This window comes from Kitasatospora sp. NBC_00039, from assembly GCF_045160625.1.
Classification (GTDB): Bacteria; Actinomycetota; Actinomycetes; order Streptomycetales; family Streptomycetaceae; genus Kitasatospora.
Genome location: NZ_CP108289.1, coordinates 220,481 through 275,757, shown reverse-complemented (window position 1 = coordinate 275,757; position 55,277 = coordinate 220,481). Strand labels below are relative to the sequence as shown.

At 69.8% G+C, this 55,277-nt stretch carries 54 protein-coding genes and 14 pseudogenes (1 of these 68 cut by a window edge); 27 read left to right on the top strand and 41 right to left on the bottom strand.

Translation table 11 applies throughout. From position 1 onward, the window contains the following. Positions 1-36: 36 nt before the first annotated feature. A pseudogene (locus tag OG286_RS01615) lies at positions 37-1,240 on the bottom strand (IS3 family transposase). A 41-nt stretch (positions 1,241-1,281) separates the two neighbouring features. Here OG286_RS01615 and OG286_RS01610 point away from each other — a divergent pair. Further along, positions 1,282-1,443 (top strand): hypothetical protein, encoded by a 162-nt coding sequence (locus OG286_RS01610; protein ID WP_405363442.1) that lies wholly within the window; start codon positions 1,282-1,284, stop codon positions 1,441-1,443. Between the two features lie 153 nt (positions 1,444-1,596). On the opposite strand, the gene OG286_RS01605 is transcribed toward OG286_RS01610, so the two are convergent. After that, entirely contained in the window at positions 1,597-2,451 is an 855-nt protein-coding gene (locus OG286_RS01605; RefSeq protein ID WP_396320191.1) for a patatin-like phospholipase family protein, read from the bottom strand. Positions 2,452-2,534: 83 nt separating this feature from the next. Between OG286_RS01605 and OG286_RS01600 the strand changes: the two genes are divergently transcribed. Then, on the top strand, positions 2,535-3,095 hold the full coding sequence (locus OG286_RS01600) for a TetR/AcrR family transcriptional regulator (RefSeq protein WP_396320190.1): 561 nt from the start codon (positions 2,535-2,537) through the stop codon (positions 3,093-3,095). 78 nt (positions 3,096-3,173) lie between these two features. After that, a pseudogene (locus OG286_RS01595) lies at positions 3,174-3,699 on the top strand (IS701 family transposase); the annotation flags it as partial. On the opposite strand, the pseudogene OG286_RS01590 reads toward OG286_RS01595, so the two are convergent. The 6 genes and pseudogenes from OG286_RS01590 to OG286_RS01565 form a co-directional block, all read right to left on the bottom strand. Then, a pseudogene (locus OG286_RS01590) lies at positions 3,678-3,890 on the bottom strand (transposase); the annotation flags it as partial. The pseudogenes OG286_RS01595 and OG286_RS01590 sit on opposite strands and share 22 nt — an antisense overlap. A 178-nt stretch (positions 3,891-4,068) precedes the next feature. After that, on the bottom strand, positions 4,069-4,542 hold the full coding sequence (locus tag OG286_RS01585) for a hypothetical protein (RefSeq protein WP_405363445.1): 474 nt from the start codon (positions 4,540-4,542) through the stop codon (positions 4,069-4,071). Positions 4,543-4,660: 118 nt separating this feature from the next. Next, positions 4,661-4,993 (bottom strand): hypothetical protein, encoded by a 333-nt coding sequence (locus tag OG286_RS01580; RefSeq protein WP_396320188.1) that lies wholly within the window; start codon positions 4,991-4,993, stop codon positions 4,661-4,663. A gap of 17 nt (positions 4,994-5,010) precedes the next feature. Beyond that, entirely contained in the window at positions 5,011-5,949 is a 939-nt protein-coding gene (locus OG286_RS01575) for an IS5 family transposase (RefSeq protein WP_405363449.1), read from the bottom strand. Between the two features lie 128 nt (positions 5,950-6,077). Next, complete coding sequence (locus OG286_RS01570) at positions 6,078-8,180, bottom strand: ricin-type beta-trefoil lectin domain protein (RefSeq protein ID WP_405364634.1); 2,103 nt, start codon at positions 8,178-8,180, stop codon at positions 6,078-6,080. A gap of 805 nt (positions 8,181-8,985) precedes the next feature. Beyond that, a complete protein-coding gene (locus tag OG286_RS01565) occupies positions 8,986-10,494 on the bottom strand; it encodes a non-reducing end alpha-L-arabinofuranosidase family hydrolase (RefSeq protein WP_405364632.1) in 1,509 nt (502 codons plus the stop codon). Positions 10,495-10,973: 479 nt separating this feature from the next. Here OG286_RS01565 and OG286_RS01560 point away from each other — a divergent pair. The 3 genes and pseudogenes from OG286_RS01560 to OG286_RS01550 form a co-directional block, all read left to right on the top strand. Next, a pseudogene (locus tag OG286_RS01560) lies at positions 10,974-12,257 on the top strand (transposase). Between the two features lie 494 nt (positions 12,258-12,751). After that, positions 12,752-14,527 carry an LPXTG cell wall anchor domain-containing protein gene (locus OG286_RS01555; protein WP_396320184.1) on the top strand — a complete coding sequence of 592 codons (1,776 nt, stop codon included), beginning with the start codon at positions 12,752-12,754 and terminating at the stop codon, positions 14,525-14,527. A gap of 125 nt (positions 14,528-14,652) precedes the next feature. Then, a pseudogene (locus tag OG286_RS01550) lies at positions 14,653-14,845 on the top strand (hypothetical protein); the annotation flags it as partial. A 235-nt stretch (positions 14,846-15,080) separates the two neighbouring features. On the opposite strand, the gene OG286_RS01545 reads toward OG286_RS01550, so the two are convergent. Continuing rightward, a complete protein-coding gene (locus tag OG286_RS01545; protein ID WP_396320183.1) occupies positions 15,081-15,401 on the bottom strand; it encodes a hypothetical protein in 321 nt (106 codons plus the stop codon). Positions 15,402-15,643: 242 nt separating this feature from the next. Then, positions 15,644-15,961 (bottom strand): hypothetical protein, encoded by a 318-nt coding sequence (locus OG286_RS01540; protein WP_396320182.1) that lies wholly within the window; start codon positions 15,959-15,961, stop codon positions 15,644-15,646. A 188-nt stretch (positions 15,962-16,149) separates the two neighbouring features. Between OG286_RS01540 and OG286_RS01535 the strand changes: the two genes are divergently transcribed. Beyond that, positions 16,150-16,521, top strand: a complete 372-nt coding sequence (locus tag OG286_RS01535; protein WP_396320181.1) for a hypothetical protein — start codon at positions 16,150-16,152, stop codon at positions 16,519-16,521. A gap of 239 nt (positions 16,522-16,760) precedes the next feature. On the opposite strand, the gene OG286_RS01530 is transcribed toward OG286_RS01535, so the two are convergent. Further along, entirely contained in the window at positions 16,761-17,153 is a 393-nt protein-coding gene (locus tag OG286_RS01530) for an ester cyclase (protein WP_396320180.1), read from the bottom strand. A gap of 126 nt (positions 17,154-17,279) precedes the next feature. On the opposite strand from OG286_RS01530, the gene OG286_RS01525 reads away from it, so the two are divergent. Next, positions 17,280-17,858, top strand: coding sequence for a PadR family transcriptional regulator (locus OG286_RS01525; RefSeq protein WP_396320179.1), 579 nt, complete (start codon positions 17,280-17,282; stop codon positions 17,856-17,858). Between the two features lie 20 nt (positions 17,859-17,878). Then, positions 17,879-18,859: an NADPH:quinone reductase gene (locus OG286_RS01520; RefSeq protein WP_396320178.1), complete on the top strand. Its 981-nt coding sequence runs from the start codon at positions 17,879-17,881 to the stop codon at positions 18,857-18,859. Here the strand turns inward: OG286_RS01520 and OG286_RS01515 are convergent. Then, complete coding sequence (locus OG286_RS01515; RefSeq protein ID WP_396320560.1) at positions 18,772-19,245, bottom strand: helix-turn-helix domain-containing protein; 474 nt, start codon at positions 19,243-19,245, stop codon at positions 18,772-18,774. The two genes, OG286_RS01520 and OG286_RS01515, sit on opposite strands and share 88 nt — an antisense overlap. Positions 19,246-19,360: 115 nt before the next feature. Here OG286_RS01515 and OG286_RS01510 point away from each other — a divergent pair, with 115 nt between their 5' ends. Continuing rightward, positions 19,361-20,251, top strand: a complete 891-nt coding sequence (locus OG286_RS01510) for an AAA family ATPase (protein WP_405364630.1) — start codon at positions 19,361-19,363, stop codon at positions 20,249-20,251. A gap of 436 nt (positions 20,252-20,687) precedes the next feature. Here OG286_RS01510 and OG286_RS01505 read toward each other — a convergent pair whose 3' ends face one another. Both OG286_RS01505 and OG286_RS01500 read right to left on the bottom strand, forming a co-directional pair. Then, the gene (locus OG286_RS01505; RefSeq protein ID WP_396320176.1) at positions 20,688-20,840 is read right to left on the bottom strand and encodes a hypothetical protein; all 153 of its coding nucleotides are present in this window, start codon (positions 20,838-20,840) and stop codon (positions 20,688-20,690) included. Positions 20,841-20,881: 41 nt separating this feature from the next. Next, on the bottom strand, positions 20,882-21,043 hold the full coding sequence (locus OG286_RS01500; RefSeq protein WP_396320175.1) for a hypothetical protein: 162 nt from the start codon (positions 21,041-21,043) through the stop codon (positions 20,882-20,884). 116 nt (positions 21,044-21,159) lie between these two features. On the opposite strand from OG286_RS01500, the pseudogene OG286_RS01495 reads away from it, so the two are divergent. Then, a pseudogene (locus OG286_RS01495) lies at positions 21,160-21,498 on the top strand (transposase); the annotation flags it as partial. On the opposite strand, the gene OG286_RS01490 reads toward OG286_RS01495, so the two are convergent. Both OG286_RS01490 and OG286_RS01485 read right to left on the bottom strand, forming a co-directional pair. Beyond that, positions 21,405-22,172, bottom strand: coding sequence for a family 43 glycosylhydrolase (locus OG286_RS01490; protein WP_405364628.1), 768 nt, complete (start codon positions 22,170-22,172; stop codon positions 21,405-21,407). The pseudogene OG286_RS01495 and the gene OG286_RS01490 overlap by 94 nt on opposite strands. Before the next feature lie 135 nt (positions 22,173-22,307). Next, positions 22,308-22,430, bottom strand: coding sequence for a hypothetical protein (locus tag OG286_RS01485; RefSeq protein ID WP_396320576.1), 123 nt, complete (start codon positions 22,428-22,430; stop codon positions 22,308-22,310). A 133-nt stretch (positions 22,431-22,563) separates the two neighbouring features. Between OG286_RS01485 and OG286_RS01480 the strand changes: the two genes are divergently transcribed. Further along, the gene (locus OG286_RS01480) at positions 22,564-22,845 is read left to right on the top strand and encodes a universal stress protein (protein ID WP_396320173.1); all 282 of its coding nucleotides are present in this window, start codon (positions 22,564-22,566) and stop codon (positions 22,843-22,845) included. Positions 22,846-22,876: 31 nt separating this feature from the next. On the opposite strand, the gene OG286_RS01475 is transcribed toward OG286_RS01480, so the two are convergent. From OG286_RS01475 to OG286_RS01435, 9 genes and pseudogenes are all read right to left on the bottom strand, one after another. Continuing rightward, positions 22,877-23,821, bottom strand: coding sequence for a hypothetical protein (locus OG286_RS01475; RefSeq protein WP_396320171.1), 945 nt, complete (start codon positions 23,819-23,821; stop codon positions 22,877-22,879). Further along, positions 23,818-24,414, bottom strand: coding sequence for a cytochrome b N-terminal domain-containing protein (locus OG286_RS01470; protein WP_396320170.1), 597 nt, complete (start codon positions 24,412-24,414; stop codon positions 23,818-23,820). Before OG286_RS01470 ends, OG286_RS01475 begins: the two co-directional genes overlap by 4 nt. Positions 24,415-24,482: 68 nt before the next feature. Next, positions 24,483-24,665, bottom strand: a complete 183-nt coding sequence (locus tag OG286_RS01465) for a hypothetical protein (protein WP_396320169.1) — start codon at positions 24,663-24,665, stop codon at positions 24,483-24,485. A 480-nt stretch (positions 24,666-25,145) separates the two neighbouring features. Beyond that, positions 25,146-25,337: pseudogene (locus tag OG286_RS01460) on the bottom strand (IS5/IS1182 family transposase); the annotation flags it as partial. Between the two features lie 81 nt (positions 25,338-25,418). Then, positions 25,419-25,583: pseudogene (locus tag OG286_RS01455) on the bottom strand (non-reducing end alpha-L-arabinofuranosidase family hydrolase); the annotation flags it as partial. Positions 25,584-25,729: 146 nt separating this feature from the next. Next, a complete protein-coding gene (locus OG286_RS01450) occupies positions 25,730-27,202 on the bottom strand; it encodes an arabinofuranosidase catalytic domain-containing protein (protein ID WP_396320559.1) in 1,473 nt (490 codons plus the stop codon). Positions 27,203-27,719: 517 nt separating this feature from the next. Then, positions 27,720-27,871: pseudogene (locus tag OG286_RS01445) on the bottom strand (IS1380 family transposase); the annotation flags it as partial. Between the two features lie 153 nt (positions 27,872-28,024). Continuing rightward, positions 28,025-29,026, bottom strand: coding sequence for a DNA polymerase thumb domain-containing protein (locus tag OG286_RS01440; protein ID WP_405364626.1), 1,002 nt, complete (start codon positions 29,024-29,026; stop codon positions 28,025-28,027). Between the two features lie 75 nt (positions 29,027-29,101). Further along, entirely contained in the window at positions 29,102-29,389 is a 288-nt protein-coding gene (locus OG286_RS01435; RefSeq protein ID WP_396320167.1) for a hypothetical protein, read from the bottom strand. A gap of 82 nt (positions 29,390-29,471) precedes the next feature. On the opposite strand from OG286_RS01435, the gene OG286_RS01430 reads away from it, so the two are divergent. Beyond that, positions 29,472-29,882 (top strand): hypothetical protein, encoded by a 411-nt coding sequence (locus tag OG286_RS01430; RefSeq protein WP_405363460.1) that lies wholly within the window; start codon positions 29,472-29,474, stop codon positions 29,880-29,882. A gap of 8 nt (positions 29,883-29,890) precedes the next feature. Here OG286_RS01430 and OG286_RS01425 read toward each other — a convergent pair. Continuing rightward, positions 29,891-30,891, bottom strand: a pseudogene (locus OG286_RS01425) (IS5 family transposase). A gap of 847 nt (positions 30,892-31,738) precedes the next feature. Here OG286_RS01425 and OG286_RS01420 point away from each other — a divergent pair. Next, entirely contained in the window at positions 31,739-32,716 is a 978-nt protein-coding gene (locus OG286_RS01420; RefSeq protein ID WP_396320165.1) for an alpha/beta hydrolase, read from the top strand. A gap of 375 nt (positions 32,717-33,091) precedes the next feature. On the opposite strand, the gene OG286_RS01415 is transcribed toward OG286_RS01420, so the two are convergent. Genes OG286_RS01415 through OG286_RS01405 form a run of 3 tightly spaced genes read right to left on the bottom strand, consistent with a single transcriptional unit; the run spans position 33,092 to position 34,733 of the window. Then, positions 33,092-33,619: a hypothetical protein gene (locus tag OG286_RS01415; RefSeq protein WP_405364624.1), complete on the bottom strand. Its 528-nt coding sequence runs from the start codon at positions 33,617-33,619 to the stop codon at positions 33,092-33,094. Positions 33,620-33,636: 17 nt separating this feature from the next. Next, on the bottom strand, positions 33,637-34,566 hold the full coding sequence (locus OG286_RS01410) for a hypothetical protein (protein WP_405364622.1): 930 nt from the start codon (positions 34,564-34,566) through the stop codon (positions 33,637-33,639). Beyond that, on the bottom strand, positions 34,566-34,733 hold the full coding sequence (locus OG286_RS01405) for a hypothetical protein (protein WP_396325060.1): 168 nt from the start codon (positions 34,731-34,733) through the stop codon (positions 34,566-34,568). The genes OG286_RS01410 and OG286_RS01405 overlap by 1 nt, the downstream gene beginning before the upstream one ends. 316 nt (positions 34,734-35,049) lie before the next feature. On the opposite strand from OG286_RS01405, the gene OG286_RS01400 reads away from it, so the two are divergent. Then, on the top strand, positions 35,050-35,235 hold the full coding sequence (locus OG286_RS01400; protein ID WP_396325061.1) for a hypothetical protein: 186 nt from the start codon (positions 35,050-35,052) through the stop codon (positions 35,233-35,235). 430 nt (positions 35,236-35,665) lie between these two features. Here the strand turns inward: OG286_RS01400 and OG286_RS01395 are convergent, their stop codons facing one another. Further along, on the bottom strand, positions 35,666-36,121 hold the full coding sequence (locus OG286_RS01395; protein ID WP_396325063.1) for a hypothetical protein: 456 nt from the start codon (positions 36,119-36,121) through the stop codon (positions 35,666-35,668). Between the two features lie 370 nt (positions 36,122-36,491). Further along, positions 36,492-36,954, bottom strand: a pseudogene (locus OG286_RS01390) (IS630 family transposase); the annotation flags it as partial. A gap of 299 nt (positions 36,955-37,253) precedes the next feature. On the opposite strand from OG286_RS01390, the gene OG286_RS01385 reads away from it, so the two are divergent. Continuing rightward, the gene (locus tag OG286_RS01385) at positions 37,254-37,460 is read left to right on the top strand and encodes a hypothetical protein (RefSeq protein WP_396325064.1); all 207 of its coding nucleotides are present in this window, start codon (positions 37,254-37,256) and stop codon (positions 37,458-37,460) included. Between the two features lie 926 nt (positions 37,461-38,386). On the opposite strand, the pseudogene OG286_RS01380 reads toward OG286_RS01385, so the two are convergent. After that, positions 38,387-39,143: pseudogene (locus OG286_RS01380) on the bottom strand (DeoR/GlpR family DNA-binding transcription regulator). On the opposite strand from OG286_RS01380, the gene OG286_RS01375 reads away from it, so the two are divergent. Next, positions 39,129-39,401 carry a DJ-1/PfpI family protein gene (locus OG286_RS01375; protein WP_396325066.1) on the top strand — a complete coding sequence of 91 codons (273 nt, stop codon included), beginning with the start codon at positions 39,129-39,131 and terminating at the stop codon, positions 39,399-39,401. The pseudogene OG286_RS01380 and the gene OG286_RS01375 overlap by 15 nt on opposite strands. A 95-nt stretch (positions 39,402-39,496) precedes the next feature. Here OG286_RS01375 and OG286_RS01370 read toward each other — a convergent pair whose 3' ends face one another. Next, the gene (locus OG286_RS01370; protein ID WP_396325067.1) at positions 39,497-40,078 is read right to left on the bottom strand and encodes a peptidase inhibitor family I36 protein; all 582 of its coding nucleotides are present in this window, start codon (positions 40,076-40,078) and stop codon (positions 39,497-39,499) included. Between the two features lie 176 nt (positions 40,079-40,254). Between OG286_RS01370 and OG286_RS01365 the strand changes: the two genes are divergently transcribed. Continuing rightward, a complete protein-coding gene (locus tag OG286_RS01365; RefSeq protein WP_405364620.1) occupies positions 40,255-41,307 on the top strand; it encodes a helix-turn-helix domain-containing protein in 1,053 nt (350 codons plus the stop codon). Here OG286_RS01365 and OG286_RS01360 read toward each other — a convergent pair. After that, positions 41,285-42,034 (bottom strand): hypothetical protein, encoded by a 750-nt coding sequence (locus tag OG286_RS01360; RefSeq protein ID WP_405364618.1) that lies wholly within the window; start codon positions 42,032-42,034, stop codon positions 41,285-41,287. The two genes, OG286_RS01365 and OG286_RS01360, sit on opposite strands and share 23 nt — an antisense overlap. A gap of 53 nt (positions 42,035-42,087) precedes the next feature. Here OG286_RS01360 and OG286_RS01355 point away from each other — a divergent pair, with 53 nt between their 5' ends. The 6 genes from OG286_RS01355 to OG286_RS01330 are packed head-to-tail and all read left to right on the top strand — an operon-like array spanning position 42,088 to position 47,156. After that, a complete protein-coding gene (locus OG286_RS01355) occupies positions 42,088-43,695 on the top strand; it encodes a non-ribosomal peptide synthetase (RefSeq protein ID WP_405366031.1) in 1,608 nt (535 codons plus the stop codon). Continuing rightward, positions 43,629-45,158, top strand: coding sequence for an alpha/beta fold hydrolase (locus OG286_RS01350; RefSeq protein WP_396325072.1), 1,530 nt, complete (start codon positions 43,629-43,631; stop codon positions 45,156-45,158). The genes OG286_RS01355 and OG286_RS01350 overlap by 67 nt, the downstream gene beginning before the upstream one ends. A gap of 38 nt (positions 45,159-45,196) precedes the next feature. Beyond that, entirely contained in the window at positions 45,197-45,415 is a 219-nt protein-coding gene (locus OG286_RS01345; protein ID WP_396325073.1) for an MbtH family protein, read from the top strand. Beyond that, on the top strand, positions 45,412-46,329 hold the full coding sequence (locus OG286_RS01340; protein ID WP_405364616.1) for a cytochrome P450: 918 nt from the start codon (positions 45,412-45,414) through the stop codon (positions 46,327-46,329). The genes OG286_RS01345 and OG286_RS01340 overlap by 4 nt, the downstream gene beginning before the upstream one ends. A 23-nt stretch (positions 46,330-46,352) precedes the next feature. Further along, positions 46,353-46,511: a hypothetical protein gene (locus OG286_RS01335; RefSeq protein ID WP_405364614.1), complete on the top strand. Its 159-nt coding sequence runs from the start codon at positions 46,353-46,355 to the stop codon at positions 46,509-46,511. Continuing rightward, a complete protein-coding gene (locus tag OG286_RS01330; protein WP_396325076.1) occupies positions 46,512-47,156 on the top strand; it encodes a hypothetical protein in 645 nt (214 codons plus the stop codon). A 268-nt stretch (positions 47,157-47,424) separates the two neighbouring features. Here the strand turns inward: OG286_RS01330 and OG286_RS01325 are convergent, their stop codons facing one another. After that, positions 47,425-48,951: a multicopper oxidase family protein gene (locus tag OG286_RS01325; protein ID WP_396325077.1), complete on the bottom strand. Its 1,527-nt coding sequence runs from the start codon at positions 48,949-48,951 to the stop codon at positions 47,425-47,427. A 456-nt stretch (positions 48,952-49,407) separates the two neighbouring features. Between OG286_RS01325 and OG286_RS01320 the strand changes: the two genes are divergently transcribed. Next, a complete protein-coding gene (locus OG286_RS01320) occupies positions 49,408-50,481 on the top strand; it encodes an ATP-dependent metallopeptidase FtsH/Yme1/Tma family protein (RefSeq protein ID WP_405364612.1) in 1,074 nt (357 codons plus the stop codon). Here OG286_RS01320 and OG286_RS01315 read toward each other — a convergent pair. From OG286_RS01315 to OG286_RS01305, 3 genes and pseudogenes are all read right to left on the bottom strand, one after another. Further along, entirely contained in the window at positions 50,390-51,253 is an 864-nt protein-coding gene (locus OG286_RS01315) for an alpha/beta fold hydrolase (protein ID WP_405366030.1), read from the bottom strand. The two genes, OG286_RS01320 and OG286_RS01315, sit on opposite strands and share 92 nt — an antisense overlap. Then, positions 51,254-51,454, bottom strand: a pseudogene (locus OG286_RS01310) (transposase); the annotation flags it as partial. 26 nt (positions 51,455-51,480) lie between these two features. Next, positions 51,481-51,728: pseudogene (locus tag OG286_RS01305) on the bottom strand (nitrate reductase); the annotation flags it as partial. A gap of 105 nt (positions 51,729-51,833) precedes the next feature. On the opposite strand from OG286_RS01305, the gene OG286_RS01300 reads away from it, so the two are divergent. Further along, positions 51,834-52,529: a helix-turn-helix transcriptional regulator gene (locus OG286_RS01300; protein WP_396325079.1), complete on the top strand. Its 696-nt coding sequence runs from the start codon at positions 51,834-51,836 to the stop codon at positions 52,527-52,529. After that, the gene (locus OG286_RS01295) at positions 52,526-52,702 is read left to right on the top strand and encodes an STAS domain-containing protein (RefSeq protein WP_396325080.1); all 177 of its coding nucleotides are present in this window, start codon (positions 52,526-52,528) and stop codon (positions 52,700-52,702) included. The genes OG286_RS01300 and OG286_RS01295 overlap by 4 nt, the downstream gene beginning before the upstream one ends. A 424-nt stretch (positions 52,703-53,126) precedes the next feature. Here the strand turns inward: OG286_RS01295 and OG286_RS01290 are convergent, their stop codons facing one another. The 3 genes in view from OG286_RS01290 to OG286_RS01280 are tightly spaced (at most 40 nt apart) and all read right to left on the bottom strand, a layout consistent with a single transcriptional unit that may run on beyond the window. Beyond that, complete coding sequence (locus OG286_RS01290) at positions 53,127-54,113, bottom strand: SDR family NAD(P)-dependent oxidoreductase (protein ID WP_396325081.1); 987 nt, start codon at positions 54,111-54,113, stop codon at positions 53,127-53,129. 40 nt (positions 54,114-54,153) lie between these two features. Next, on the bottom strand, positions 54,154-54,447 hold the full coding sequence (locus OG286_RS01285; RefSeq protein ID WP_396325082.1) for a DUF6480 family protein: 294 nt from the start codon (positions 54,445-54,447) through the stop codon (positions 54,154-54,156). Next, positions 54,444-55,277, bottom strand: the 3' portion of a protein-coding gene (locus OG286_RS01280) for an LLM class F420-dependent oxidoreductase (protein ID WP_396325153.1). It continues 123 nt past the right edge of the window; the window shows 834 of its 957 coding nt (coding positions 124-957); its start codon lies off the right edge, out of view; it ends in the stop codon at positions 54,444-54,446. Before OG286_RS01280 ends, OG286_RS01285 begins: the two co-directional genes overlap by 4 nt.

Here is a 55,277-nt window from a genome sequence, read left to right as displayed (position 1 = left end):
GAGATGAGGTGACCCCCGGAGTGTGGACACAGAGGTTCATGCTGCGAGGTGGAGTTTAGCTGTCCTGTGGTGCTGCTGTTCGAACTCCATCGGGGAGAGGTAGCCCAGCGCGCTGTGACGGCGGCGGGCGTTGTAGTAGGTGAGCCACTGGAAGATCTCCAGCTTCGCCTGTTGCATCGTCAAGAACAGCTTCCTGTGCATCGTTTCTCGCTTCAGGCCCTGCCAGAAACTCTCGGCCAGGGCGTTGTCGTAGCTCGAGCCGACCCTGCCCATGCTCCTGCGGATGCCGTACCGGTCGCAGACCTGGGCGAACGCGGCAGACGTATATTGCGATCCGCGGTCCCGTGGAAGATCACCCCGGTGACGTCGCCGTCGCGGGCCGCGACCGCGGCCCGGAGCGCGTCGATGACGAGGCCGGCCCGCATGTGTGGGGCCATCGAGTAGCCGAGCACCCGGCGCGAGCGGATGTCAATGACGCAGGCGAGATAGAGCCACGCGGCTCCGACCTGCACGTATGTGATGTTGCCGCACCACTTCTCGTCCAGGGCGTCAGCGGTGAAGTCCCGCTGGACCAGGTCCGGGACCGGCGGGGCGAGACGGTCCGCGATGGTGGTGCGCTTCTTCTTCCGCAGGTGACGGCCGACGATGGCGTTCTTGCGCATCAGCCTTGCGACCCGCTTGCGGTTGACCGTGTGGCCGAAGCCGCGCAGTTCGGCATGGACTCGAAGCGCGCCGTAGTTCCCGCGGTGTTCGGCGTGGATCTCTCGGATCTCGGCGACCAGGGCATCCTCCTCGGCCTGCCGTGCGGCTCGGTCTTCCGCGCCGGCGGTCCACCGCTAGTAGCCGGAGCGGGAGACTTCCAGTACCCGGCATATCCGCTTGATGCCGAACCTCTCGGCGTGGGCGGAGATGAAGTCCCAAGCGGCGGTCTTCACTTCATCTCCCGGGCGAAATACGCCGCTGCCCGGCGCAGGATCTCCCGCTCGAGCTGCCATTCTTTCTCCGCCCTGGCCAGCCGGGCATTCTCCGCGCGCAGCCGGACCAGCTCGGCCTCGGTGTCCTGCGACGCGCCAGCAGCGGCCGGAGACCTGTCGGCGTCACGCACCCAGGTGCGGAGCGTCTCGGGGTTGACGTTCAGATCGGCCGCAACGTCCTTGAACGTCCGCCTGCCCGCCGAGGCCCGCCACAACGCGATCGCGTCGGACCGGAACTCCGCACTGTACTTCGAGGGCCGTGCCATGTGGATCTACACCTTCCAGGATCACCAAGATCCATTGTCAGGTGTGTCCACACCACGGGGGTCGCCTCACCGACGCCTACAACCAGCACCTCGAACGCTTCGTGCGCAAGTTCCCCGAGCCGCCCGCGATACCCGAACAGGCCTGGATCAACAGACCCACCGACGACGAGACCGCCGCGAAGGAGTTGCAGGCCCAAAGTTAGGCAGAATCACCTGCCTTGATCACTTTGACAGGTTCCGGGTCGTGATCGTGACCGGACGGCCTGCGCTGACGGTTGGTGGGTGGTCGCGGATCAGCTGTCGATAGGGCCAGAGCCGAGGGCGGGGCAGCACCACTCCGGAGATCGGGCGGACGCTCAGTCCGTGTCGGATCCGGTGTTCCAGGCGAGGCGGAGCTGCTCTGCGGCATCGGTGGCTTGGCGAAGGCCCGCCTGGTAGGCCGGTTCCCAGGCCGTGCGGTCGTTGAGGTCTGAGCCGAATGCGCGTATTGATGCCGGATCGGGCTCGATGGTCACCACGGTGTGCGCCGCGGCGACCGCCAGCTCCTGGTGGAGCAACTCGCGGGGAAACAGGTGCGCCTGCGGGTCGATCACGACGAGCGTGCGGGCTCCGGCCGCGAGTGCGGCGTTGGTTGCCGACCGCAGGGAGCCGTCCATGTATCGGTGGCCGTTGATGGTGATCGGTGGGTAGATGCCGGGGAAGGCGGTGCTTGCCGCCACGGCGGAGGGCAGCGGTGCGCCACTCGCGCGGTCGAAGACCTCCTGCTCGCCGGTCTCGGCGTCCATCGCGGTGATGAGCAGCTTCCGGTCCGGCCATTGGTCTGTGCCGGCCATGGCGCGCATCCGGGTGATATGTGCCTGCTCGGGGCCGGTTTCGGCGGCGAGCGCGATCTGGCCCACTCGGCGCCAGGCCTCCGGTGGGTTCGAGGCGGCATTGCCGAGCACGGCGAACGCCTCGCCCAGCCGGCGCCCGTCCACCTGGGGCGGGGTGCTGTTGGTGTCGGCGGGGCGTACGGGGGTGGCGAGTCGGTCGGGGTCCTGACCGGTGGCCAGTACTGCGCCGATGATCGCGCCAGTCGACGTGCCGACGATCAGATCGGCCTCGCTGAGATCCACTCCGCCGCGGCGCAGTCCGCAGGCCAGTCCGGCCATCCAGGCCGCGCCGACGGGGCCTCCGGCGCCCAGTGCGAGTGCCCGGTCGAGTGTGTGCATGGCTGTCTCCGTCCTATTGTTGAAACAGTCGTATCATATACTGACGTACGCTCAGGTCCGCAGTACCGAGAGGATGATCCACCGTGGGGCGACCCCCAGATCCCGCCCGACGGGAGGCCACGCTGGCGCGGGCGACCGACTACGTACTGGCATACGGCCTGGCCGGGTTGAGCCTGAGGCCGCTGGCCGCAGCTCTCGATACCAGCCCGCGGATGCTGCTCTACGACTTCGGCAGCAAGCGGGAGTTGGTATCTGCCGTTCTTGCCGAGGCCCGCCGCCGCGGCGCGACACGGCTGGCCGAGAACCTCCCGGTGCAGGCAGCCTCTGCGGAGGAACACCTGCGCGGCATCTGGGCCTGGATCAGCGCACCTGAGCGAGCCCCGTACGTCCGGCTGATCTTCGAGGTGCACGCCGACGGCCTGGCTCACCCCGAGAACTACCCGGACCAGGCCGAGGCGATCACGGGCTGGTTCGACACCCTCGGTGCCACGATCCGCGACATCGCCACCGGCCCTGACGACGCTATTACTCTCACGCTGGTCATGGCCGTCATACGGGGCCTGCTGTTCGATCTCACGACCACCGGGGACCGCCGCCGCACTGACCTTGCCCTGGACCGCTTCTGCGAACTCCTCCGGCCTTGAATGAAGGCAAACGATCACGCGGTGACCGCAGGTCACAGCGCAGACCCTGCCCGCAGGCAGGAGGCATTCGCGGCCCTGGTGGACCGGATCGCGGGCCGGCTCACGCGGGTCGAACCCCGCCGTCGGATAAGGCGGTTGGTGCTCGGCCTGCTCTCGGATCTGCCCCGCAAGAACTGCTGGACCATCGCCGAGTGGGCCAGGGGAGGCCACCCCCGACGGCATGCAGCACCTGCTGAACCGGGCCAAGTGGGACGCAGACGCCGTCCGCGACTACGTGGTCGAGCCCCTGCACGACGACCAGGCCGTACTTGTGGTCGACGAGACTGGCGACGTGAAGAAGGACAGCCATACGGTCGGTGTCCAGCGCCAGTACACCGGCACAGCAGGGAGAATCGAAAACTCCCAAGTCGCCGTCTACCTGGTCTACGCAGGTCAGCGTGGTCATGCCGCGGTGGACCGGGAGCTGTACATCCCGCGCTCGTGGACCGACCAGCCCGACCGCTGCCAGGCGGCCGGGCTCTCCCCGGACACCGCGTTCGCGACCAAGCCCGAACTGGCAGCCCGCATGATCACCCGGCTCACGGCCGACTTCGGCGGCAGGTCGTGCGGGAGGTGATCCCACTGGCAGCCGGTCCTGCCCTGGTACAGGATCGCGTTGACGATCTCCCGCATCTCGTAACGGCCATGATGTCCCGTCGGCGACGGGTGGTCGGCCTTCCACGCCGAGATCACCGGCTCGATCAGCGCCCAATGCTCATCGGACAGGTCGCTCTTGTAGGGCTTGCGGTCGCTCACCCGAACAGCCCAGCAGGTCCAAGCCGCGTGACCGGCCTGACCGCCCAAACCCACACGATCAGGCGACCATAAGACGGTCATATCGGCTCAGAACATCCTCTCAGAGGGCGGTCTGTGAGCTTATGGCCGTTTCGGCCAGTAGATTTGCGTTAGCCGGGCAGGACACCTTGGCCATGGTTCACCCGCCGATTTGGAAGGGCAGTCCGCGATCATTGCCCAGCGACCGTCGTATGGCGTTGACGAGTCGTATCTGTGCCTGGGCCGGTTCTTGTTTGGCCGCGTGGAACTCCTCCGGGCTCAACGGATTCCTCAGTGGATCGGTCCGCCTCGCTACTTGCTCCAGGAAGCCATCGACGGCGTGGCCGAACTCGTCAATCGCTGTCGCCACATCGTTGGGGGCTACCAGGCTCACGCGTATCAGGACCGCACTCCACTCTCCCCAGTCGTGATCCCAGCCTCGACGGTCGGCATGCGCCCGCCCAATCTCCATCGTGAACTTGGCGTAGTGGCTGAACAGCTCCTGGTAGGCGGCCAACTGTTGGTCGCGGAGCCACTGCCGATCCTGCGCACGCCGCGTGACGATGCCCCCGACCACGACGCCGATCGTGGCGGAGAGAGCCCCGGCCGCAGTTGTCACCAACGTATCGAGCACTGCACCCCCGCCGTTCCGCGTTAGCGACTCAACCTTCGATGGCGACCGTAGTGGTGATCAGCGTTCTGCGGCAACGATATGTGTTTTGAGCAGGGTGTTCTGTGATGGGTCATCAGTTTCAGTTCGAGCTGGTGTCGGGTGCCGCCGACGTCGGCTGGGGCAGGGTGAACAGGCCGGGTTCGGGTTCGGTGAGGATGCCGCGGTTCACCAGTTGCTTCAGCTTGGCGCGGGTGCCCTCGGTGTGCCGCTGCTCCAGCCCGATGCCGAGAGCCTGGCAGACATCCCTGGCCCGCATGCCTCGCCCGGCCTGCTCGAAGGCGGCGAGGACCTCGCGATAGCCGGGCGGCAGCGGCTCGGGCAGCGGAGCACCGTCCTCGGCCGCCAGCTCCAGCACGGTCTCGCGAGTGACCTGGAGGCGTTGCAAGGTGCTCGGCGGCGGCGAGTTGCTCACTGAGCAGGGTGATCTGCTCACGCAGTTGCTCGACCGTGTCCTGGACCAGCTGCTGCCGTGCCTCGATTCTGTCCAGGAGTTCCCTCATCGGTGTTCCCGCTCCTTCCGGGTGTCGGCGACCATGCGGGCGGGGCGCGCCAGGTGGGGGTGGAGGTGTGGGTGAGGCGACGGAGCATGACGTCGGTCATGGACCAGTGGATCACCGCCGCCGAGCTGGTGGGCTTCGTCTCGTAGTCGCGCACGAGCCTGCGGTGCAGCATCAGGGTGCCCCAGGTCTGTTCGACCACCCACCGCTTGGGTTCGGGCGTGAACCCGCGTGTGCCGGGCTCGCGCTGGACGACCTCGACGTCGATGCTCAGCCGGGCGCCGTGCTCGACGACGGCGTTCTTGAAGCCGGCGTCGACCCACGCCTTGGTCACGGTGGGCGCGCTCGCGGCGGCCTTGTCCAGCAGCGCGATGCCGACGGCGTTGTCGTGCACGCTGGCGGCGACCACCACCACGGCGATGATCAGGCCGAGGACGTCGGTGGCGATGCCGCGCGTGCGACCAGGGCTCTTCTTGCCGGGGTCCAGTCCGGTGGTGTCCTTGGGTGCGTTCGTCGAGGCCCGTACGGTCTGTGAGTCCAGGACCACGGCGGCGGGGTCCTCGTGCCGTCTGCGCATCTCGCGGACCTGCCAGCGCAGCAGGTCGTGGATGGCCTCGGCGGTGCCGTCGTCGCGCCACAGTGCGAAGTAGTAGTACACCGCGCTCTTCGGTGGCAGGTCGTGGGGCAGGTAGCGCCACTGGCAGCCGGTGCGGGCCTGGTAGAGGATCGCGTTCACGATCTCCCGCATGTCGTAGCCGCCCTCGTGGCCACTGACCGAACTGTGCCGGCCCTTCCAGGACGCGATGACCGGCCGGATCAGCGCCCAGGCTTCATCCGACAGGTCGCTCGGGTACGGAGCGCGTCCACCCACGCCCACCAGCGCACCGCATGTCCGGCTGACTGTGAGCCCCGGAACCGGACAACCCGCCTTCAAGCACTACGAGAACCGCCGACGCTCACAGAACACCCTCTTACAGTTGCTCACGCTGTCGTGTCGTACTACGACAGGGCCCACTTCTGGCTGTTGTTGCCGTTGCAGGTCCACAGGACCAGCTTGGTGCCGTTGGTGGTCCCCCCGCCGGTGGCGTCCAGGCAGAGGCCGCCGCCCACGTTGGTGATGGTGCCGTCCGGGTTGACGTTCCACTGCTGGTTGCTCTGGCCGTTGCAGTCCCAGATGACGACCCTGGTGCCGTTGGCCGTGCCGCCGTTGTAGGCGTCCAGGCACTTGTTGCCGTAGACCACGAGCTGCTTGCGGGAGGTGTTGTTCCACGACTGGTTCTCACCGCCGCTGCAGCCCCACAGCTGCGCGTCGGTGCCGTTGATGATGGTGTAGTTGTTGATGTCGAGGCAGCGGTTCGACTGGGCTCCGACCACCTGGGCGCCGTTCGCGCCGGGCAGCGGGCGGACCTCGATGTCGTCGAAGTCCGGTGTCCAGGCGGAGGAGTTGGAGAACGTCAGCGTGTTCGACGAGCCCTTGGTCAGGGAAGCCTCGACCGAGACGGTGCCCGGCGTGGTCCAGGAACCGGTCGGCGGGAAGGACACCGTGGTGGCCTGCTGTCCGTTGACCTGGAGGACGGCCGTACGGGCGGCGTTGGTGCCGTTGGTGTAGGCGATGTCGATGACCTTGGTGCCCGTGGCGTCGGCCGTGACGTTGTTGAAGCGGAGAGTGTTGGCGGCGCCGTTGCCGACGTTGCCCACCTTGGTGCCGCCGGAGCAGTTGGCGCAGGTGGCGCTGGCCGCGGAGCCGCCCTTGGTGTTGGCGGTGGCTTCGGCCTCGTAGGTGGAGCTCGCCGCCTCGGTGCCGCCGGTGACCGTGAGCATCACGGAGTCCTTGGCGGGGACGGAGACGGTGTAGCTGGTGCCGAAGCTGCCCACGCTGGAGCGCGTCCAGAGGTTGCGGACCGTGGCGGAGGCGTCGGTCAGGCCGAGGTCGGACCACCGGACGGTCATGTTCTGCGCGCTGGAGGTGCGGTTGAGCAGGGTGACCGCCCGCTTGCCGGTTCCGGACAGGACCTTGCCGTAGACCTGCAGTCCGGTGGTGTCCTCGGCGACCTTGACGCCCTGGAGGCCGCGCGGGTCCCGGTCGACCGCGATGACCTCGGGGTTGGTGAGGATGTCACGTGTCTGCGTGCTCATCGTGGCCACGTTGTTGCCGGCCAGGAGCGGGGCGCCCGAGATGGCCCACAAGTTCATGTGGCTGCGGTTCTGGGCGGCGGTGAAGCCGTCCAGGCCGACCATGAGCATGTCCGGGTCGTTGTAGTAGCCGGTGTGCTGGGCCGAGGGGTGCACGTTCGTGTCGAAGTTGGCGAGCATGCTGTCCCACGACGGCGATTGGCCGTGGAAGATGATGTCGGTGTTGGTGCGCCACAGGGCGGCCATGCCGGCGCCCCAGTTCCAGGGGTTCTGCTTGCCCCAGTTGCAGACCGACAGGGCCAGCGGGCGGCCCGTGGTGGCCGCCGCCTTCGCGGCCGCGTCGCTGATGGCCTGGTAGGTGGACTTGGCGTCGAGCTGCTCCACTTCGCCGCCGCACCAGTCGACCTTGACGTAGTCGAAGCCCCACTTCGTGAACTGGAGCATGTCCTGCTCGTAGTGACCCTCGCTGCCGCTGCCGGGCGCGGCCGGGCGGCCCGTCGGATAGTAGTAGCCGCAGCCGTCCTTGCCCGCGTCGGTGTAGATGCCCGCCTTGAGGCCCTTGCTGTGGATGTAGTCGGCGATGGCGCTCATACCGCCGGGCCACTCGGACTCGTCGGTGGTGATGTTGCCCTGGCTGTCGCGGGTGCCCTGCCACCAGCCCTCGTCGAGGTTGATGTACTTGTACCCGGCGGCCGGCAGTCCGGCCGCGACGAACGCGTCGACCTGCGCCTTGATCACGTTGTAGTCGATATTCGCGGCGAAGGTGTTCCACGAGGCCCAGCCCATCGGCGCCGGGGGTACGGCGATCTGGTTGGACGTCACCGCGACCGTTTCGGTCCGGTCCAGTGCGGTGGCCGGCTGGTGCTGGAGGCCGGCGAGAGCACCGGCAGCCATCGCGAGCACCGCGGTGCGGACGAGAACGGCTCGGCCCAGGCGTCTTGTTCGGGGGGCGAAATGCTGAAGCGGCATGAGGGTTCCTTCCGAAGGCACACGACCGGACACCGAAGAGCGGTCGAGATGTCGAGCAGTGCACGGCTTGCCGAGCCGGTCGAACGCGTCTCCGTGTGCGGTGTACGTCGCCGTGGTGACGGCGGGACCGTGCGGAGCCCGGTCCCATAGGTGGGGTGGGGGCAGTAACGCTTCCAGGTCGTTCACGTGAACCGGATGTTGCGCCGCCGTTTCGCTCTCGTGAGATTGTTAACGCTCACAATTCGGTGGGCAAGAGGCAGGGCCGCCGCCACCCAATCTTGACCCGGCGCGCCCGGGCCGATTGCATCCGGTGAAACGGGACTCCGCTGTCCCGGCCCGGTGCAGACCCCGGGCCGCGGGCCGCCGATGTCGAACTGACTGACTCGCAGACGGTGCTCACCCTCATCGCCCAGCGCCCCGCACGGTGGTGGTCCGCCGGCGATGTCGGCGCGGCCACCGGCAGCGGCATGCACCCTTCCCACCAACGTGTGGATCAACCAGCCGGACGACCACGCCGCCGCCCAGTGATCACCTCGGACGCCGGCGACCCCGGCTCACTCGACAAACCCTGAAACCGATCGACTCACCAGGCTTGACACGTTCCGCGTCCCGTGGTCGACCAGGACGAGGCCGCCACCATCCGGGTTCTCCACGGGCACGGGCGGGCTCGGCCTTGCACCGAGCCCGCCGCTCCAACTCCACCCGTTCCTGATCGCTCGCTCGCTGTGACGCTCACCCGGTTCGGCGTACGTCCTTGCCCGCGAACGTCAGGAACACCGGAGCCGGACCTGTGTCACGCCACCGGCTAGCGCTGCAGTGTCAGCACGCCCGGCCGGTACGGCAGGAGGCCGTAGTCCATGCCGTCGGTGCTGGGGTCGCGCCCCTGGTAGAGGAATTGCAGGTTGCAAGGGTCAATGGTCTTGGTCTGGTCGGGGTTGGTGCGAACCAGATCGCCGTGGCTGATGTCGTTGGTCCAGGTGGCGCCGCTGTTGGCCTTGCCGGCGAAGGGGTTGCTCAGGGTGTTGGCCTGCGGTGTCCACGTGCCGTCGAGGCTGGTGGCCGTGAACGAGCGGAAGTGGCGACCACTCCCTGTGTAATTCTGGGCCTCGACGATCATGAGGTACTGGTTCTGGCCCTGGACCTTGTAGACCTCAACCGCCTCGAACAGGTTGAGCGGCGTGTCGCTCATGATCTTCGTGAACGACGAACCGAAGCTGCCCGGGAAGTTGCCGATGGGCATGCTGGCGCGGTAGATGCCGCCCTCATCGTCGGCGAAGAACATGTACATGTTCGTGTCGTCGCCGATGAGGGTCACGTCGAGGGGGCCCCCCTTCGGGAGGGTGCCCGTGAACAGCTCCTGCTGCGCGGACCAGCCGTTGGGGTTGGTGGGGTCGCTCGAGGTGCGGTAGGAGAAGGTGTATGGCCAACCACCGTTGTAGGCGAGCACCCAGAGGTTCTTCGGGGCGAAGTAGAACAGCGTCGGCGCGATGCCATCGAAGGGAATCGTGTTCTGGGTGGCGGTGGCCATGTCGGACCAGTTCGTGAAGGGGCTGAAGCTCGTCAATCCCCAGCGCCCGTCGTTACCGGCGAGGGTGTTGTGCGTCGTGGCATAGACGACGTGCTTGCCGTTGTAGACGACGCTGGTGAAGTCCTTGAGTGAGGCCCACCCCGATTTCGGCTGCGCCAGCGGGCCGGTCGATGTCCAGCGGTAGGTCGACGGAAGGGCGCACGTGCCGGTGCCGACGTTGGCGACGGGGACGAGTTGCCACTGCTGGTTGCTGCCACCCCAGTCGGCGTACTGGACGATCTTGCCGCCGTCGGTGGTGGAGGCGTTCTGGACTTCGAGGGCCTTGCTGCTGTGGCGGTTCAGGAGGCGGACGTAGCCGTCGGCGGAGTCGGCGAGGCGGAACTGCTGGTTGGTCGCGTTGAGGTCGCTCCACTGAACGACGTCGGTGCCGTCGGCCGAGGACCAGTTGTAGTCGTCCAGGACCTTGCCGGAGTTACGGTTCTGCAGCCGGTAGTAGCCGCTGCCGGAGTCCAGGAAGTGCCACTGCTGGGCTTCGTTGCTGGACCGGGTCCACTGGACGACGGGCGAACCGTCGGCGGTGGCGAAGTTGTAGTCGTCCAGCGCCTTGCCGCTGTTGCGGTTCACCAGCACGTACCACTTGCCGGTGTCGACCGAGGCCGCCGAGGCCGACGACGGGTTCACCATCGCCAGGAAGCTCGCCACGAAGACCATCGAGAGCAGGGCGGCCAGCCGCGGCCGCCATCCTCGCCGTGTCGAGGTTCGTGGAGCTGTACCGAGAGCGTTCATCTGCACCCTCCTAGGGGCGGCTTGGGCAGGGGTCGGTCCTTCTCGGTGTGTGCGGACCGGGCGCGGCACGTCCGAGGCGGCGGCAAGACGTGACCCCTGCGGGGTGGGGGCACCGGGTCTCCGGCGCATTGTTAGCGCTAACAATTTGAAAGTCGAACATCCGGCGTGTTGCAGGGAGAAAACCATGGGGCATGAGAGGGCGTCAAGTACCGTGCGGCAACCTGGCTGTTACTGAGCCGTCATCAGACTCTCGTCCCGTCAGAGTTGTTGACGGGACTGACGTGAGCGCTCACACTCTTCGGCGCGGGCGGCAGTTACCTTTTTGTTTAACCTCGCAGGTCACCCAACCTGCTGATCCGCGGTTCTTCCCGGGAGAGCAGGGGCGGCCGTTCTCCACGCTTCGAGATGTCGAGTCACGAAGCACGAGAGAACGGCCGCTGCCCGTGATTCTTCCCGTCGGCGCGCCCGCAGGTGACGCGTTGGGCATCTTGTCCCGCTTTCGGGTCGAGTTCTACGAGAGTCTGTACAAGCGAGCGGACGTGCTCTTCGAGCTCACCCACGCGCTGCTTTGCACGGACGGGCCGGTCAGGACACTGGTGGACCTGTCGCTGGCGGCCGAGCACCGGCGCGGGCACGGCGCGATGTACGCCGCGTTGGACCGGGGCTGGCTCGAGCTGGTCCGGCTGCGACGCGCGCTAGCCGTCCTGCCGATCCCCAGGCTCGCCGACGGGCGCATCGCGCTGGTCGTGGCCGTCTCCAACTGGCTCCGCCCCGACGCTCCCACCAGCGATGACCGTCTGTTCTGTCATGTCTATGGGCGCGGCCGCAGTGCTGACCAGATGATCCCGGCCGGCCCCACTCCTTCGTCGCCGCCCTGGAGTCCGGCCGCACCTCCTGGACCGGTCTGCTGGACGCGGTCCGACTGGGACCGGCTGACGACGTCACCGCCGTGACCGCCGCCCAGCTGCGCGAGGTCATCGGGCGCCTGATCGAGGCCGGGCGCGGGACCACCGGCGCCCCGGACATCCTGCTCGTCATGGACGCCGGCTACGACGTCACGCGTCTGGCCCACCTCCTGTCCGACCTGCCCCTCGAGCTCATCGGCCGACTGCGCTCGGACCGGGTCATGCTCCGCAACGCGGGCGAGCCGCGCTCCATGCTCAGGGGTGGGCGGCCCCGCCTGCACGGCATCGCGTTCACCTTTGCCAAGCCCGAGTCCTGGCACGAGCTCGATACCGCCACTCGCACCGAGAGCACCCGCTACGGCAAGGTCGAGGCCAGGGCCTGGGGCCGGATGCACCAGCGCCTGCAAAAACGCGGCCCCTGGGTCGACCACGAAGGCGAAATCCCCATCACCCACGGCACGTTGGTTCGCCTCCAAGTCGAGCACCTGCCCGGCGAACGCGAGGCGAAGCCGCTGTGGCTGTGGTCCTCGGCCACCGGCATCGACACCGCGCACCTGGACCGGATCTGGCGCACCTTCCTGCGAAGATTCGATCTCGAGCACACCTTTCGCCTGCTCAAACTGCGCCGCCCCTGGGAACGCCAACCACCCGCAGCGAAGTTGACGCCGACCCGGGTCCGCGGCGGTTCCGCAACATCCGCGCGAAGGCCCCCACCCCGGCCCGTGTGCCAAAACCCTCCCGACCCGGCCCCGGACGACCACCGGGTTCGAAGAACCGCAGGCCGGCACCCGCCACGACGTCGGCAAGACCGTCAAACGCGAACCCACGCTCCAAGCCCACCTCGCCGCGCAAGGTTAAAGATCAAGGTAACGGGCCGGGGGCGTGCTGGGTGCCGCTGACGATGCGCAGCCCTCAGCGCTACACACCGCCTGGCGGTAGCTATGAGAACAGGGCCGTCGCGGTGGCGGCGGCCGCCGTGTGTCTTTTCCTGTGCTTCCTGTGCGGCTTCAGCCGCTCGGCCACCGCGGGGCGGTGTGCGGCCGGAAGCATGTGATGGTTCGCGCTGTCGAGGTGGAAAGGGAGCCCGGGCGTGTCACCGGGGCACCGGGGCACCGGGGCACGGGGTCACCGGGTCCGGTGAGACGGTGCGACCCGCGTCTCGGCGAAAAACGATTGAGACGGCAACCTTTCCGCTCTGAGTGGCCACTTAGGGGTGTACCGACCGGGCGAGCCGTGGTCAGCGGCGCTACGCCATCTGTGTCAACACCTGATCGGAGCCCCACGTGTCACCAGACGACCCGAGATCCGCCGAGCAGCCGATGCCTTGGGGTCGCACGCCCCGCCGTAGCCGGATGCTCCGGCGTTTTGCCGTGGGGGCGGTGGCGGTGCTCGCCGCCTCGGCCGGTGTCGGCGCCCTGGCGCCCAGCGCGGGCGCCGCGCCGACCGTCGGCATCAGTGTGGATGCCGGTACCTCCTTGGGCACGGTGCCCAGCAGTGGTGTCGGCCTCAACACGGGCTTCGGCGACGAGCACATGGGGGACGCCCAGGTGACATCGCTGATGAAGGCCGCGGGAGTTCGGCAGCTGCGCTATCCCGGCGGCTCCGGCGCGGACGACTACCACTGGAAGACCCACACCTCCGGTGACGGCAGCGGCTGGATCCCCTCCAACACCGACTTCGACCACTTCATGGCCACCGCGAAGACGGTCGGCGCCCAGCCGATCCTGACCGCGAACTACGGTTCCGGCACCCCCCAGGAAGCCGCCGACTGGGTCAAGTACGCCAACGTCGACAAGGGCTACGGCGTGAAGTACTGGGAGATCGGCAACGAGGTCTACGGCAACGGGCACTACGGCGACGGCAAGGGCTGGGAACGTGACAACCACGCCGACAAGAGCCCGACGGCGTACGCGAACAACCTGATCGCCTACGCGAAGGCGATGAAAGCCGTGGACCCGAAGGTGAAGATCGGAGCGGTGCTCACCACCCCCGGCGGCTGGCCGGATAAGGAGAAGGCTCCCGGTGACAGCGCCGACTGGAACAACACGGTGCTCTCCATCGCGGGAAGCTCGATCGACTTCGTCATCGTCCACTGGTATCCGGGCGGCACTACCACGGCCGACCTGCTCAACACCCCCTCCCGGATCGCCGGTACCACGTCCGAGCTGCGCTCGCTGATCGCCAAGTACGCGGGCTCGCGCGCCGCTTCGGTGGAGATCGCGGTCACCGAGACCGACGGCGTCGGCTCGCCCGCCTTGACCAGCCAGGCCGCCGCCCTGTTCGCGCCGGACACCTACATGACCTGGTTCGAGCAGGGCGGCACCCACGTGGACTGGTGGAACCTGCACAACGGCACGGGCGAAGCACCCACCACCGTCAACGGCGAGACCGACTACCAGGACGGGGGCGTGCTCTCCGCTGGAACCTGCGCCGGGGGGAAGTGCCAACCGCCGCGCGACACGCCCTTCCCCACCTACTGGGGCATCCGCTCCCTGACCGCACTGGCGCAGCCTGGCGACACCATGGTCAAGTCGTCCTCGGGCAACTCGTCGGTTGCTGTGCACGCGGTGCGGAGCGGCAACGGCGGTCTGAACGTCATGCTGATCAACAAGAGCCCGCAGAACGCGGCGGAGGTGTCGCTCTCGTACGTCGGATTCACCCCGGCCGCAGGGGCGGTCACGACCGTTTCGTATGCCACGGGAGGCACCGCCCTGACGACGGAGGAGCGGGGCACGGCGGTCGCACAGACGCTGCCGCCGTACTCGATCACGACTCTTCAGCTGAAGCCCGCGTCGGGGACTGCCGGCGTTGCCAAGCCGTCGCCCCTCCCCACGCCGACCGCCGCCACGCCGACCGTCCCCACGCCGACCGTCCCCACGCCGACCGCCGCCACGCCGACCGCCGCCACGCCGGTTGTCTCCGCCTCCGGCACGACCGGCACCCGTGCGCAGGCGGAGAAAGGCGCACCCGTCGGCCAGCCGACCCCGAGCAGCACGTCCGGCGGCCTGGCTTCCACCGGGATGAGCAACGCCGTCACGTACAGCGCTCTCGGTGGCCTGCTGGCCATCGCTGCCGGAAGCGTCCTGGTGCTTCGCGGACGTCGCCGCAAGGCTCTGCACGGGAAGTGAGACCGCGTGAGTGACTGACGGCCCGGCAGCAACGCCACCCACTCGTGGCGTGCGCGCCGGGCCGTCGGCTTCCGCGCCGGCGTCGGCGTCGGCGTCGGCGTCGGCGGTCAGGAAACAACAAGGCCCGGGTCGTTGACCTGGATCTGGCCTACGTCGGCACCGGTCCCGACCAGTGGGACCGCCCCCGGGCCGCGTTCCGGGCCCGCTGTGGAACTACCGCGCGAGGACTTCGCGATGAACCACAACCAGGTCGTCCAGGTCGGCATGGCCGCCATCGGCACCATGCTCCGCGTCGGGATCGACCTCCAGGCCGGCCAGGCCTGGGCGAACAGCTTCCGCCGCTCGCCTGACGGCGGAGAGGCTCGGCCCCCTGCCTCACTCGGGAAGCAGGGGGCCGAGCCGTCTGTGGCCTGTGCCGAGGTGGGCCCGCCAAGCTCCCGGGCCCGTGCTCCTGCGGACCCAGCTCGCGCACGGCCTCGGTTTCCCGGGACCGGTACGGTAAGCCAGCACGGCGGTCTCCGGACAGCGAGTCCAGGGACCGCCGTGCTGTTCGTCAGCCGGACGCCGGGATCGCGGTGAGTACCTGGTGGGTGCGTCGGGTGCGGTCCTGCTTCAGGGCCTGGTTCTCGTGGTAGAGGTTGGCGGTCACGGTGGCCAGGGGGTCGAGCTTGTCCTGCAGCAAGGTGTTCTGCTTCGACTCCCTCAGCTGGCACCGGAGTTGGACGATCTCCTCATCCCGGCGGACTTCACCCGGGGTTCGCAGGACGGGCCTGGCAACGTGGGCGTCCCAGTCGGCGAGGACGGTTTCGGCGCGATGGACGGTGGCGTGGCTGACGCCGGCTTCGCGGGCGAGGTTCTCCTTGGGTGAGTGCACCGTCGGTGCGGACCGGTTGTCCGGACAGCAGCCGGGCCATGGCCGAGCGGAGCTTCTCCTCGGTCGCTGCGGACACGGACATCAGGCGCTCTCCTTGGCGAGGTGGGTGAACTGGGCGGTGACGGTGCGGACTTCCGCCAGTCGGGCCTCAATGAGTTGCTGGCGTGGGGCGGAGAGCCTGCTTTTCGGACGGTCGGTGAGGTCCTTCTCCTCCAGCTGCCAGATCGGCGCGTGGCTGATGGTCAGGACGGAGTTGCGGCAGCGGGCGGGTTGGCAGGCTCCGAGGAGGGCTGGTTCCCGCGCTGGGCTTCGGGCAGGGCGTTCTGGCACTCGGCGGTGGCCCGGTTCCACAAGCAGTGGTTGATGGTGCCCAGGTGCAGGTCGGCGAACTCGTCCCGCAGCAGGCTCACCTCCAGGCGCCGGTCGGCGGCCGTGGCCCACAGGACCGGGCCAGCCTGGCCGAGCTGGATGTTGATCTTGTCGAGGCTGGTGTGGAGGCGGTGGGCACCGGGCCCGATCGCCACGGCCTGCCCGCCGCGGCGGGCACGGAGCATGGCCACGAGGCGTCCGGCGGCGGCGGTCTCCAGCTCGGTGTTGAACTCCTTCCCCCACTGCTTGTCGGCCTGTCCATAGCCGGCGGTGACGACGTTGGCCAGAGCCCGGCGGGCGGCGTGCTTGAGCTGCAGGCCGTAGCGATCTCCCCATCCGGCTCCATGCAGGTGATGACCGACATGGTGCGGCGGAACATGTGCGGGCGCACAAGGGCCTCGGGGATGGGTTCCAGGCCGGTACGGGCGGCGGTGGCGTTGACCGTGGCGATGAAGTGGTCGATGTCCTCGCGCGGGATGAAGCCCTTGGCGTCGTCGTGCTTGTGATCGCTGGCGGGCGGGACGAGGCTGGCGAAGATATGCGTCTCGTGCCAGGACAGGCGTTCGGCCAGAGCGAGGTGCTGGGCGACGGGTTCGATGATCCACCAGTGCTCACGTGGCTGGTCCGCCCGGCCCTTCGCCAGGGTGGAGGCGATGGCTGGTGCCCCGAAGTGCTGGGTGAGCGCGCCGCGCCGGATCTCCTGGACCACTGGTGGACTGTCGGTATTCGAGGGTTGCAGTATTCGCCGTAGAGCGAGCAGTTCCGTACCCGGCTCGGTCACGTCAGCGGTGACAAGGTGTAAAGCTCTCGCCGCAACGGGCGCTGTCCGCGCGAAGACGCCGGATCAAGAAGAAGACCGAACTCTTGCGATGAACCCGGGCCGGCGCCCGCGCTCCGGTGCGGGCCTTCGCCCTCTGCCACGGCGCCGTACGAGCCCTTCCGAGCAGCGGCAATCCCGCGCGACAGAAGGCTCACCCAGCCCAACGTGGTTCACGGCGCCGGTACGGCACCGATCTGCTGCATCACCCCGAGGAGGTCGGGCTGGCCCCGTTCGCCGACGATCCGGCCGTCGGCCAGGTAGTAGAAGTTCATGGCCTGCACCGAGATCTTGTTGCCGCTCGCCGGGATCCCGAAGAAGTCACCGTCGTGGGTTCCCCGCATGGTGAACCGCGCGGCCACGGTGTTGCATTCGGTGACCGTCTCCTCCAGCGTCCACTGGACGTCCGGGAAGGCGCTGCGCATCATCCCGATGACTTCCATGTACCCATCGGGCCCCCGCAGTGGCTCCGGGTGGCTGGGCGCGTGGAACACCGCGTCCGGAGAAATGACCTCGCGAGCGAGGTCCTCGTTGCCCGTGTTGATGAACTCGACGAAACGGTTCATCACTGACTCGGTGGACTGCGACGGCATCTTGCTGTGCCTCTCCAGAGACGTTTGGGTGGATACCTACGAGCGTAACATCGATTCGATGTTCACATCGATTCGATGTAGGCGTGCGAAGATGGAGGCATGCTGGAACTCGCGATACTCGGCTTCCTCGCCGAGGGACCCCTGCCCGGACACGAGCTGCGCCGCCGCGTCTCACAGCTGACCGGCCATACGCGGCCGGTCAGTGACGGCAGCCTGTATCCGGCGATCAATCGCCTGACCAAGGCGGGCTTGATCGAGCGGCGCGCCGACCCGGCCGCGGGGGCGGCCCGGTACGTGCTCAGCCTGACCGCGGCCGGACGGGCCGACATGCTTCAGCGCCTGCGCAAGCCCGCCGACCACGAGATCACCGACTTCACCCGGTTCTACATCGTCCTGGCCTTCCTCTCCCACCTGCCCGACGTGGCCGAACAGCACGCGGTGCTGCGCAGGCGGCTGGAGTTCCTGGAAGAACCGGCGAGCTTCTTCTACGACAACGAGCGGCCCCTGCGTGCCGAGGAGGTCGCCGACCCGTACCGGCGGGGCATGCTGCTCACCGCCCGCGCCACCAGCCGCGCCGAACGGACCTGGCTGCGCGAGACCCTCAGGGAGAAGCCGCCCGCATTCGACACCAGATGCACCGACAGCGATCCGCATGCGCCCGCCGCTCCCGCGAGCTGACTGCCCACGAAGGTACCCCCATGCTTGCTTCCTGGTACGACGACCAGGGCCCCGCCACCGATGTCCTGCACGTCGGCGAACTCCCTGATCCCGCCCCCGGCCCCGGCGAGGTCCGCGTCCGCGTCACCGTCTCGGGCGTCAACCCCGGCGACACCAAGAAACGGCGCGGCTGGCTCGGCTCGTCCATGCCCTATCCACGGGTGATCCCGCACAGCGACGCCGCCGGAGTCATCGACGCCGTGGGCGCCCAAGTCGACGCCCGCCGCGTCGGACAGCGGGTCTGGGTATACGGCGCCCAGTCCTACCGCCCCTTCGGTACAGCTGCTCAGTACACCGTCGTACCTGACCACCAAGCCGTACCTCTGCCAGATCATCTGAGTGACGAGCTGGGCGCGAGCCTCGGCGTCCCCGGCATCACCGCCCACCGCACCGTCTTCGCCGACGGCCCGGTCGACGGCCGACTGGTCCTGGTCCACGGAGTCCTCGGCGGCGTCGGCTCCCTGGCCGCCCAGCTCGCCCACTGGGCCGGCGCCACCGTGATCGCCACCGTCCGCCGCACCGCGGACCTCGACCGCGTCGACCCGGCCGTCGCCCACGCCATCGCCCTGGACACTGGCGAGCCCGCCGCTGCCATCCGCTCGTACGCGCCGCGGGGCGTCGACCGGATCATCGAGGTCGCGCTGTCCGACAACGCCGATCTCGACAACGCCGTCGCCGCCAACAACGCCGTCATCGCCGCCTATGCCACCCGCTCGGACCGCACCGAGATCCCCTTCTGGCCTCTGCTGTTCAACAACGTCACCCTGCGGCTGCTCGGCAGCGACGACTTCCCCGCCGAGGCCAAGCGCCAGGCCGCCCGCGACCTCACCTCCGCGGCCGCCGTCGGCGCCCTCACCGTCGCCGTCGGCGACCGTCACCCGCTGGACGACATCGCCAAGGCCCACGACCGCGTCGACGCTGGCGGTGGCCACGGCCGCATCCTGCTCACCATCCCCCAATAGCGCAGACTCGGAACACTGCTCTGCTCAACTGCCGCGGAGACCGGCGCGAAACATGTACCGGCCACCCGCTCGGCGATAGACCGGTGCGACCAGGTTGCCTCCGGGCACGGAGGCTCGCTTGTCGCGCTTGTCGCGCTTGTCGCGCTGGCCACGATCGCCACCCGCACATCGGAGCCGTAGACCTTCGGCCGCCCCGACCGTTCGGCGTCCCGCAGCCCGTCAACGCCCAGGCCGGCGAATCGGCGGCGCCACTTGCGCACCGTGTTCACACTGACCTCCAACTCCCGCGCGATCGCTCCGTTGGCGAGCCCGTCCGCCGCCGCGAGCACGATCTGAGCCCGCAGCACCGCCCGCACCTCCGACTTCGCCGAAGCCGCCGTCCTCATCAACCGCTCGCGGACCTCTGTCTCCAGCACCACCGCGACCGCCGTCCCCGCCCACTGCCCACCCTTCACGACCAAGATCATGGCGCGCCCACGCCGCACCCGGCAGGATGGGCCCGTGCCGAAGAACCCGCCGGAATCGATGCAGCACCACCTGCGCCAGCGACTGAACCGCCACGCCCGCGAGCGCTGGCCACAGGTGAACGCCGTCACGGTCCGCTTCCGCGCCGGATTCGCCTACGTGGGAGCCGAATTTCCCGGCGAGCAGATCATCCCGCTGTGCCGCCTGCGGTTCACCGGCGTGCTGCACACCTGGGGCTTCGCTCTCTACCTGGCCAGCAACGACAGCTACCAGGACAACATCCTGCCCACCGGACTGCCCGCCGGCTCCCCTGAAGAAGCCCTCGACTGCGCCGGCAACCTCTACCTCAACACTCCCGCACCGGGCACTTCCGGGCTGATCCGAGTGCCGGCGGGTCTGGTCGTCCTCGTCGGACCGCCAGCCTCGGGCAAGACCAGCTTCGTTCGGGCACTGATCGCGCGTCGGCAGATCGAGGAGGAAGCCGTGGTATCCAGTGACGAGATCCGCGCGGAGCTCTTCGGCACCTCACCCGCAGAAGCGGACTCCGAAGCGGCGGACGCTCGGATCTTCGAGGAGCGTGACCGCAGGATCGTCGCCAGGCTCGCTGCCGGACACAGCGCAGTCGCCGAGTCCACGAACGTCACCCCCCAGGCGCGCGCACGACTCATCGCCATCGCCAGGCGCTTCAACGCTCCGGTGACCATGTTGCGATTCGACCCGGACGTCACCGATCTTCTCCAGCAGCACGCGGGGCGAGGCCGTACTGACGTCACCGCCACAGACGTCCGCGCCTACGCCGCGATCATGGCCCGACATGCCGCCACAGACCAACTGCGCTCTGAGGGCGCAACCGCCGTCCACGACGTCCCCGGACGCCGCCAAGGAACTACGCCCGCCGAAGCCGCCGCGCGCTTCTCCTTCGTCTGACAGATCCGACACGTCCAGACTCGCCTTCCGGTACCCCTCCACGAACTTGCGCGGGGAAGCACTAGCTCTGCGGGTCGGCCCGTCGCGCTGCCAAGTAATCGGACCAGTTCCCGCCGGCGAAGGTGGCCCAGCGTTCGGCTGTCTTGGGGTGGATGCCGAAGGTCGGCGATGACCATGGGCGGCAGGTCTACCAGGGCGTCCACCATGGCGGTGTTCCGTGCAGCGCGGGCGGGAAGACCGTGGTGTCTCAAGGTGTCGGCGAGGCCGAGGGGGTTGCGCGGCGTCCAGGGCTGTGACCGGGCAAGAGGTATCTGCATCCGGCCGCGCGAATGTGCGCTCCACCAGCCACCTTTTGGGCAGCACGACGAACCGGAGGTGTCGTCGCTGCGTTTGACCACGGTGAGCGCGATGCGCCAGAGCTTCGCGGCGAGGTCGATCAGGTGCCCGGTGTAGCCGCCGTCGCCCACACCAGCGTGATACGCCAGTGGCGTTCATGCAGCCTGGCCAGCATGGCACTCCCGGCCTGACGGTCGGTCACGTTCGCGGCGGTGACCATGACGGTCAGCCGCAGTCCGAGCGTGTCGACCACTCTTCCCACCAACAACGGACCGGAGGGGCGACTGTGCATGGTCATGAGCCGCCGCCTCGCCCGGCCGCGACGCTGAACATCCCCGGGCTCGCCTCAGCCAGCCAGCCCCGCGCGGCCAGGCGCTTCGCCTTCGCCCGCACGCCCTCGACCTTCGCGGGGACCGGATCCAGGCCGAGGGCTGCGGCGAGCTGCCGGCAGTCCATCGCCTGGCCGTCGGCCTGCAATCGGCGGGCCAGCAGCGGGTCTGTACTTTTGAACGGTGTAACTCCCGATCATGGAAGTAGCACCTGATGAGCGACGTGACTGTCTCTGTTGAGGCGAGTTCCAGGAGGCATGGGGCGACAAGTACCCGGCGATCGTGCGGCTCTGGGAGAACGCCTGGGCCGAGTTCGTACCCTTCCTCCAGTTCCACGCCGAGATCCGCCGGATCGTGTGCACCACCAACGCGATCGAGTCGGTCAACGCCCGCATACGCAAGGCCGTCCGCGCCCGCGGACACTCCCCGAACGAGCAGGCCGCATTGAAGTGCGTCTACATGGCCGTCATGAGCCTGGACCCCACTGGTCAGGGACGCAAACGCTGGACCCTGCGATGGAAGCCCGCACTCCAGGCATTCGACATCGCCTTCGACGGCCGACTCTCCGTCGGCCGCCGGTAACTCACACCACCCGAGTTGCACCGTTCATTGGAGACACCCACCTGACCTGCTGAAACTGCTGCTCGTCCAGTGGGGCCTTCCTCGTACAAGGTGGGCCGGTTCGCATCTCCCGTGCGGGTGCCGAACCCCGCGGTGGTCAGCGGTATCTGCGTCGGGCTGCCGGAGTACGAGATCATGTCGGCGTTGAGCCGCAAATACCACAGATTCGGGTTGCCGTAATACAGGTAGGCCTGCCCGTCGTCGTCGATGAAGACGGTGGGGTCGATTTCGGAGTTCTGGATCAGTGGACCGCCGAGCGCGTCGCGGAACGGCCCGGTGGGGCTGTCCGAGACCCCGACTCCGATGGCTTGCGACCCGTTGGTCATTCGCACTGGCACATACCAGTAGAACCTGCCGTTGCGGTAGACGGCCTGTCCCGCCCAGGCGTCCGCGCTGGCCCAGCTGAAGGTCGCCAGGCTCATCGGCGAGCCGTGATCGGTCCAGTTCACCATGTCCGACGAGGACGACACCCGCCACTCGCGCATCGTGAATGACGTCGGCGCCGAGTTGTCCTCATCGTGTCCGGTGTACAGGTAGACCCGGCCGTTGTAGACCAGCGGTGCCGGGTCGGCGGTGTAAATGTGTTGCACGATCGGGTTGTCTGCCCGGGCTGCGGCCGGAAGAAATGCCGTCATACAGAGAAGGCTTATCGTCAAGGCGAGGACGCGTTTTGACCACCGCTGAAGTGTGAATGTCACTGTTTGAACCCCCCTTATTCGGTTGGGATATGAAGGGGTGGGCGTCGGCGGGGACCGCCAGAAGCCGGACCTCTAGCGCTGCAGTGTCAGCACGCCCGGCCGGTACGGCAGGAGGCCGTAGTCCATGCCGTCGGTGCTGGGGTCGCGCCCCTGGTAGAGGAATTGCAGATTGCAAGGGTCAATGAGTGGTGTCATCGTGAAGTTGCAGGTCGCAGGCCTGGTGTGCGCGGATATCGACGTGCTCACGCTGGTCGGCGGGTGGTGTCCGCGGTGAAGATCGTCTGACTGGGCGGCCGGCGGGGGTTCTCGGATTTTGCTGCGCCTGCCGATGACGGGTCTGGACCCCGAACTCGCCGATGCCACGGGGAAGATGCTCACCCAAGCAGTGGCCGAGGTGGTCGGGGACGACCCGCCGGTGGAGGTCGAGGAGAGCGTCGTGCTCGGCAACGCCGCAGAGGTGCTGCTGGAGAGGTCTTGCGGAGCCGAGCTGCTCGTTGTGGGGAGCCGTGGCCACGGTGGGTTCTCCGGCGCCCTGCTGGGCTCGGTGGGTCAGCACTGCGTGCAGCACGCCCGCTGCCCGGTCGTCGTGGTCCGCGGCAGCGTCAGCTGACCGGGTCCGCGGACAGCCGAGCGCCGTTGAACTACGGCTGCCCCCGGTAGTAGTCGCGCCAGATCAAGCGGTACACCTTCGTCCAACGGGGAATGGACCGGATCCCGGGGATGAAGGGCACCAGGACGAAGGCGAGGCTGAGCAACGCCATGAGCGCCCAGATGAGCGCGTCCGCATTGCCCGAGGTCTTGAACGGGTCGATCTGGTACCAGAAGGTGTACAGCCACAGCCAGGCCTGCCCGGGGTAGTTCCCCGTTTCGTTCATCATGCCCCACTGGTCGCCGGCCAGGTGCTGCGCACTGGCCTGGTCCTCCAGGTAGCTGCCGTCGGCGAGGAAGAGCATCGGCTTGGTGTAGTCGGTCTGGTAGAAGTGGCCCTGGGCCTGCAGTTGGCCGTCGAGGGCGCCCGCCTGGGCGAGTGCCAGTAGGCGTGTGATCAGCACCGGGACGGGGCCGTAGTCGCCGGGGGCGGCTTTGGCGGGATCGCCGTCCGGGGCTTTGCCGAGCGCGTCGGAGTACGCAGAGGTCCACGCCTGCTGCTGGTCGGCCGGTGCGGCGTTCCAGGCGGTGAGCGCAGCGGTGACGTCCGCCGGTTCCGGGGGCTGGCGCAGCGGTCGCAGCACGAAGTCCTCGGCGGTGTCCACCGGGATGCGCACGCCCCCGGCCCGCTGCAGGCCGACCCCGAAGATCTTCTGCCCCGCGCCCGGGGTGCTGTTGTACGGCGGGCCGTACTGCGCCGTCGTACTGGTACCGCCCAGCTCCGCGACGGCGGTCGCGGTGAAGTCGTTCGGCGTCGCGGCCGACCAGGTGGCCAGGGTGACCGGCTTGTCGTCCGGGGAGGAGAACAGCGCGGCGAGACCCGCGGTCAGCAGCGCCACCGCGACCAGCGCGATGGTGAACTCCTTCAGCAGGTCGTACGGGCGGGTCGGGAACGTGGCAGGGTCGGGTTCCGCCGCCCGGCGGGCGCGCGGGTTCATGACCGGACCTCCGCTTCCCGCAGAGCTGCGTCGATCGGCGGCACGATTCCGCGGCGCCGGACCAGCAAGACGTGCCACGCCGTCAGCAGCCCCACGACCAGCGGAAGCAGCACGATGTGCCACATCAGCATCTGGCCGAAGTCCAGGACGTTGAACCAGGCTCCGATGCCGACCGCGTTCAGGCCGTCCTTGGCCTGTCCGGAGATCCACTGGGAGTCGAAGTTCTGCTGTGTCAGGTAGCCGGTGAAGGCCGCGCCGATCGAGGCGAGGAAGCACACCGCCCCGGTGATCCAGGTCATCGCCCGCCGACCGCGCCACGCGGCCATGAAGAACTTGCCCCACAGGTGGATCACCATGAAGAACATGAAGAGCTCCACGCTCCACAGGTGGAGGCTGTTGACGTACTTGCCGACGCTGGAGGTGTGCCACCAGCCGGGGCCCTCCAGCGCGAGCAGGCATCCGGTGGCCAGGACCACGGCCAGCGACGACACGGTGAGCACGCCGAAGACGTAGATCCACGAGGCCATGTACGCCGGTTGGCTGTCGGGCAGCAGCTTCTCCGGCGGGAGGGTGCGTACGGCGTACCGACGCACCGCCCCGGTCCACCCGCCCGAGCGGGCTGCGCCCGGTGCCGCGTTCCCGGGGGGCGGGACGGAGTCGCTCACTTGCGTCCTCGTCCCTTGGGGAACGGCAGAAGTACCGCGGCTACGAAGACCAGCACCATCAGGCCGATGACCACGAGGTTCGCCACCGAGATCTGCACCACACCCCAGTGGACGTAGTGCCCTGTGTGGTTGAGGTCGATGGGTGCCGCCAGCGCGGCGTACGGGAGTGCGACTGTCATTGTCGGCCCCTTCCAGGACTGATCCGGTGCCAGTCTCACCCGGCACCGCCGAACCGGCACGTACGCGATGAGCCGAACGGCCCACCTCGCACGCGGTCAGTCCCCTTCGGTAGCGGCCACGTGCTGCTTCACCGCGGCGAAGCTGTGGCACCCCGCCAGCCGATCACCGGTTTGGCCTCGACCGGCTCGAACGGGCACCCGAAGACCAGCTTGGCGTACTCGTTGGCCTTGAAGTCGCTGGTGCGCACGATGAGCGGCGCGGGCCATCATGAGGCGGCGATCCGGGCGATGCCCTGGGCGAGGCGGTGGGGTGTGCTCAGGATGGCGGCGTGGATCGCGGCGCGCACCTGGTCAAGCGCGGCGCCCCGGTTCAACAACCCGATCTACTCGACGGTCCGCTGCCGGAGGCCACCGGTCTCCAGGAACTCCCGCTAGGCGTCGGCGGTGCTCGCGAAGCCGTCCGGCGCCCGGACACCGGCCGTCACAGCGCAGCACCGCCAGCACGATGCCGGCGATCTTCCCGGCGGGCAGCGCCCGCCACCTGGAACCGATCTTCTTCAGGTGGCCGCGTATCAGGTCGGCGAGACAGTTCAGGGTGGTACTCGACAGCGGCAGGCGGGCGGTGTGGACAAGACCGTCGGGGCCCTCGGCGTGAGGGTTGTTCTTCTTCACACCAAACTCAACTGCCGCTGGGCCCCCTCCGGTTACGCCGTGGCGGCGAATCCCGCCGACTCGGCCGGCGAGGGTGTTGTGCGTCGTGGCATAGACGATGTGCTTGCCGTTGTAGACGACGTTGGTGAAGTCCTTGAGCGCGACCCACCCCGCGCTCGGGGTTGCCAGCGGGCCGGTCGATGTCAAGCGGTACGGTGCGCCCGGTATGGCCGCTGTGCGGAAGGATGCCGCCCCAAGACCCTCCACGCGGAAGGGGTCAGGCACGTCCGCGCCCGACCCCTTCCGCGTGGTTCAACCTGCGCAGGGTTTATCAGCACATCTGGGTGAAGCGGTGCCGCCGCCATAGAGCGGCGGCACCGCTTGTACCCGTCAGGCCGGCGGCCGGGTCTGGTTCATCGGTAGCCGGCGGCGGCGATGTTCGCCTGGACTGCATTTTCGGTCGCATCCGACGGGTAGCCCGAGACCATGGCACCCTCGTAGAACGTGCCCGCGCTGTCGTTGATATTGCCTACGTCGGGTGAGCAGCAGTCGCCGCCACTGCCCAGGACGATGGCGCCTTGCTTCTTCATCGGGCTGTATACGTTGGGCTCGTTGGGAAGCGCGCCGTCCCATAGGGTGTACAGGCTTCCGGCCTGGGCATCGCTGCCCTTGAGCGCGAATCGCGACGTCCCGTTGTTCTTGAGTGTCGCCGTGACGAACTTGCTGGTGAACGCCTGCTGGTTCGGGTTCCACGTGCTGCTGCCACCTGGGAACAGGCCCCATTCGAGGTCGGCCTGCACCCAGGGTCCGGTTCCGGAGCAGCCGCCGAACCAGCAGCTCGTCCCGAAGTAGATGGCGTCCATGGCACCTGGCCCGTCGGCCTTGCGGGTGGTTTCGCTGTTGCCGTAGTCGAAGCAGCAGCCGCTGTTGACATGCGTACCGCTGGTGACCATGTACATGCCCTCGGGTGCGCTGCCCGTCGGGACACCCGTCAGGTGGCCGTCGCGCCAGTAGCTGTTCCCGGGGTTGATGTACAGCGAGTAGGCCTTGCTGCCACCGACCGTCAGCGATTCGGTGGTCGCTACGGCCGGGCGGCTCTGTGGTGAGCCTGGGACCACGCTGGAACCCTGGTACCACAGGTCGTTGCCATGCCCGGACTGATCGAACAGGACCGTGATGACACACGTGGTGTTTGCGCAGAAAGAGTCCTGGGCCGCCGCGTTGGCGACGCCGCCAGGGGTCAGTACGCCGATGTTGCGGGTTGTGTTGTCCGAGCGTCTGACCTGATACAGGTCTCCGTTGTAGGCGCTGTAGAGGGCGCGCGTTGTGCTGTGCGCCGCCACGCAGGGCGTACCACCTGCGCCGTAGATGTCGCACGGGCCGGAGCCGGTGCCCCCATCCACCTTGACGAGTTGCCACTGCTGGTTGGTGCCGCCCCAGTCGCTGTACTGCACGACGTTGGCGCCGTCGTTGGTCGCCGCGTTCTGGACCTCGACCGCCTTGTTGCTGTTGCGGTTGATCAGCCGGACGTAGCCGCTGTCGGAGTCGGCCAACCGAAACTGCTGGTTGGCGCCGCCGTGGTCGGTCCACTGGTGGATGGCGGCACCGTCGGCTGTCGACCAGCTGGACACGTCGATCACCTTGCCCGAGTGCCGCGCCTTGATCCGGTAGTAGCCGTCGCCGGAGTCCACGAACTGGAACTGCTGGTTGTTGGCGTTGGTGCGGGTCCACTGGACGACGTTGGCGCCGTCGGCGGTGGAGAAGTTGTAGACGTCGAGGGCCTTGCCGCTGTTGTGGTTCACCAGTACGTACCAGGCGGTGGTGTCCACCGTGGCGGCCGACGCCGGCGTCGTGGCCACCGTGAGCAACCCGCCCACAATCGCCATGACTGCTGCGGCGACCACCCCCGACCGCCACCGACGGCGCCACCTCGCGGCGCGCGCTAACCCAACCGACATAGCGTCTTCCTTCCATCATGGGATCGACGACGTGGGACGGGCCGCATCGGCGCGGACGCCGACGACACCCGCGCACGGACAACTGCCCGGGAAGTGGCGTGTTAGCGCTAACAATTCCGAGGAGGAGCCGTGCAGGAATATGTGGGGGTGTAGGTGTTGAGTAGCCAACCGGCGGTGCGGCTGAACGCACCACGACTGTGAGCGCTAACATCAGCTGTGTCAAGATGCAACGGGAAGGTTTTCGGAGGGTGTCCCTTATGGGACGCTGGCCTTGCCGAGGCTCGACGGCCGACAAGCCGACCGCAGCCTTTCGCCAACCGTTGATCAAGGCCGCGATCCGGGCAGTCGATCTCGGGGAGGTCCTCCGGAGTTCACGGGCACGCCGATGGCCCGGCGCGGTGGCCGCAGTCCTCCGCCGACTGCCCGTCGGGACGTGGGCCGGTGTTCAGGTGATCGGTCGCGGTAGCGTGGTCAACCGGGTGAACGCGTTGACCAGGTCGCCGGCCCAGGGGCCGGCCCTCGCGGTGCGGGTATGCGGGCCGCGACGTGTAGCAGCCGGTAGCGCAGCTTCTTCGGCTCGGCGGTGGCTTCTCCCCCTCCGTACGCCACCGGCCCGGTGCGAGGCGTTCCCGGACGCCACCGCGAGCGACATCGACGCGGTGCACCCTTGAGGTCATCCTGGTGCTCTGAGCCAGTCGGATCCGCCACCGTCGACGCAGAAACCCACGCCAGGCGAGTGGGCGGCCGTGACTATCCACGCCGGGTGTATGAACCAAGGGCTGCTGGCGCTATCGTGCCGGGGCCGAAGCGTCTGGCAGCGCGGTCGAGGACGGGTTCCAGCGTGCGGTGGCTCTCGGTGGACCGGTCGAAGGCGAGTTGGACAGCGGTACCAGTGGCGGTGGCGAGGTTTCCGGTCCTGGCGGTGACGGCCCGTACCCGGGCCCGTTGCAGGCCGAGGGCTGCGAAGGTGGCGTACAGCGTGTCCCGGATTGCCGGAGTGTGGGCGGTGGGTTCGCACAGGGTACGCGACCGGGTGGTGGTGGAGCGGTCGGCGTAGGTGACCTGGAGCTCGACCGTGCGGGCGAGTTGCTCGGCTGCGCGCAGGTGGGTGCCGAGGTCGGTGGCGGCGGCGAGCAGGGCACGGCGGATCTGGTCGTGGTCGAGGGTGTCCTGGTCGAAGCGGTGGCTGCTGGTGATGGTGGCGGGTGGTCCGGCCGGGGTGACGGTGCGCCGGTCGGTGCCGTGGGCGCGTTTCTGGATCAGGCGGCCGGTGGAGGCCCCGGCGATGCGCTGCACGGTGGCGGGCGGCAGATCGGCCAGGTCGCCGACCTTCTCGATGCCGTACTTGGTCAAGGAGCGCTCCAGTGTCGGGCCGACGCCGGGCAGGGCCCGGACCGGGCAGTCCCGCAGAAACCGGGCCTGCTCGGCGGGGTCGTCGCTCAGTACTTGCACGGTGCCGGGGATCGCGGTGTCTGCGGACATGGTGGCGAGCATGCGGTTGGGGCCGATCCCGCCGGTGGTGAGCAGGCCGTAACGGGCGGCGAGGCAGGTCTGGAGCAGATCGGCGAGTTGTTCGGGACTCTGCCCGAAATAGCGCACGGCACCGGCCAGTTCGAGGAGCGCGCTGTCCGGTGGCAGGGCCTGGACCAAGGGAGTGACGCCGTCGAGCACGGTGAACAGTTCGCTGTAGGTCTCGAACGTGGCGCGGTGGAAGCGTAGGTGAAGGACCGTCACCTCGGTGCCAGTGGTCATCCGGCGCTCCCCTTGCTGGCGTGCCACAGTCGTCCGGCACCGCCGGACCGGGTGGGGCGGCCACCACCGTCGGCGTCATTGGCGTGATCGGGGCCGGGGTTGGGTGGCGAGGAGGGTGCGGACGGCGGCGGCACCGCCGGTTCTGTGGGTGTCGGCGATCTCCTGGAGGTTCCAGGCGTGGGTGCCGATGACGGTGACGGACTTCTCCCGGCGGGAGACGGTTCCGCGCGCGAGCAGCAGGAAGTGGTGGAACAGCGGGTGGGCGGCCTGTTGGTGGGTGTCGTCGAAGTAGGCGAGGTCGATCTGGCCGCCGGGGCTGCCGCCGTCCAGCGACACGAAGATGGTGCGGCGGCCGGAGCGCATCGGTGGAGTCTGGATGGCGACTTTCGCGCCCGCGACCAGCACGGTCTCGCCGGTCAGTTGGTCTCTCAGCTGATGAGAGGGGATGACACCGAGTTTCGGCCAGCAGCGGGTGCAGTGGCTCCATGAGGTGCCGGGAGACGTCCATGCCGATGACTTCCAGTTCGGCCTCCAGCTCCTGACTCGGTGTCATGACGGGCAGACTGCTGGAGGGGGCGTCCGGGGCGGTGGCCTGGGTGAGCGTGAGCTGGCCCGGTCCGGTGGCGGCGCGGCGGTGGCGGTGGAGTTCGTCGATCTGCAGGAGCAGGTCGCGGCGCCCCGTACCGGGGGCGAGGGTGGCGAAGGCACCGACCCGGGCGAGGCGGTCGGCGACCGGGTGGGAGGGCTGGGCGCGGGACCAGAAGTCGGCGAGGTCCGCATAGGGCTGGCTGGCTTCGATCCGGGATGCCTGGTCGTCGGTGATGCCGTGGACGTCGGCCAGCGAGGGCCTGTGTGATGTTGTGATCAGCCAGTGGTCAGCAGGAGATCATCGATCCAGATCATCGGGGCGCGAAGGTGGAGGCCGGCGAGGTAGCTCTCGGGGGTCTTGTCGAACCGGGTGGCGATGCCTCGCCAGGCCTTCAGCTTGTTGATCAGGCGCTCGACGGTGTTCCGCTGCTTGTAGAGCTCGGCGTCGTGGCCGACGGGCCTGCCGCCCTTGCTGCCCTTCTTCTTCCGGTTGGCGGCCTGGTCCTTCTTCTCCGGGATGACCGCCTTGATGCGCCGATTCCGCAGATGGGCGCGGTTGCCGCGGGACGAGTAGGCCTGTCACCGGCGACCGCGTCGGGCCGGGTGCGGGGACGCCCGACCGGCACCCGGACCCGGACCTTCTTCAGCACGGCGATGAACTGCGGGCTGTCGGCGGCCTGCCCCTCGGTCAGGACGAACGCCAACGGGCGGCACTTCCGGTCGCCGGCGCAATGGACCTTGCTGGTGCCCGCCTCTGGAGCGGCCGAGCAGGGCGGCTTTCAGCCGGAGCTTGCACCGGCGCCGGATTCGTCGCCGCTCTTCCCGTTCCGGGTCGTCTGAGGCGTTCTGCCCGTCTTGTTCTTCCGGGCCGCCCCCTTTTGCCGGGCCTTCTCCGCCTCGTCGGCGGCCTTCTCCAGGGCAGCCAGAGCGTCGGGGTCCAGGTGCATCCCGGCAGCGTCGTGGTGTGCCCGCACGGTGGTGGAGTCCACGCTGACCAGCGACAAGTCCACCTCACCCCGCTTCGCGGCCTCCGCGACCAGCCCCTTCAGCACGGCTTCGAAGACGCCGGCGTCCCTCCAGACCCGGAAGCGACCGTAGACCGTCGGCCAGGGACCGAACTCGGAGGGCATCTCCCGCCACTGGGCGCCGGAGCGGAACCGCCAGATCACTCCCTCGAACTGATCCCGCAGCCTCTCGGGGTATGGGCCGTACTCGCCGATCGGCAAGTACGGCTCGATGAACGTCCACTGCTCGTCAGTGAGTTGCCTACGCGTCACATACAGCGTCCTACCGGATTCCGCCTTCAGGTGGGCACGAAACTGCAATATTGATTGCAACATCACACAGGCCCTAGTGATGCCCTGTCAGTTGCCAGAATCCAGTGAGATTCAGTGAAACTCGTCGAAACGTGGACACATCCCAAGCAAAATAGGGGCTGGAAGGAAGGATTTCACGAGACTGGTCAAGCTTTCAGCCTTGCTGGGCCGCAGTCGACCCGGCCATCTGCCGCGAGGTGGCCGCCCGCCTCAGCCACCACCAGCCACGCCCTCGCCGAACGCCGCGCCCCCCACGACAAGGCCGTCCATTCCGGCGCCGTCGGCGCCGCCTGGTGGCAGCGCGCCCATCACGCCGTCTCCTCCCACACCCGGAGGCGCTGCGCCCCCAGCAGCACACGGTGATGCGGGGGCGGAACCAGGCGGTCCGATCTCTCGTCCCCTACGATGATCGTTTGCTTGGGCCGGCCGACTGGGGGAAACGTGCCGACATCTGTCCATCCGCCGGCTCTGAGCCGGGCCGCCGCGCAGGTCCGCCCGAGCGGACGGCGTCGACCGGAAACCGCGGAACGCCATGCAGCCCAGCGCTGCTGCCGCCATCGCCCACGTCCGCTGTCGCTGTGGCTGCTCTGAATTGCCGCACACCGCCCGCGGCGCACAGCGCTGACCGAGCCCCGCAGCAGTGCCCCAGGCCGCGGCCGTGCGGGCTGCCTCGGGGGCCGACCGGATCGGCCGGGCGGACATCAACCACACGCACCTCACGAACGCGGGCATGCCCACGGGCTTCGACCCGGGCGGCGCCCGCCCGAGGTTGCGCGCACGAAACCGAACGGCGAAAGGCCAAACAGACATGACCACGCATACTGACAGTGCCCCCGAGCACCCCGAGCAGCCCCCAGCGGACCCCGCCGACCGCCCCGCCGACCGCGCGCTGTCGCGGCGGCGCCTGCTGCGGATCGGGGCCGGCGTCGTGGGTGGCGGTGCCGTGCTCGGGGCTGCGGCCGGGGGCGGGATGCTCGCTGGGTGGCTGCCCGGTGGGGTGGGGCTGAAGAAGGTGCTGGGGATGACCGGGACGGACGGCACGGTGCCGGACGTGGTGCCGGGAGCGGTGCACGTCGAGCAGGTGCGGTCGGCTGCGCGGAGCCGGGAGGTCACGATGGTGACCATGCTCCCGCCCGGTACCGCGGCGAGCACGAACCTGCCGGTCTGCGTCATGCTGCACGGGCGCGGGAACGACGCGCAGGGCATGGTGGCGCTCGGGGTGCCGCAGTTCCTTGCGGCGGCGGTCAAGGGCGGCGTGCCGCCGTTCGCCGTCGTCGCGGTGGACGGCGGGGATGCCACGTACTGGCACCAGCACGCCCCCGGCGGCGACGACCCGCAGGCGATGCTCCGCGAGGAGCTCCCCGGCTGGTTGCACGCCCGCCAACTGCCCACGCCCCGCGCCGCGATGGGGATCTCCATGGGTGGCTCCGGAGCCCTGCAGTACGCCGTCGGTCGCACGCAGGCCGGCCGCAACCTGGACGCGGTCGCGCTGCTCAGCCCGGCCGTCTTCCGCACCTGGGCGGACGCCCGCACCACCGGCGGGTACGCCGACGAGGCGGACTGGCAGGCCCACGAGCCGACACTGCGTCCGGACCGCCTGCAGGCCGGCACTCTCGGTGTGTGGTGCGGCCAGGAGGACCCGTTCTGCCCCGCCGCCCGCCAGGTCGCGCGTCAGGCCCGGGCGCGCGAGGCGCGCTTCCCCGACGGCGAGCACACGGACGGTTTCTGGCGGCGGGTGATGCCCGACGCGATGTCCCTGCTGGGGCACGCGCTCGCCACCACGTAGGAGCCCGTTCTCCCCGGATCCGCTTGTCGGTGCTCGTGGGTAGGGTGCGACCGGAACACGGGTTTCGCTGGAGGGAGGATCCTTGGGGGGCCAAGACCGGTCTGCTCGTGTACGCCGAGGGAGACGTGCCGTGCCGCCTGAAGCAGGTGGGCCAGGTCCAGGTGGGCGGGGCGGACCACGGGCGGACGACGGCCATGGTGCGACGCCTGTACCCGGGCTGGGTGGTGCAGAGGATCATGAACGCCGAGTGCGCTGATGATGAGATGAGTTCTCTCCGGTCAGTTCGGAGACCCGCTCCTTGACGGGTCTCGTGGCTGACGCCCCGCACCCTGGCCGTCCGCCTGGCCCACAGGCCGGTCACCCCAGGGAGTGCGGTCAGCTGCTCGCGGAAGCCCCCGGGCCGGCGCCGCGTTTGACGCAGGGGGCGATGACGGTCAGGTACAGGGTGTCCGGCGCCGTGTCGGGCTGGCCCACCACGACCGAAGCGGTGAACTTGTTCGCATCGTTGGACAGGTCCAGTCGCTGGTCGTCGCTGTGCTTGACGGAGAAGCCGTCCTGCTTCAGCCGCTGCCGTACCGCCTCGAAGACGCCGTGCACCTTCGGCCCGGGGATCCCGCGCAGGTCGTACGTGATGTACGGCATGTATTTCGGGGGAGAGCCGATCGCCCCAGCCTCGCACTCGTTCTTGTCCACCAGTGGCTCGGCGACATGCACAGTGTCCTTGTCGGGGAGCACGGCGAGCGCGCCGGACGCGTACGCCTTGACCTTCTCCTCGGCCCGGCCGAGATTCATCGACGGGGTGTCGGTCCCGCAGGCGGCGAGGGCGAGGAAAGCCGCGGGCAGCAGGCACAGCAGGGCGGCGCGCGCGAACCGTCCGCCATCGGCGGTCCGCCCGTGTGGCACGGGCTGCGAGGATCGGCTCATGAGACCGGCTTTCCGGCGATGACCTGACCGAACGCCTTCCAGGACGGCGTCTTCGCGTTCCAGTAGTGGTCGTGGTCGGTGTCCTGGGACGGCAGGTGCTGCGCACCGAAGGCCGGGTTCATCGGGTCGCGCCCGAAGCGCACGTGGTAGTCGTCGCTGAAGGGGTTGTAGTTGTCGGGGGAAAAGGGGTCAGGCGTCCAGTCCGTGATCGAGTCGCCGCCGCCGAGCACCGCGTACACCCTGGACGGGTCCATCTTCGTCCCCTTCGCGAGGTCGATGTTGAGGTCGGCCGCCTTGTCCTTTTCGCTGACGGGCAGGTCCAGGCGGTCCTGGAGCGCATTGAGGCCCTTCAGCTTGTCCTGCAAGGCGTCACGCTGGGCCTTCCAGACAATGTGGTCCGGACTCTCGGTGGCCCCGTACGGGGTTCCCGCCACCGAGAGGGGCTCGGACTTTTCGAGGTCGCTGAGCTGCTTCTGGAGGTCCGCCTGGGCCCGGGTGAGGTTCAGGCGGTTCGCCTGGTCACGGACGGCCGCGGGGACTCCGTCGAGGTTGCCGACCTGGTCGGGATTGTCGTGGATGAACTTCTGCTGCTCGGTCTCGGTGAGGCCGTCCCACCACTTCTTGACGCTGGCCGGGTCGGTGCCCTTGGCAGGTATCTGCTCGCGGGCGGTCTCCGCGGCCTGGTCCTTCGCCACCATGGCGGCATCCAGTCCCATGCCGTTGCCAGCGTTGGCCGCGAAGTGGTTCAGCCGCGCGCTGATCTCCTGGTCCGCGTGGTCGGCTTCGTTCAGCGCGGCGGTGATGCGGTTGCTGATGGCGATGGCCGTCGTCTCGGCGCCGGCGCCCGCGTACTTCGGGGTCATGCCGCGTTCATCCATCAGGCGGCCGAGGTGACACTCGATCTGGTGCGGGTCCTCCGGTGGCATCAGACCAGCCCTTCGCTGTCGGCGCGTAGGCGGGTGCCGGCGCGGAACGCCTGGGCCGCGGCGCCGACCAGGAGGGCCAGGAACACGGGCTGGGGCGCGAAGTCGCGGGCGGGTGCGATCGTATCCGCCTTCGGCAGTCCGCGGGCGAGGAGGTCCGTCGTCGTCATGTCCAGCAGCGGGACCAGGGTTCCCGTCAGCAGGAGGGGCGGCGACCAGAGTGATGCGCCGCGTGTTCCGCGGCACGAAGAAGACGCGCCGCCGTGACCCCGCGGCAGACGCGGGGCAGGGTGGACGCCTGCCGCCCTGACGATGTCGGCCACGGCCCTGACTGTCCAGGCCTCCCGCCGCCACCCCGGAGGACGGCCGGCTCACCACCGGCGCGTCCGTCACCATGCCGGAGTCGGGGATCACGGCGGACAGCGGGGAGTGCATCGTCAGCCCGGGGGTGTAGACCTGCTCAAAAAGGCCGGCGACAAGGTGCGCGTGCTCGACCTCGCAAAGGACGGCTACTCCGCGGTCGGCCTCTGGCGCACCGACTACGGCCGCTCCGGTGGATGCCGCAACCCCTACGACGCCGGCCAGTGGTCGGAGTGCAACTACGACGTGCGCGAGACGGGGGTCTCATCCAGCCGCGCAACGCCCTCTACAACGGCGACACCGGGGAGTTGAAGCCGACCGACACGGTCTCGCGCCGGCTGCTGATCGGCCGACCCACGCGCCGCCATGAAGCCCCGGCCCGCCCGGTGGGAGTCCCCGCGCGGGTGTCACCAGTAGTCGGGCCGGGGCTTCGTGAGTCCACTCCGCCGTTGCCGGCACGGCGGTCCTCGGCGTCGGAGAAGGCCGGGCACGGGCTCCGTGGGCGCGGAACAGGGCCCGCAGCACAGCAAGGGTGACCAGTTCGGCGTCGGCGAGCCGGGGCGCGATGCCGGTCTCGGGGCGCCACGCGTCAGAGTCGGGGATTCCTTTGCGGCACCTCGGTGCGCCAAAAGCCCGGGCCGAGTTCCGGAAGGCGGCCCGCTCGGCTTCGAGTTGCCGAGCAGGCCGCCCCTGCCCCCGCCCCCGCTCACGGGTCATCCCGACGTCCCGGGGGCGGAGCACGTCAGTCCGTACACGCGGACACGAGCACGCCGGGGGTGCCCGGGAGAATCGTCTCGGTGACTGGCCCCACGGGGATGCTGACCGGGCCGCTGGTGGTCGTACCGGAGACCGTCCCGCTGACGGTGACGGTGACGGGCTGAAGGCTGGTCACCTGGACTGCGACTCCCTGGCCGCCGTTCGGGCAGGTGGCCGGGGTGAGGACGACCGCGGGGAGCGGGCCGCCCGTCACTGTCGCGGTGGCGACGAGCTTCACGCTGGTGAGCGCCGGAGTCGAGACGCACGTGGCGTCGACGCACGCCGAGACGGAGACGTGCGGGACGGGCACCGGTCCGATTGCCAGGCTCACGGAGTGGGAGCCGGCAACGGCGGGGGCGGGCCATGCAGCGAGCGGGAGGACGCCGAGGGCGAGGCTCGCAGCCGCCATGACGGCCCGGTGGCCCAGTCGGGAAAGAGCCATTTCGTGTTCCTTTCGGTCATCTGGCTGTCGGTCAGGTTCGGCGAGGTCAGCGCCGGGTCGGGGCGCCGCAGCGTTCCGGATCTGATCCATGGGATCGGCGACGGCGGGTCGAGAGCCACGAGAGCAACTGTTCGGCTGCGAAGGTTCGCCGCGTGGGTGGTCGAAGGTGCCAAAACCACTCCGGAGTTCGCCAACCGGCGCACGTTGAAGGGGGTGGAATTCGGTCGTCGCCGGAGAGGCACCGCACCGGCAACGGAGAGATGGCGCGCTCTGTCGAGGCGCTTCTGAGCGAAATCAGAATACCGATGTCCGCCGCCCGCAGCTCGGCGCCTCGCGGGAAAGACAGCCGCATGGGCCACTATGGAAACGCTCTCGCCCAGCGCAGGATCCTCTTGCCGTTGTGCGCGGACAGGTTGTCCAGGATCACGTAGACCGGGGCGCGGTCCGGACGGGCGGCCCGGATCGACCTGAGCGCGGCCAGGGCGTTCGCGGTGCCCTTGCGGCGCCGGTGACGCCCCACATTGTGTCATCGCCGATCGGCAGCCGTGGAAGTACGTGACGCCGTGGGTCCGCTTGTAGGTCGCCGGGAGCCGGTCGGGCCGGCCCTGTTCGGCCCAGCAGCTGCCCGCAGTGGGGCGGATGCCGAGCGGCCCGAACTCGTCGAAGGCGAACATGCGGTCCGGGAAGCGTTCGAGGACGTGTTCGATCCGGTCGGGCTTGGAGTCGTACTCGGGATCGGTGGACTCCTTCCACGTCTTGGTGCGCTGGAAGGTGGCGCCGCGTCGGGCGAGCAGGCGGCGCAGGGCCTCGCGACCGATCCGGATCACCAGGCCGCTCCATGGGGCGACGAGATCGGAGCCAGGGGCGTGCGGCGGGTCGTGGCCGGCGGACGTGGACCCAGGGCCGCCCGCCCGGTGTTCCCACCCTCATGGGGCGTGAACGAACCATCGTGCGCCCCCCCGCCCGACCCTGCGAGGTGTCGCCCATTCGGCCCGTTTGCGGCCTCGCGGCCCCGACGGGAGAAGGCTGCCATCCGCTCGACCGTATGTTCGAGTCAATACCACCGGTGACACTCCGACGACCCCTCGTGACAATCCTCCTATCTGCCTCACCCACTGATGGGAGCAACACCATGTCCTGCCCGCCCCCCGTCGACGCCCGCAAGGCCCTGGACTTCCTGAGGACCAGCGGACTCGTCGACCTCTCGCTCCCGCTCGCGCGCGTCGTCGACCAGGTCGGCCAGCTCGACGACGTCGCCGGCTACGTCCTGGCCTGGGAGCGCTACGTCCTCGTCGTCGCCAACCAGGTCACCGAAACCGCCGACGGCACCGCCGGCTGAACCCACCCACCACCGTCGACTGAACCCGCCCACGACTGCCGCACGATGCCGGGAGGCCCTTCGATGAACATCACGCAACCCGGCAACGGCACGTGCACAGCCGACACCGGCTCGCCCCGCCACCGCGAAGACCCCGGGCGCACGCGCCGCCGGCTGACGCACGCCGCCAACCCGCGCCCGGCCACGGCACCCCGCGCACTCGCCCGGTAGGCGTCGAGGTGACGATGCCGTTCGCCTCGGTACTGGGTCCGTGGATGGCTTCTGCCTGGGTCCAAGGAGTGACGACCGTTCGCCGTTCTGGCACACATGTCGTGCTCGGCCTGCGCTTGGCCGGGTTTGAGCCGCGTGTTACGGCTTCCGAAGGGACACATCGTGCCTGTCTTTCCCCAGCCCCATCCGCTACTTGCGGGACGGACTCCGGGAGCCGGGCTCCGGTGTCCTGGCGTTGCCGGCCGGAGCGGACCGATCCCGGATGCGCCGCGGCCCGCTCCCGCCGAGAGTGGGGTGATAAGCCTGATCGTGCTTCTGGAACCCGAGCTTCAGCGGGTGGACCACCTCGGCGCCGGCGGCGAGGAGTACGTCGAGGGCGTGCGTGCCGTGCACGCGGCCGACCCCGACCCGTCCGTGCCCGGCGGCCCCGGCGGCCACACCTGTGCGGTGCGGACACCCGGCGGATGCAGACCGTGGACTACCGGCCCTCCGTCCCCGGTTCCCCCTGGTACCCGCCGAAGTGGGACACGACCAGGAGGGTCTGTCGGGACTGCGGCCGGGCCGTCCGCTCCGCCTGACCCACGCTGCGGGTGGACGTCGAGTCCGTCCCGGCCGGGAGCCGAAGAAGCCCTGGGGCATCCGGCGGGCCGGCTGCCGCCCCGCCGGCCTGGCTGCGGCCGTAAAGTCCGCCGTCGATCCCGTGCGCGCCGTGGCTGTCAGCCGGCCGCAAGGATCTCCACGCCGTGCGCCGTGAGTTGTCCCAGGACTGGGTGGCAGGGGTCGGCGTCGGTGATGAGTCCGCTGATCTGCTCCCAGGGCAGGACGCGGAACCGGGAGGCGGCGCCGATCTTCTCGGACGAGGCGAGGACGTAGGTGTCCGCGGCCCGTGCGGCCAGGGCGCGCTTCATCGCGGCCTCCTCGGCGTCGCCGGTGGTCAGGCCGGCCTGCGGGTGGACGCCGGTGACGCCGAGGAGGCAGAGGTCGGCGGAGACGTTCTGGGCGGCCTCGACCGCGGCCCGCGCCGCAGGTGACCGCCGAGTGCTTGAAGAGGCGGCCGCCGAGGAGGAAGACCTCGGCCCGGGGGTGGTCGAGCAGTGCGGCCGCGATGGTCGGGCTGTGGGTGATCACGGTGCAGGTGAGGTCCGGCGGGAGCAGGCGGGCGACGGCGAGGGCGGTGGTGCCTCCGTCCAGGATCAGGGCGCTGCCGGGCCGTACGAGCGCGGCGGCGACCGCGGCGACCCGCCGTTTGCCGTCGGGGGCGACGGTCTGTCGGGCGGCGTAGTCCGCGGTGGCGGGGGAGACGGGCAGGGCCCCGCCGTAGACCCGCTGGCACCGTCCTTCGGCGGCGAGGTCGCGTAGGTCGCGGCGCACGCTGTCCTCGGAGATGCCCAGGTCCGCGGCGACGTCCTTGGCGACGATCCACCATCGCCCGCCGCAGCTGGCCGGCGTGCCGTGCCGATGTCGACGTCGCACGCCTTGGTGAACTGGGACGGCGGCGGGTGGCGCGCCGCCGTCGTCGAGGCCGACGCCGTCCGCGGCCGCACCCTCACCTCCTGGCCGAGCCTGCGCACCGACCTGCGAAACGGCGGCGCCCACTGGGTCGACGAGGAGGTCCACACCTGCCACGACGGCCCCGGGCCCCTGATCACCAGCCGCCGACCGGCCGTCCTCCCGGTCTTCAACGACACCTTCGTGACGGAGTTCTCCCATGCCGCGAAGCGCCGGAAGTGACCGGGGAGCCGCGGGAGCGCGCGGGGCGCAGGCGTCATCGATCACGGTCGCGGCCCGAGTCCTCGGGCCGCGACCAGCGGTTGATCAGGCGGCTCCTAGCAGGGGCTGAGCCACCCGACCCAGCCCCAGGGGGCGGCGGGGTCCGAGCTGTAGCCGCCGGGCGACGTCCAGCCGAGGTTGCCGTTCCGGTCGTAGAACTTGGCGTGCAGGGCGGCCCGTTGGTTGTTGATCCACGAGCCGGTCCCGGACCAGGGAATGGACACCGGGAAGTTGCACGTGAAGAGCGTCAGGACGTCACCGGTGTAGTTGGGGCCGCTGTAGGCGCACACGTACGTGTACGGGCAGGAGGCGGCCAGGCTCGTCGCGTGACCCGCCGCTGTGACGCTGCGGGCCTTCTGCTCCCCGGGGAGGGCGAGCAGCAGCTCCCCGCCGTTCAGGGCGATCTTGTTGGCCGAGACCTGGGTGCCGCCGGTGGTGGCCAGGTAGGCGTCGACGCGCTCCTGGAGGCTCTTCGCCTGGGCGTCGGTCAGGCCGAGGCCGTGGGCCTGGGCCGAGAAGTCCGGGGTGGTGGCGGCGCCGGCCGCACTCGCGGTGCCCACCAGTGCGAGGAGGGTCATGACCAGCGCGGCGAGAATCCTCGCGGGCGAGCCGGAGCCGGGGGTTCGGTGCTCTGTCACGGTGTCACCTCTGGGAATCGAAGGATCGTGTCGTGTGCTGGTCACATCGTTGCCGCGCACCGGCGCCCGGGTCTTTGGCGCTGCGTGCGGACTTCCTTGGCACCGGGCGAAGTCGGCGTCCGTCATGGCCGACAACCGCCTGGACGCGGCCCGGCTGCGACCCGGATCATCTCTCTGTGTTCACGTTAACTGAAGCAGAGGCGTGCGGTTCGGCACCCGAGGCGCTGGTGTCGGTCTCCACCGACGGGGTGGTTCCACCGGACCGGCTGGAGTGGTGGAGCTGCCTGATGGAGACCGACGTCATGCCCGTGGCGCTCACCAGCGACCACGAGGGCGGCTTCCGCGGGAGTGCGAGGGCGGTCGACCTGCCCGGCGCCCGGGTGGCGGAGTTCGCGTTCTCCCCGATGTCGGCCCGTCGCGGACCGGCCCAGATCCGGCGTTTCGACCCGGAGCAGTACCACCTGTTCCTGGTGCAGGGCAGCCCGATCCAGCTGGAGCAGTCCCGCAACGTCGCCAGCCTCACGACCGGCAGCCTGGCCGTGTTCGACACCTCCCGCCCGCTGGCGGCCGACTTCTTCACCCGGGACGACCGCGGGCACCGGGTCACGCTGATGCAACTGCCCCGGACCGCCGTGCCGCTGAAGGCCGACCGGATGGAGCGTCTGCTGGGCCGTTCCCTCGCCGTCCGATCGCCCGCCGGGGTGCTGCTCGGGCACTTCCTGTCCGGCCTCCTGGAGAGTGCCGGCCACGGCGGCCCGGCAGAGCTCCGCCGGACGGGCGCCATCGGTGTCCAACTGGCCGCCGCCTACTTCGCGGGCCTGCTCGACGCGCGCGACGCGCTGCCCGTGGAGACCCGGGAGCAGGTGCTGCTCGCGCGCGTCGACACCTTCATCGAGCACAACCTGGGAGACCCGGAGCTGTGCCCGGCCGTCATCGCCGCGCACCACCACATCTCGCTGCGCACCCTGCACCAGCTGTTCCGGACGCGGCCCGAGACGGTCGCCGCCACGATCCGCCGTCGCCGTCTTGAGCGCTCCCGTGTCGACCTCGTCGACCCGCGGCTGCGCCACTGCACGATCGGGGACGTCGCCGCCCGCTGGGGATTCCGCGCGCACGCGGACTTCAGCCGTGCCTTCCGCGCCGCGTACGGCGTGGCACCCAGTGATGTCCGAGGGCCCGATCCGCAGGGACGGGGCGTCGAGGGCGTCAGTCGCCGCGGAGGCGGATGAAGGTGGCGGTGGGTGGCCGGCCGGTGAGGGTGAGTTCGACGTGCAGGGGGGTGGTGAGGGGGTGGTCGGGGTCGCGGCCGGGGGAGCCGAGGAACGGGCGGACGGCCTCGGCGACCTCGCGGGCCTGGAGGGGGCGAGCCGGGGGGAGGTAAGGAGGATCCGGCCGTCGTCGAGTTCGAGGACGAGCGCGTGCGGCCGGGAGCACCAGCCATCGCTGGTAGTCGACGCTCGGGTCCTGGCCGAGCCAGATCGCGTAATCGCCGACCAGCGTCTTCTCGTCCTCGTGCCACAGCTTGGCGCGCGGCTCCAGCTCTTCGGCGCCGCCGGTGCGCCGGTGGAGGAAGGTGTCGTCCAGGACGGTGAGCAGGTCGCTGTAGGTGGTGCCCATCAGCTGGGCGGCAGCCAGGCGGCGGGTGTAATCGCGGTCGATATTGATCTCCCAGCCGGTCAGGCCGGCTGGCAGCATGCCGCGCAGCAGGTCCCGGATCCGGGCCACCGCCTGGGGCAAACCCTCCGGGGCGCGGTGGGCGTGCGCGCTTTGCGGGACAAGGAGGTGCCACTCGTAGTAGCGGACGTCGCCGACGGAGTCGTAGTCGACGCAGTGCTCGTAGACGCAGCCGAGCCGGCTGGCAAGCTCGCTGACGGTGGCCTCGGTGAGGTCGCCGACCTCGTCCGGGGCGACCTCGTCCGGATCCAGGACGAAGAGCGACCCGCTCACCGGGTCCACGCGTAGCAGGTGGTCATCGCGGAACCGCTCGCGGGAAAGGCGCGGGCACGGACATCCCGCTCGGCAGCCCGATCGCCGGCCGTGCCGACCAGGCGCTGGACGAGCTCGTCGGCTTCTTCGTCAACACGCTCGTCCTGCGCACCGACACCTCCGGCAACCCGGGCTTCGCCGAACTCCTCGCCCGGGTCCTGGAGAACGCGCTCGCCGCGTACGCCCACCAGGACGTCCCGTTCGAGTACCTGGTCGAGCTCCTCAACCCGGCCTGGTCGCTCGCGCACCACCCGCTGTTCCAGGTGATGCTGGCCCTGCAGAACGCGCCGGTCGGGGAGTTCGCCCTGCCGGGGCTGGAGACCGGCTTCGAGCCGGCGCCGACGGACACTGCCCGGGTCGACCTGACCTTCAGCCTGGCCGAGGAGCACAGCGCCGTCGGCGGCCCGGCCGGTCTGCGCGGCGCGGTGGAGTACGCCACCGACCTGTTCGACGAGGCGACGGTCGAGGCGCTCTTCGCCCGCTGGGTGCGGCTGCTGGAGGCCGCGGTCGCCGACCCGGAGCGGCCGATCGGGGCAGTCGACCTGCTCAGCGCCGAGGAACGGGACCTCGCGGCCCGCGACGCGGTCACGGTCGACCTCCCCGCCGTCGGCCTTCCGGCGCTCTTCGAGGCGCAGGCGCGGCGGACCCCGGATGCGATCGCCGTGGTGTGCGAGGACGCCGCCGTGACCTACCGGGAGCTCGACGCCCGGGCCAACCGGCTGGCCCGCGCGCTCACCGCGCAGGGGGCCGGGCCGGAGGCCCCGGTCGCGGTGCTGCTGGAGCGCTCGATCGACCTGGTGACGGCCGTCCTCGCCGTCGTCAAGGCCGGTGCGGCGTACGTCCCGCTCGACCCGCGCTTCCCGTCCTCGCGGATCGACCTGATGATGCGCGAGACCGGGGCCGGCGTGCTGCTCAGCCCGGACGTGCTGACCGCGCTGGGGGAGACGGAACAGGACGGGTCCGCCCTCGGGATCGGCTGCCACCCCCGGCAGCTCGCGTACATCATGTACACCTCGGGCTCGACCGGGCAGCCGAAGGGCGTCGGGGTCACCCATCACGACGTGACGGCCCTCGCCCTGGACCCGTGCTGGGCGGCCGGCGGCCACGAGCGCGTGTTGCTGCACTCGCCGACCGCCTTCGACGCCTCGACCTACGAACTGTGGGTGCCTCTGCTCACCGGCGGGCAGGTGGTCGTCGCCCCGCCCGGACAGCTGGACGCCCCCACGGTGGCGCGGACCATCGCCCAGCACGGCGTCACCGGGATGTTCCTGGCGGCCGGACTGTTCCAGCTCCTGGCCGAGCAGCAGCCGGACTGCTTCAGCGGCGCCCGCGAGGTGTGGGCAGGCGGTGACGTGGTCTCCCCCGTCGCGGTCGCGCGGGTGCTGGCCGCCTGCCCCGGCCTCACCGTGGCCAACGGCTACGGCCCGACCGAGACCACCACCTTCGCGCTGTCCCATCGGCCGGCCGCACCGCCGGCCGGCGACCGACCGGTACCGCTCGGACGGCCGTTGGCGAACATGCGGGCGCACGTCCTGGACGGGGCCTGCGGCCGGTGCCGCCGGGCGTGGTCGGCGAGCTCTACCTCGCCGGAGCCGGCCTCGCGCGCGGCTACCTGGGCCGGCCGGGCCTGACCGCCCAGCGGTTCGTCGCCGACCCCGACGGGCCCGCGGGCGCCCGGATGTACCGCACCGGGGACCTGGCCCGCCGGCGCGCCGACGGGACGCTGGAGTTCGTCGGCCGGGCCGACCAGCAGGTGAAGCTCCGCGACTTCCGGATCGAGCCCGGCGAGGTCGAGACCGTGCTCTGCGGCCTGCCGGGCGTCGCCCAGGCACTGGTCGTCGCCCGCGAGGACCGGCCGGGGGACCAGCGGCTCGTCGCCTACGTCGTGCCCGCCGCGGGCGCCGCCCCGGAGCCGTCCGGGCTCACGGACGAGCTCCGGCAGCTCCTGCCCGAGTACATGGTCCCGTCGGCGTTCGTCCTGCTCGACGCGCTGCCGCTGACCGGCAACGGCAAGCCGGACCGCAGGGCGCTGCCCGCCCCCGAGTACGAGGCGGCGGGCACCGGCCGGATGCCGAGGACACCGCAGGAGCAGCTGTTGTGCGGCCTGTTCGCCGAGGTGCTCGGCCGGGAGCAGGTGCGCATCGACGACGACTTCTTCGCGCTCGGCGGCCACTCCCTGCTGGCCGCCCGGCTGGCGGCCCGGGTACGGGAGACGCTGGGCACCAGGCTCGGCCTGCGCACGCTGTTCGAGGCGTCGACGGTGGCCGGCCTGGCGGAGCGGCTCGGCGTGGACGACCTGGACGACGCCTTCGACGTGGTCCTCCCGCTGCGGCCGAAGGGCCGGAGCACGCCACTGTGGTGCATCCACCCCGGCGGCGGGATCAGCTGGTCGTACTGCGGGCTGCTGAACCACCTCGGGCCCGAGTACCCGATCTACGCGATCCAGGCGCGCAGCCTGGGCCGGCCGGAGCCCCGCCCCGCCACCATCGAGGAGATGGCGGCCGACTACGCCGACCAGATCCGCAAGGTCCAGCCCACCGGCCCCTACCAGCTGCCCGGCTGGTCGGTCGGCGGCCTGGTCGCCCACGCGGTCGCCACCGAGCTGCAGAACCGCGGCCAACGCACCTCCCTGCTCGCCATCCTCGACGCCTACCCGGTGGGCGACGTCGCCTTCGACGAACCGCCGGTGCCCACCGAGCGCGACGTCCTGGTCGGCATCCTCGACTGCGGCCCGGACCTGCCGGCCGAGGGACCGCTCAGCTTCGCCCAGGTGTCGGAGATCCTCCAGAACCGCGGCAGCGCGCTGGCGAACCTGACCGAGCGCCACATCGAGGCCGTCGTCGACATCATGATCAACAATGCCCGGCTCGCCCTGGACTTCGTCCCCGGCCGGTTCGAGGGAGACATGCTGCTCTTCAACTCGACGATCGACCGGGAGACAGACTCGCCCGACGCAGGCGTCTGGCGGCCCTACATCGCGGGCCGGATCGAGTCCCACGACGTCACCACCCGGCACGACCGGATGACGCAGCCCGGCTCGCTGGGGCAGATCGGACCTGTTCTGGCCGCGAAGATCACCGAACTCCACGACTGACAGCGGACATTCACACCTAACACCTCAAGGAGAGAACCATGACCAACCCGTTCGAGGACGACGACGCCCGCTACCTCGTTCTGGTCAACGACGAAGGCCAGCACTCCCTGTGGCCCGCCTTCGCCGACGTGCCCGCCGGCTGGACCGTCGCGCACCCGGAGGACACCCGCCAGACCTGCCTCGACCACATCGAGCAGAACTGGACCGACATGCGGCCGCAGAGTCTCGTCGACGCCATGAACGCGCAGCAGTCGTGACACCTGCGACCAACACCCGCCCCGCCGGGCGCGCCCCGGGCAACCCCGGCGCGCCCGGTGGCTTGGGCGCTGCCGACGGCTCCGGCGCTGCGGACGGTTCGGGCGGCTCCGGCGACTTCAGTGCGGCGATGCGCACCCCCGAGTTCCGGCAGGACCCCTACCCGCTCTACGCCCGGATGCGCCGCGAGGACCCGGTCCACCGCAGCCCGCAGGGCATCTGGTACCTGACCCGCCACGCCGACGTGGAGACCGCCCTCGGCGACCTGCGGCTGTCCAGCGACCGTGAGCGGATCACCGCCTCGCTCTCCACCCGCGACGGGAACCTCCGCGACCTCAGCCGGCTCACCAACCGCCTCGGCCGGGTGATGACCAACACCGACCCGCCGGACCACGCCCGGCTGCGCAAGCTCGTCAACAAGGCTTTCACCGCCCGGCGGATCGAAGCCCTGCGCGGGCGGCTCCAGGAGATCGTCGACGAACTGCTCGACGCCGCCGTCGCCGCCGGGCCGACCATGGACGTCATCCGCGACCTCGCCTCACCGCTGCCCGACACGGTGATCTGCGAGCTCTTCGGCATCCCGGACGGCGACCGCGGGCACGTCACGGCCTGGTTCCGCCGCCTCGGCAACCTCAGCGAGGACATCGAGCAGGCCGAGAAGGTGGTCGAGCAGTTCGAGGACTACCTCTCCCGACTGATCCACCGGCGCCGCGCGGAGCCCGGCGACGATCTGATCAGCGCCCTGGTCACCGCCCAGGCCCGCGGCGACCAGCTCACCGACGAGGAACTGCTCTCCACCTGCTTCATGCTCATCACCGCGGGCGACGAGACCACGACCAACCTCATCGGAAACGGCACCCTCGCCCTGCTGCGCCACCCCGGCAGCTGGCGCGGCTGCGTGCGGAGCCCGCTCTGATCCGGCAGGCCGTCGACGAGCTGGTGCGCTTCGACACCCCGGACGACCGGTCCAAGGCCACCTCCTGGGAGATCGCCCCGCCGGACAAGGACCTCGGCGGCGCGGGTGCCCGCTTCATCGCACCGATCACCACCGACCCGAAGAACACCAGCACCTGGGTTGCCGGCGGCCGCCACGCCTGAGTGCAGAACAAGGGCTTCGCGATCCGCAGCGGCGGCGATTGGACGGCCGCCTTCGACCTCGGTGAGGGCCACGTCGCCACCGCCGTCGTCGCCTCCGGCGGGACCGTCTACGCCGGCTGGTGCGGCCCGTGCAACAACCAGGGTTTCACCCGCGGCATCGCCACCGGCAAGGCCGACGGCACCGGTTGGCACCAGCTGAACCTGCCCGTCGAGGGCGCGCTGCCCAACCGGTACGTCTCCTCCTTCGCCGTGGACCAGGCCGACGCCCAGCACGTGTTCGTCGCGTTCAGCGGCTTCTCCCGCGCCTGGACCGAGGGTCCTGGTGCCGGCATCGGCCACCTCTTCGAGACCCGTGACGGCGGCGCCACCTGGACGGACGCCTCTGCCAACCTGCCCGACGTTCCCGCCGACTCCATCAAGCTGCTGCCCGACGGCGGCCTGGCCCTCGGCGCCGACCTGGCCGCGTTCTACCGCGCACCCGGCGCCACCGCGTTCCAGGTGCTCGGCCAAGGCCTGTCCACGACCTCGGTCCAGCAGCTGAAGACCGGCCCCGACAGCAAGCTCTATGCCGCCACCTTCGGCCGCGGCATCTGGTCCTTCGACCTGCGCCGCCTCGGCCACGGCCCGCGCGCCGAGGACGACTGACCACGAGCCGTACCGACCGCCGGTGCCCGGTCCGCTCACCCCGAGCGGGCCGGGCACCGGCGGTACTCGTAGGCGGAGCACCGTGACCCTGGCTGCCGACTGCTACTCCCACACCTGGAGCACCTCGTGCCGGTCAGGTAGCCCGCACCACTCTGACGGACTGACAGATGCGTTGCGTACTGCTTGAGATGGCATCAGATGGGCGCGGAGGCTTGGGGGCCCGGCTGGTGCGGTCCGCACCGCCCGAAAAGTCCGGCGGTGCGGGCGGTCAGGTCCGGTAGGCGAGGTTCGCCATCATCCCGGCCTCGCCGTGGTAGGCGTTGTGGCAGTGCAGCATCCAGCGGCCGGGATTGTCGGCGTCGAAGAAGACGGACAGGGTCTGGCCGGGCAGCACGATCGCGGTGTCCTTGCGCGGTCCGGTGTCGCCGAACTGGTAGGTGTGGCCGTGCAGGTGCATCGGGTGCCACATCTCGGAGCGGTTGACGAAGTCCAGGCGCACCCGCTGGCCGGCCTCGACCACGAGCGGGTCGGCGTCGGGGTGGGCCATGTCGAAGGGCTTGCCGTCGATGGCCCAGTTGTAGCTCGACATGCGGCCGGTGAGCCTTATCTGGTGGGTGACATCGGTCTTGCGGGATTTCAGACGTACGCCCTCGGCCGCCCGGAGCCGGGCGGCGGTCACGATCAGGCCGTCGAGTTCGGCGGGCCGGACCGTAGGTGGCGGCGCGGTGCCGGCGCCCGTGCGGATCAGGGCCATGCCGCGCGCGTCCTTGCCCTCCGCCAGGGCGACGAGCGGGAAGACGCCGTCGGCGAGGGTGACCAGAACGTCGTAGCGCTCGCCCATGCCGATCAGCAGGGCGTCGGTCTGCTGGTGTTCGACCGGATAGCCGTCGGTGTGGGTGATGGTGAGCCGGTGGCCGCCGAGCGCGAGGCGGTAGGCGGTGTCGGAGCCCGCGTTGACGATGCGCAGCCGCGCCCGCTGGCCGGGCCGGCCGGTGAAGACGGTGGGGTCGGCCGGGATCCGGCCGTTGACCAGGTGGTGCGGGTGGGCGACGTCCCCGGCATGCCCGCCGAGGAGGTCGCTCGTGCCATTCGCGAGCACCAAGGTGTCGGAGGTGCCCTCGGAGGAGCGCGACGCCGCGGTGCCCATGTCCAGGTGGCTGTTGCCGTGCATGAGTTGGGCCAGGACGTCGTCGGGGGTGCCGGTGACGCCGTCGAGCCAGTCGTCGAGGACGACCACCCACTCCGCGTCGTAGGACAGCGGTTCCTTCGGGTCCTCGACGATGAGCGGCGCGTACAGGCCGCGGTCGAGCTGGACGCCGACATGCGGGTGAAGGAAGTAGGTGCCCGGGACCTTCGGGGTGAAGCGGTACAGGAAGGTGCCGCCGGCGGGGACGGGCTCCTGGGTGACGGGGGGCGCGCCGTCCATGGCGTTGCGCAGGGCGATGCCGTGCCAGTGGGTCGATGTCGTGGTGCCGTGCGGCAGCCGGTTCGACAGCTCGGCGGCCAGCGTGGTGCCGGCGGTGAGCCGGACCTCCTGGCCGAGCGTCCGCCGCTCGAAGGCCCACGTGGCGACCGTGACGCCGCCGCCGAGATCGAGCTTCGCCGGTGCGGCGGAGAGAGCGACCTTCAGCTCGCTGCTGACATCCTCCGGTTTCTGCTCCGTACGGTCGGCAGCGGGACCGGCGGGAACGACCGTCTTGGGCCCATCGGAGGCACCGCCGCAGGCGGCGAGCAGGCCCGCTCCGACGGCGCCGAGTCCGGCGTGCAGAAGGGTTCGACGGCGGAAGTCATGCACAGGTTCGGATCCTCTCTCAGGAGCGTGTGTGGCCGCGGGCGCGTACCGGCAGGCGAGTGCCGTGCAGCGCGGGCCGTATTCGCCCTTGAGGGAGGAGCGGCGGATGCGGTGGCGCGTCGCGGACCGACGAGGTCGTGGGGGCTCTCCACATCGCCATCGCCTCCGCCTGGGATCTCGTCCTTCGGCTCCCACCCGCAGAGCCGCAGCCTGGTCAACCTACCTGCCAGGATCCACGCGCCCGTGCAAGCAATTACCCCGCCGCGCCCACCCGACGCACCCGTTGCCGCGTTAGCGGTCGCCGGAGCCGGGCATCCCCAGGGTGAGGAGAGGAAGGGAAGCAGCATGATCGCCCGAGTACGGCTCGGCCGTCGGCACCTGACCCGGAAGGTGACGCCGGGCCCGCCGCGCGAGCCGCCGAAGCCCGCGCAGCCCCCGTCACCCGGGTGGCGGCGCTGGATGCTGCCGATCGCGCTCGCGATCACGGCGTTCCTGATCGTCATCTCCCACACCTCGTCCACGACCGGCCCCACGTTCGCGTACACCGACTTCGCCGGCCGGGTGCAGGCCGGTCAGGTGCAGTCGGTGACCATCAACGACCAGGGCGCGGTCAAGGGCGCCCTCAAGGACGGCACCAGGTTCACCACCCGGATTCCGACGGCCCTGGACAACAGCGCGATCACCCAGCAGTTGGAGTCGCAGAAGGTCCAGGTCACGGCGGAGCGGAGCGGCGGCGGCTCGGTGCTCGGCTCGCTGTTGCTGATCTTCCTACCGCTGGTCCTGGTGGCCGCGTTCTTCCTGTGGTCGGGCCGGATGGCCGCGCGGTCGCTGAGCGGCGGGCTGAGTGCGATCGGCCGATCCCGCGCGAAGATCATCGAGGCGGAGCGGCCGACCACCCGGTTCGTGGACGTCGCCGGGTACGAGGGCGTCAAGCAGGAGATCAGCGAGATCGTCGACTTCCTGCGCACTCCGGGCGTCCTGCCCGGCACTCCGGCCCGGCGGCGCCATCCGGGCTTGTGCAGGCACCCAGGTCAGGAAGGCGCGCGGTACTCGCCGCCGCCCGGGTCTGCGGCGGCGTCCGTCTCGGCCGACGCCGGACCGCGGGCAGGGACGGAGGGCGGGCGCCGGCCGGTCCCCTCACAGGTCGGCGTGGCGTCGAAAGCGCTCCGACCCGCGCGGTGGTCGGGCCGTCCGAGAGCCCGGACGCTCCCCGCGTTCCCCGGTGTACACGGCCACGACGATGCCGTCCGTGATCCCGCATACGGCCCGGGGTGTGGCCGGCTTTCGGCCATGATCGGCTACGCAGACCCCTCATCGGGATGCGCGCAGCCTCAACCCGGGAGCAGCGGTATCGGCGCCCATACCGGTCAGGTCAGGCCGGTTCTGCATCGGGCGCATGTCCGATGCAGTTCGGCGACTTCCTTTCTGAAGCCGGCACGTCCTACCCGCCGCTACGTGCGGTATCGGAAGAGGATTCGGCCGAGTGAGGTCGTACGGGCTGAGCTCCACGAGCACCCGGTCGTACCTGGGTGAGTGCGCCATGGAGTACGTCGGGTCTTTCCAAGTGCAGGTCGTGGCCGGTTCGGGGGATGCTCAATGCGGTCGTGCCTGGGCGACGCCGGAGCATCTCCTCGATCTCCTGGAGCGGGATGATCCCACCCTGGCCCAGGACGGCCAGGGTGGGGCAGGTGATCCGCACCCACTCGTCCCAGAAGGACCGTTGGGTGACCTCCGTCAGCGAGGCGGTCATCAGGTCGGGTTCGAAGCGGGGCCACCATCCGTCCGCGCGCTCCTCCAGGCCCTCCGCCCATCCCTCGCCCACCGGCCCTCCGCCGAGGAAGCGGACGGCCGCGTCCTTGGAGTGGAAGGGGACCGGCCAGGAGGCGAACCAGTCGCCGATCCCGGCCGCGACGCTGTGGTCCGAACCGGCGGGCCCGGCCTCGATGAGGACGAGCCCGCCGATCAGGTCGGGGTGAGCTGCGGCGGTGAGCATCGCGGTGTGGCCGCCGAGCGACTGGCCGACCAGGACGGGCTGGTGGAGGCCGAGTTGTTCGATGACAGCGACGACGTCAGCGACGTAGGCGGCGCGGGAGACGTCCTTGGGGCGGCGCTCGGAAGCTCCGTGACCGCGTTGGTCGACGGCGACGGTTCGGTGTCTGGAGTTCAGGTGCCGTGCGGTGGCGCCCCATTCGCCCGCGTGGCCGGCCAAGCCGTGCAGCAGCACGATGGCGCGGCCCGCCCCGGCCCCGTCACGGCAGGAGAGCCGCACTCCGTCGCGTACCACGGTCCGCTCACGCCAGGTCAAGTCGACCGCGCACCTCGACCAGTCCAGCTCACCCCGTGCGCCGAGCTCGTCCAGGACGATCCGGTGGAGCTTGGCCCACACCCTCGCCCTGCTCCACTCGGTGAAGCGCCGGTGGGCGGTAGGCCCGGACGGGCCGAAACAGGGTGGCAGCTGGGCCCACGTGCACCCCGACGTCGCGACGAACACGATCGCCGCCAACACCCCGGGGGTCTGCCGGCCGAACAGCTCTTGGGGCCCAGCCGGTCCCGGTTCACCCGGTCCGCCGCACGCCCCCGCCCACCCACGATCGGTCCCTGGCACACCGCGATGTCCATCGCGTCGCCGTTGGAATGCAGCAGCGAGGCGGACCGCACCCACAGCTCGGCGTCCCGCGGTGCCGTACCCGCGCCGAGGAAGGCGTCGACCCGGGCCGGAGAGGACCCCCAGCCAGGCCGTACGGGGTGCGACTGCCCCACGGCGAGGCGATCCGTTCCAATCGTTGACTTCTGCGGCTCCCAGCGCATCAGCCGCGGGCTGAGCAGGGCATTTCCGGACAGGTGAAGTTCGATGCACCCCTGGCGAAACCAGAATCGCAAAGCGTATGATTTCGGACATAGAGCTATGGGAAGCCCGGACCGGTTGGACCTTCCTGACCAACCATGCGCGGGTGCTCGTCATGATTTCCCGCGACCGCGACGTGCGGCTGCGGGATATGGCCGCCACCTGCGGGCTGACGGAGCGGGTGGTCCAGACGATCGTCAGCGACCTGGAGAAGGCCGGCTATCTGACGCACACGCGTGAGGGGCGCCGCAACCGCTACCGGGTCATGCCCGGCAAGTTCTTCCGTCACCCGGCCGAAGCGCCGCACGAGATCGCAGGGCTCCTGGAGCTGCTGGCCCGCCCCGCTCGGCAGGGCCGAGAATCCGCCGACGATCCCCGGCCGCGAGGACGACGACGATCAACGGTCCCCCCATTCCGCTACCCCGGTCTCACGGAGCAGCGAAGCGTGACATGGCGTTGTAAGGGAGAGAACGATGACCTCCCGAGATGTCCATTCGGTCCCGACCCCGGCGGATCTCATTTCCCACACCGCATGCGGCCCCCAGGGAAACCTCTGGGCGAGGTCTGCGCCGTCAACGGCTCCCTCAGCGTCCGACTGGTCCCCGCCGCCACGAACCGGATCCTCGCCCGAGTGCGCGGCGAGATCGACATGGATGTCGCCATCTGCCTGCGCGAATCCCTGTCCGCGCGCTGCACGCCAGCCGCGACGGCCTGGATCTCGACCTGCTCGCCGTGACGTTCTGCGACTGCGCCGGCCTGAAGGTCTTGCTGGACGTGCGCACTCTGGCTGCCGACACCGGCAGATCCCTGGTCCTGACTGCGCTCAGTCGACCGGTCGCCCGCCTGCTGAAGATCACCGGCGCTGATGAGGTGTTCACCATCGCGGGCACGGAACGTGTGAAGGCCTGACGCCACTGGGCCGGGAGCTCGACGCTCTGGTGAACCAGTCGGCCCCGCCGCACAAAATCGGACGATATTGCGGCAAAGGGCGGTCGAGACCGCTGACCGGGAAAGCCAAGGGCGCCCGGCTCAGGCTGCGGCTCTGCCCTCCGTTCAGGCGTGTGACCCGCGCGAAGTCCCGACGGGGAAGAACGGTCCGGCCACCTCTTGCCCGCGACGCGCGCGGCAATACCGCTTGGCCACGGATGCCACCGGTTCGCAGTAGAGCTGTGGAGACTCACCGTGGCCGCCACCGTGTGCCTGCAACCGGCCCGCCGCCGGGGACGATTCAGCGGCGCGGGCATGCGGTCACACGTGGTCATGTGCGCCCGCCGACACCCCGACACTTCCCGATCCCTGGGCGGGGCGTCGGCCCCTCGTGGCGTGGCGGATATCAGGCATCGTGGGTGGGCGGCTCGTTGTAGCGTGGGCCGGCCAGGTCTCCGAGTGTCGTCAGCTTGGCCACGACGCTGTCGCGACCATGCCTGGCCGCCGCGCGGGCCCCGGATACCCCGTGCTCGGGCACTGCACCGGCGCGGGGCAGCCACTCGGCCGCCAGGGCGAGCACGCGGTCGAAGGTGGCAGGTGCGATCCCGTGAACCAACGTGGCGGCTTTGGCCGCCGGGGTGAGGACGAGTTCGGCGTGGCCGCGTTCGGCGGCCCGTACGATCGCGCGGGCTGCCCGCCGGGCGTCCATCGACAGCAGCGGCAGCGAGGCGGCGGAGGCGAACCAGGCGTATTCGCGCGCCGCCTCGCCGGCGAACTCGGCGGCGGTGTGCGATCCGGTACGCATCAGTCCGGGCAGCACGGTGGTGACCTGTATGCCGTCGGCGGCCAGCTCGGCGCGCAACCCTTCCGACAGGCCGGTCGCGGCGAACTTGGCCGTCACGTACGGCAGCAGGTGCGGGGCGGGAATCCGTCCGCCGGCGGAGGTAATGTTCACGACGATCCCGGCGCGCCGCGCCCGCATGGCCGGCAGGACGGCGAAGACCAGTCGCAGCGGTGCCATGGTCATCGTCTCCCAGGCCCGGCGAAAGTCCTCCTCCTGCACCGCTGCGAGCGGCCCGACCTGGATGATGCCGGCATTGTTGACCAGGATGTCCACGTCACCGAATCGCTCGCGGACGGCCGTAAGGAGCTGCATGGGCGCATCGGGGGCGACGAGGTCGCACACGGTGGAGGCGACCTCTCCCGGGCGGCCGTGCAGGCTGCGTTCGGCCTCGGCGAGAGACCGGACGTCCCGGCCGCAGAGCATCACCCGGCACCCCCGATCGGCGAGCTCACCCGCAATCAGCAGACCCAGGCCTCGCGAAGAACCGGTGACCAGAGCCGTTCGCCCCTCGAACGGCCCGTGTCCCGGGACGCGCCTCCGGAACCGCACTGACGTAGCGGACGCCTCCTTTTCGTCTCTCTTCGGCCGGTCAACCGCTCAGTGCGAAGATCATGCCGATCAGCATCGCCGAGACGACCACGGCGACCAGAACGATCAACACGAGCGGGCTGATCGCCCAGGCCCTGTGAACCTCGGACGGCTCGGGATGGGAGACCCCGGAGACGCCGCCTTCCGCGGGAGGCGTTTCACCGCTCGGCAGGGTGTGCCGGCTGTCGAGACCGGGCGTGTGGTAAGGATCGGGATCCGGTGTTGCCATAACGCGTCCTTCGCCGTGGGCCATGGCGTGGTTCTTCTGGTCGGTGATGCCGGCGCTGCGGCTCACGGCTGCAGCCGGGGCAGGACCTTCTGCTGGTAGAAGTCGAAGAAACCGTGGTACTGGGGGCCGATCTGGCTGACGTACACCTCGTCGAAGTCGGCGTCGACATACGGCCGGAGTGCTTCCACGTGCTGATCGGGGTCATCGCCGCAGGCGACCGAGTCGGCCACCATCTGCTCGGTGACCAGCTCACTCGCCTGCTCGAAGTGAGCCGGGGTGGGCAACACCTGTCCGAGCTCCCCCGGCAGCAGCATGTTGGGCCAGCGCCGGTGGACGGTCTTGACCGCCTGGTCCCGGTCGGTGCTCCAGCACACCTTGGTGCCGCCGATGACCGGCTTGCCCTCTCCGCCGGATGCTCGGAAACTCTCGATCAGTTCGGCGTCCGGGCTCATCGTGACGAAGCCGTCTCCGACTCGGCCGGCCAGCTCCGCCGCCTTGGGACCGAAGGCGGAAACGTATATCGGCAGCAAGCCGCTCGGCGGATTGTAGAGCCGGGCGTTGTCGACGGTGTAGTACTCGCCCCGGTAGCTGATCATCTCGCCGGTGAAGAGCCGGCGCATCACCTCGACGGCCTCCTCCAGCATTTGGGCCCGTACGGGGAACGAGGGCCAGCCGTCACCCAGGACGTGTTCGTTCAGCGCCTCGCCGGTTCCCACACCGAGCCGGAACCCGCCACTGGTCAGCACACTGGAAGTGGCCGCGGCCTGCGCTGTGATCACCGGATGCAGACGCATGATCGGGCAGGTCACCATGGTCGTCAACGGCCGTGTCGTGACCTGGGAGAGCGCGCCGATCATTGACCAGACGAATGGGCTGCTGCCTTGCGCGTCGTTCCA

Excerpts from the sequence above, each read along its gene's own strand:
- OG286_RS01605 (WP_396320191.1), bottom strand. The coding sequence starts at position 2,451 with ATGCACACACTCGACCGGGCACTCGCACTGGGCGCCGGAGGCCCCGTC.
- OG286_RS01570 (WP_405364634.1), bottom strand. The coding sequence starts at position 8,180 with ATGCCGCTTCAGCATTTCGCCCCCCGAACAAGACGCCTGGGCCGAGCC.
- OG286_RS01565 (WP_405364632.1), bottom strand. The coding sequence starts at position 10,494 with ATGAACGCTCTCGGTACAGCTCCACGAACCTCGACACGGCGAGGATGG.
- OG286_RS01555 (WP_396320184.1), top strand. The coding sequence starts at position 12,752 with ATGCTCCGGCGTTTTGCCGTGGGGGCGGTGGCGGTGCTCGCCGCCTCG.
- OG286_RS01530 (WP_396320180.1), bottom strand. The coding sequence starts at position 17,153 with ATGAACCGTTTCGTCGAGTTCATCAACACGGGCAACGAGGACCTCGCT.
- OG286_RS01525 (WP_396320179.1), top strand. The coding sequence starts at position 17,280 with ATGCTGGAACTCGCGATACTCGGCTTCCTCGCCGAGGGACCCCTGCCC.
- OG286_RS01520 (WP_396320178.1), top strand. The coding sequence starts at position 17,879 with ATGCTTGCTTCCTGGTACGACGACCAGGGCCCCGCCACCGATGTCCTG.
- OG286_RS01515 (WP_396320560.1), bottom strand. The coding sequence starts at position 19,245 with ATGAGGACGGCGGCTTCGGCGAAGTCGGAGGTGCGGGCGGTGCTGCGG.
- OG286_RS01500 (WP_396320175.1), bottom strand. The coding sequence starts at position 21,043 with ATGGACTGCCGGCAGCTCGCCGCAGCCCTCGGCCTGGATCCGGTCCCC.
- OG286_RS01490 (WP_405364628.1), bottom strand. The coding sequence starts at position 22,172 with ATGACGGCATTTCTTCCGGCCGCAGCCCGGGCAGACAACCCGATCGTG.
- OG286_RS01485 (WP_396320576.1), bottom strand. The coding sequence starts at position 22,430 with ATGACACCACTCATTGACCCTTGCAATCTGCAATTCCTCTACCAGGGG.
- OG286_RS01480 (WP_396320173.1), top strand. The coding sequence starts at position 22,564 with ATGACGGGTCTGGACCCCGAACTCGCCGATGCCACGGGGAAGATGCTC.
- OG286_RS01475 (WP_396320171.1), bottom strand. The coding sequence starts at position 23,821 with ATGAACCCGCGCGCCCGCCGGGCGGCGGAACCCGACCCTGCCACGTTC.
- OG286_RS01465 (WP_396320169.1), bottom strand. The coding sequence starts at position 24,665 with ATGACAGTCGCACTCCCGTACGCCGCGCTGGCGGCACCCATCGACCTC.
- OG286_RS01450 (WP_396320559.1), bottom strand. The coding sequence starts at position 27,202 with ATGGCGATTGTGGGCGGGTTGCTCACGGTGGCCACGACGCCGGCGTCG.
- OG286_RS01440 (WP_405364626.1), bottom strand. The coding sequence starts at position 29,026 with ATGACCACTGGCACCGAGGTGACGGTCCTTCACCTACGCTTCCACCGC.
- OG286_RS01435 (WP_396320167.1), bottom strand. The coding sequence starts at position 29,389 with ATGCGCTCCGGCCGCCGCACCATCTTCGTGTCGCTGGACGGCGGCAGC.
- OG286_RS01430 (WP_405363460.1), top strand. The coding sequence starts at position 29,472 with ATGACACCGAGTTTCGGCCAGCAGCGGGTGCAGTGGCTCCATGAGGTG.
- OG286_RS01420 (WP_396320165.1), top strand. The coding sequence starts at position 31,739 with ATGACCACGCATACTGACAGTGCCCCCGAGCACCCCGAGCAGCCCCCA.
- OG286_RS01410 (WP_405364622.1), bottom strand. The coding sequence starts at position 34,566 with ATGCCACCGGAGGACCCGCACCAGATCGAGTGTCACCTCGGCCGCCTG.
- OG286_RS01405 (WP_396325060.1), bottom strand. The coding sequence starts at position 34,733 with ATGACGACGACGGACCTCCTCGCCCGCGGACTGCCGAAGGCGGATACG.
- OG286_RS01395 (WP_396325063.1), bottom strand. The coding sequence starts at position 36,121 with ATGGCTCTTTCCCGACTGGGCCACCGGGCCGTCATGGCGGCTGCGAGC.
- OG286_RS01385 (WP_396325064.1), top strand. The coding sequence starts at position 37,254 with ATGTCCTGCCCGCCCCCCGTCGACGCCCGCAAGGCCCTGGACTTCCTG.
- OG286_RS01375 (WP_396325066.1), top strand. The coding sequence starts at position 39,129 with ATGTCGACGTCGCACGCCTTGGTGAACTGGGACGGCGGCGGGTGGCGC.
- OG286_RS01345 (WP_396325073.1), top strand. The coding sequence starts at position 45,197 with ATGACCAACCCGTTCGAGGACGACGACGCCCGCTACCTCGTTCTGGTC.
- OG286_RS01320 (WP_405364612.1), top strand. The coding sequence starts at position 49,408 with ATGCTGCCGATCGCGCTCGCGATCACGGCGTTCCTGATCGTCATCTCC.
- OG286_RS01300 (WP_396325079.1), top strand. The coding sequence starts at position 51,834 with ATGATTTCGGACATAGAGCTATGGGAAGCCCGGACCGGTTGGACCTTC.